The organism is Burkholderia sp. ABCPW 11 (assembly GCF_001523445.1).
In the GTDB taxonomy this organism is placed as follows: Bacteria; Pseudomonadota; Gammaproteobacteria; order Burkholderiales; family Burkholderiaceae; genus Burkholderia.
This window is the reverse complement of record NZ_LOVM01000049.1, coordinates 1-55,431: the sequence shown is the minus strand read 5'-3', so window position 1 is coordinate 55,431 and position 55,431 is coordinate 1. Positions and strand designations below refer to the sequence as shown.

Annotated in this window: 56 protein-coding genes and 1 tRNA gene (1 of these 57 only partly in view); 35 read left to right on the top strand and 22 right to left on the bottom strand. The window is 67.3% G+C overall.

Annotated elements, in window-relative coordinates; translation table 11 throughout:
- A protein-coding gene (locus WS61_RS21175) for a sensor histidine kinase (protein ID WP_059503136.1) crosses the window boundary here: on the top strand, positions 1-873 show its 3' portion. Its footprint begins 612 nt before the window's first position; 873 of the gene's 1,485 nt are visible here — the last part of the coding sequence; its start codon lies beyond the left edge, outside the window; the stop codon is at positions 871-873.
- A gap of 137 nt (positions 874-1,010) precedes the next feature.
- Here the strand turns inward: WS61_RS21175 and WS61_RS21170 are convergent, their stop codons facing one another.
- From WS61_RS21170 to mnmC, 7 genes are all read right to left on the bottom strand, one after another.
- On the bottom strand, positions 1,011-1,541 hold the full coding sequence (locus WS61_RS21170) for an SET domain-containing protein (RefSeq protein WP_059503134.1): 531 nt from the start codon (positions 1,539-1,541) through the stop codon (positions 1,011-1,013).
- A gap of 177 nt (positions 1,542-1,718) precedes the next feature.
- Positions 1,719-2,831 (bottom strand): NADH:flavin oxidoreductase/NADH oxidase, encoded by a 1,113-nt coding sequence (locus WS61_RS21165; RefSeq protein ID WP_059503132.1) that lies wholly within the window; start codon positions 2,829-2,831, stop codon positions 1,719-1,721.
- A 212-nt stretch (positions 2,832-3,043) separates the two neighbouring features.
- Complete coding sequence (locus WS61_RS21160; protein ID WP_059503387.1) at positions 3,044-3,754, bottom strand: glutamine amidotransferase; 711 nt, start codon at positions 3,752-3,754, stop codon at positions 3,044-3,046.
- A gap of 28 nt (positions 3,755-3,782) precedes the next feature.
- Positions 3,783-4,421 carry a MarR family winged helix-turn-helix transcriptional regulator gene (locus WS61_RS21155; protein ID WP_059503130.1) on the bottom strand — a complete coding sequence of 213 codons (639 nt, stop codon included), beginning with the start codon at positions 4,419-4,421 and terminating at the stop codon, positions 3,783-3,785.
- A 507-nt stretch (positions 4,422-4,928) separates the two neighbouring features.
- Entirely contained in the window at positions 4,929-6,044 is a 1,116-nt protein-coding gene (locus tag WS61_RS21150) for a YbdK family carboxylate-amine ligase (protein ID WP_006490006.1), read from the bottom strand.
- Between the two features lie 14 nt (positions 6,045-6,058).
- On the bottom strand, positions 6,059-7,273 hold the full coding sequence (locus tag WS61_RS21145; protein WP_034209665.1) for a cation:proton antiporter: 1,215 nt from the start codon (positions 7,271-7,273) through the stop codon (positions 6,059-6,061).
- 669 nt (positions 7,274-7,942) lie between these two features.
- Positions 7,943-9,874, bottom strand: a complete 1,932-nt coding sequence (mnmC, locus tag WS61_RS21140) for a bifunctional tRNA (5-methylaminomethyl-2-thiouridine)(34)-methyltransferase MnmD/FAD-dependent 5-carboxymethylaminomethyl-2-thiouridine(34) oxidoreductase MnmC (RefSeq protein WP_059503128.1) — start codon at positions 9,872-9,874, stop codon at positions 7,943-7,945.
- A gap of 388 nt (positions 9,875-10,262) precedes the next feature.
- Between mnmC and WS61_RS21135 the strand changes: the two genes are divergently transcribed.
- Complete coding sequence (locus WS61_RS21135; protein WP_006401505.1) at positions 10,263-10,541, top strand: HU family DNA-binding protein; 279 nt, start codon at positions 10,263-10,265, stop codon at positions 10,539-10,541.
- Between the two features lie 129 nt (positions 10,542-10,670).
- Here WS61_RS21135 and WS61_RS21130 read toward each other — a convergent pair whose 3' ends face one another.
- Both WS61_RS21130 and WS61_RS21125 read right to left on the bottom strand, forming a co-directional pair.
- On the bottom strand, positions 10,671-11,981 hold the full coding sequence (locus WS61_RS21130; RefSeq protein WP_059503385.1) for a GTP-binding protein: 1,311 nt from the start codon (positions 11,979-11,981) through the stop codon (positions 10,671-10,673).
- Positions 11,982-12,139: 158 nt separating this feature from the next.
- Complete coding sequence (locus WS61_RS21125; protein ID WP_059503127.1) at positions 12,140-12,625, bottom strand: lytic transglycosylase domain-containing protein; 486 nt, start codon at positions 12,623-12,625, stop codon at positions 12,140-12,142.
- Between the two features lie 380 nt (positions 12,626-13,005).
- Here WS61_RS21125 and gspD point away from each other — a divergent pair, with 380 nt between their 5' ends.
- From gspD to gspF, 3 genes are read left to right on the top strand one after another with little or no spacing between them, the layout of a single operon-like run.
- Complete coding sequence (gene gspD, locus WS61_RS21120; RefSeq protein WP_059503125.1) at positions 13,006-15,348, top strand: type II secretion system secretin GspD; 2,343 nt, start codon at positions 13,006-13,008, stop codon at positions 15,346-15,348.
- 5 nt (positions 15,349-15,353) lie between these two features.
- Positions 15,354-16,844 (top strand): type II secretion system ATPase GspE, encoded by a 1,491-nt coding sequence (gspE, locus tag WS61_RS21115; RefSeq protein WP_306453340.1) that lies wholly within the window; start codon positions 15,354-15,356, stop codon positions 16,842-16,844.
- Positions 16,845-16,848: 4 nt separating this feature from the next.
- Entirely contained in the window at positions 16,849-18,066 is a 1,218-nt protein-coding gene (gspF, locus tag WS61_RS21110) for a type II secretion system inner membrane protein GspF (protein ID WP_034209670.1), read from the top strand.
- A gap of 31 nt (positions 18,067-18,097) precedes the next feature.
- Here gspF and WS61_RS21105 read toward each other — a convergent pair whose 3' ends face one another.
- Complete coding sequence (locus tag WS61_RS21105; RefSeq protein ID WP_059503123.1) at positions 18,098-18,508, bottom strand: type II secretion system protein N; 411 nt, start codon at positions 18,506-18,508, stop codon at positions 18,098-18,100.
- A gap of 176 nt (positions 18,509-18,684) precedes the next feature.
- Here WS61_RS21105 and gspG point away from each other — a divergent pair, with 176 nt between their 5' ends.
- The 8 genes from gspG to WS61_RS21065 are packed head-to-tail and all read left to right on the top strand — an operon-like array spanning position 18,685 to position 24,663.
- Positions 18,685-19,137 (top strand): type II secretion system major pseudopilin GspG, encoded by a 453-nt coding sequence (gspG, locus tag WS61_RS21100; RefSeq protein ID WP_027783126.1) that lies wholly within the window; start codon positions 18,685-18,687, stop codon positions 19,135-19,137.
- A gap of 39 nt (positions 19,138-19,176) precedes the next feature.
- Positions 19,177-19,746 (top strand): GspH/FimT family pseudopilin, encoded by a 570-nt coding sequence (locus tag WS61_RS21095; RefSeq protein WP_059503120.1) that lies wholly within the window; start codon positions 19,177-19,179, stop codon positions 19,744-19,746.
- Positions 19,743-20,150, top strand: a complete 408-nt coding sequence (gspI, locus tag WS61_RS21090) for a type II secretion system minor pseudopilin GspI (protein ID WP_095211795.1) — start codon at positions 19,743-19,745, stop codon at positions 20,148-20,150. Before WS61_RS21095 ends, gspI begins: the two co-directional genes overlap by 4 nt.
- Positions 20,128-20,826 (top strand): type II secretion system protein J, encoded by a 699-nt coding sequence (locus WS61_RS21085; RefSeq protein ID WP_095211794.1) that lies wholly within the window; start codon positions 20,128-20,130, stop codon positions 20,824-20,826. Before gspI ends, WS61_RS21085 begins: the two co-directional genes overlap by 23 nt.
- Positions 20,827-20,828: 2 nt before the next feature.
- Positions 20,829-21,938: a type II secretion system minor pseudopilin GspK gene (gene gspK, locus WS61_RS21080; protein WP_059503380.1), complete on the top strand. Its 1,110-nt coding sequence runs from the start codon at positions 20,829-20,831 to the stop codon at positions 21,936-21,938.
- 26 nt (positions 21,939-21,964) lie between these two features.
- Positions 21,965-23,335, top strand: coding sequence for a type II secretion system protein GspL (gene gspL, locus WS61_RS21075; protein ID WP_059503114.1), 1,371 nt, complete (start codon positions 21,965-21,967; stop codon positions 23,333-23,335).
- Positions 23,332-23,838, top strand: a complete 507-nt coding sequence (gene gspM / locus WS61_RS21070; protein ID WP_059503378.1) for a type II secretion system protein GspM — start codon at positions 23,332-23,334, stop codon at positions 23,836-23,838. The genes gspL and gspM overlap by 4 nt, the downstream gene beginning before the upstream one ends.
- Before the next feature lie 36 nt (positions 23,839-23,874).
- Positions 23,875-24,663 carry a type II secretion system protein N gene (locus tag WS61_RS21065; RefSeq protein WP_059503375.1) on the top strand — a complete coding sequence of 263 codons (789 nt, stop codon included), beginning with the start codon at positions 23,875-23,877 and terminating at the stop codon, positions 24,661-24,663.
- A 25-nt stretch (positions 24,664-24,688) separates the two neighbouring features.
- Here WS61_RS21065 and WS61_RS21060 read toward each other — a convergent pair whose 3' ends face one another.
- Positions 24,689-26,260, bottom strand: coding sequence for an efflux transporter outer membrane subunit (locus tag WS61_RS21060; RefSeq protein ID WP_059503113.1), 1,572 nt, complete (start codon positions 26,258-26,260; stop codon positions 24,689-24,691).
- Positions 26,261-26,555: 295 nt separating this feature from the next.
- On the bottom strand, positions 26,556-26,840 hold the full coding sequence (locus WS61_RS21055; protein ID WP_082725042.1) for a multidrug ABC transporter ATPase: 285 nt from the start codon (positions 26,838-26,840) through the stop codon (positions 26,556-26,558).
- 174 nt (positions 26,841-27,014) lie between these two features.
- On the opposite strand from WS61_RS21055, the gene WS61_RS21050 reads away from it, so the two are divergent.
- The 4 genes from WS61_RS21050 to WS61_RS21035 all read left to right on the top strand — a co-directional run bounded on the left by WS61_RS21050 (position 27,015) and on the right by WS61_RS21035 (position 29,973).
- Entirely contained in the window at positions 27,015-27,503 is a 489-nt protein-coding gene (locus WS61_RS21050; protein ID WP_059503109.1) for a MarR family winged helix-turn-helix transcriptional regulator, read from the top strand.
- A gap of 178 nt (positions 27,504-27,681) precedes the next feature.
- Positions 27,682-29,244 carry a DHA2 family efflux MFS transporter permease subunit gene (locus tag WS61_RS21045; protein ID WP_059503107.1) on the top strand — a complete coding sequence of 521 codons (1,563 nt, stop codon included), beginning with the start codon at positions 27,682-27,684 and terminating at the stop codon, positions 29,242-29,244.
- 97 nt (positions 29,245-29,341) lie between these two features.
- On the top strand, positions 29,342-29,590 hold the full coding sequence (locus tag WS61_RS21040; RefSeq protein ID WP_059503105.1) for a type II toxin-antitoxin system Phd/YefM family antitoxin: 249 nt from the start codon (positions 29,342-29,344) through the stop codon (positions 29,588-29,590).
- Positions 29,587-29,973 (top strand): type II toxin-antitoxin system VapC family toxin, encoded by a 387-nt coding sequence (locus WS61_RS21035; RefSeq protein ID WP_059503103.1) that lies wholly within the window; start codon positions 29,587-29,589, stop codon positions 29,971-29,973. Before WS61_RS21040 ends, WS61_RS21035 begins: the two co-directional genes overlap by 4 nt.
- A 24-nt stretch (positions 29,974-29,997) precedes the next feature.
- Here WS61_RS21035 and WS61_RS21030 read toward each other — a convergent pair whose 3' ends face one another.
- The gene (locus WS61_RS21030) at positions 29,998-30,924 is read right to left on the bottom strand and encodes a LysR family transcriptional regulator (protein WP_059503101.1); all 927 of its coding nucleotides are present in this window, start codon (positions 30,922-30,924) and stop codon (positions 29,998-30,000) included.
- Between the two features lie 141 nt (positions 30,925-31,065).
- Here WS61_RS21030 and WS61_RS21025 point away from each other — a divergent pair, with 141 nt between their 5' ends.
- From WS61_RS21025 to WS61_RS20975, 11 genes are all read left to right on the top strand, one after another.
- Complete coding sequence (locus WS61_RS21025) at positions 31,066-31,539, top strand: CidA/LrgA family protein (RefSeq protein WP_059503374.1); 474 nt, start codon at positions 31,066-31,068, stop codon at positions 31,537-31,539.
- Positions 31,540-31,552: 13 nt separating this feature from the next.
- Positions 31,553-32,275, top strand: coding sequence for an LrgB family protein (locus WS61_RS21020; protein WP_059503099.1), 723 nt, complete (start codon positions 31,553-31,555; stop codon positions 32,273-32,275).
- 260 nt (positions 32,276-32,535) lie between these two features.
- Entirely contained in the window at positions 32,536-33,036 is a 501-nt protein-coding gene (fliL, locus tag WS61_RS21015) for a flagellar basal body-associated protein FliL (protein ID WP_095211793.1), read from the top strand.
- Between the two features lie 22 nt (positions 33,037-33,058).
- Positions 33,059-34,057 carry a flagellar motor switch protein FliM gene (fliM, locus tag WS61_RS21010; protein ID WP_034209687.1) on the top strand — a complete coding sequence of 333 codons (999 nt, stop codon included), beginning with the start codon at positions 33,059-33,061 and terminating at the stop codon, positions 34,055-34,057.
- Complete coding sequence (fliN, locus tag WS61_RS21005; protein WP_034209688.1) at positions 34,050-34,538, top strand: flagellar motor switch protein FliN; 489 nt, start codon at positions 34,050-34,052, stop codon at positions 34,536-34,538. The genes fliM and fliN overlap by 8 nt, the downstream gene beginning before the upstream one ends.
- The gene (gene fliO / locus WS61_RS21000) at positions 34,535-35,110 is read left to right on the top strand and encodes a flagellar biosynthetic protein FliO (RefSeq protein WP_059503094.1); all 576 of its coding nucleotides are present in this window, start codon (positions 34,535-34,537) and stop codon (positions 35,108-35,110) included. Before fliN ends, fliO begins: the two co-directional genes overlap by 4 nt.
- Positions 35,111-35,146: 36 nt before the next feature.
- A complete protein-coding gene (fliP, locus tag WS61_RS20995) occupies positions 35,147-35,908 on the top strand; it encodes a flagellar type III secretion system pore protein FliP (protein ID WP_059503093.1) in 762 nt (253 codons plus the stop codon).
- A 17-nt stretch (positions 35,909-35,925) separates the two neighbouring features.
- Positions 35,926-36,198, top strand: a complete 273-nt coding sequence (gene fliQ / locus WS61_RS20990; RefSeq protein ID WP_006491272.1) for a flagellar biosynthesis protein FliQ — start codon at positions 35,926-35,928, stop codon at positions 36,196-36,198.
- Between the two features lie 22 nt (positions 36,199-36,220).
- Positions 36,221-37,003: a flagellar biosynthetic protein FliR gene (gene fliR / locus WS61_RS20985; protein WP_059503091.1), complete on the top strand. Its 783-nt coding sequence runs from the start codon at positions 36,221-36,223 to the stop codon at positions 37,001-37,003.
- A 378-nt stretch (positions 37,004-37,381) separates the two neighbouring features.
- Entirely contained in the window at positions 37,382-39,400 is a 2,019-nt protein-coding gene (locus WS61_RS20980; RefSeq protein WP_059503089.1) for a site-specific DNA-methyltransferase, read from the top strand.
- Complete coding sequence (locus tag WS61_RS20975; protein WP_059503087.1) at positions 39,400-42,426, top strand: type III restriction-modification system endonuclease; 3,027 nt, start codon at positions 39,400-39,402, stop codon at positions 42,424-42,426. The genes WS61_RS20980 and WS61_RS20975 overlap by 1 nt, the downstream gene beginning before the upstream one ends.
- 247 nt (positions 42,427-42,673) lie before the next feature.
- Here the strand turns inward: WS61_RS20975 and WS61_RS20970 are convergent, their stop codons facing one another.
- From WS61_RS20970 to egtB, 5 genes are all read right to left on the bottom strand, one after another.
- Positions 42,674-43,042: a hypothetical protein gene (locus WS61_RS20970; RefSeq protein ID WP_059503085.1), complete on the bottom strand. Its 369-nt coding sequence runs from the start codon at positions 43,040-43,042 to the stop codon at positions 42,674-42,676.
- A 186-nt stretch (positions 43,043-43,228) separates the two neighbouring features.
- Positions 43,229-43,483, bottom strand: a complete 255-nt coding sequence (locus WS61_RS20965; RefSeq protein WP_059503083.1) for a hypothetical protein — start codon at positions 43,481-43,483, stop codon at positions 43,229-43,231.
- A gap of 36 nt (positions 43,484-43,519) precedes the next feature.
- Positions 43,520-43,825, bottom strand: a complete 306-nt coding sequence (locus WS61_RS20960) for a hypothetical protein (protein WP_059503081.1) — start codon at positions 43,823-43,825, stop codon at positions 43,520-43,522.
- Positions 43,826-44,115: 290 nt separating this feature from the next.
- Positions 44,116-45,129 carry an L-histidine N(alpha)-methyltransferase gene (egtD, locus tag WS61_RS20955; protein ID WP_059503079.1) on the bottom strand — a complete coding sequence of 338 codons (1,014 nt, stop codon included), beginning with the start codon at positions 45,127-45,129 and terminating at the stop codon, positions 44,116-44,118.
- Positions 45,113-46,339: an ergothioneine biosynthesis protein EgtB gene (gene egtB / locus WS61_RS20950; RefSeq protein ID WP_059503077.1), complete on the bottom strand. Its 1,227-nt coding sequence runs from the start codon at positions 46,337-46,339 to the stop codon at positions 45,113-45,115. Before egtB ends, egtD begins: the two co-directional genes overlap by 17 nt.
- Positions 46,340-46,919: 580 nt before the next feature.
- Between egtB and WS61_RS20945 the strand changes: the two genes are divergently transcribed.
- Both WS61_RS20945 and WS61_RS20940 read left to right on the top strand, forming a co-directional pair.
- On the top strand, positions 46,920-47,396 hold the full coding sequence (locus WS61_RS20945) for a carboxymuconolactone decarboxylase family protein (protein WP_059503076.1): 477 nt from the start codon (positions 46,920-46,922) through the stop codon (positions 47,394-47,396).
- A complete protein-coding gene (locus WS61_RS20940) occupies positions 47,396-48,277 on the top strand; it encodes a sigma-70 family RNA polymerase sigma factor (RefSeq protein WP_059503074.1) in 882 nt (293 codons plus the stop codon). The genes WS61_RS20945 and WS61_RS20940 overlap by 1 nt, the downstream gene beginning before the upstream one ends.
- Before the next feature lie 102 nt (positions 48,278-48,379).
- On the opposite strand, the gene WS61_RS20935 is transcribed toward WS61_RS20940, so the two are convergent.
- Together WS61_RS20935 and WS61_RS20930 are read right to left on the bottom strand one after the other, a co-directional pair.
- Entirely contained in the window at positions 48,380-48,895 is a 516-nt protein-coding gene (locus WS61_RS20935; RefSeq protein ID WP_059503071.1) for a DUF2628 domain-containing protein, read from the bottom strand.
- A 312-nt stretch (positions 48,896-49,207) separates the two neighbouring features.
- A tRNA-Val gene (locus WS61_RS20930) sits at positions 49,208-49,284 on the bottom strand.
- 606 nt (positions 49,285-49,890) lie between these two features.
- On the opposite strand from WS61_RS20930, the gene WS61_RS20925 reads away from it, so the two are divergent.
- The 3 genes from WS61_RS20925 to WS61_RS20915 all read left to right on the top strand — a co-directional run bounded on the left by WS61_RS20925 (position 49,891) and on the right by WS61_RS20915 (position 51,284).
- Positions 49,891-50,136, top strand: coding sequence for a hypothetical protein (locus tag WS61_RS20925; protein WP_257127313.1), 246 nt, complete (start codon positions 49,891-49,893; stop codon positions 50,134-50,136).
- 175 nt (positions 50,137-50,311) lie between these two features.
- Positions 50,312-51,028 (top strand): hypothetical protein, encoded by a 717-nt coding sequence (locus WS61_RS20920; protein WP_157692762.1) that lies wholly within the window; start codon positions 50,312-50,314, stop codon positions 51,026-51,028.
- 16 nt (positions 51,029-51,044) lie between these two features.
- Entirely contained in the window at positions 51,045-51,284 is a 240-nt protein-coding gene (locus WS61_RS20915) for a hypothetical protein (RefSeq protein WP_059503066.1), read from the top strand.
- Positions 51,285-51,871: 587 nt separating this feature from the next.
- Here the strand turns inward: WS61_RS20915 and WS61_RS20910 are convergent.
- Entirely contained in the window at positions 51,872-52,630 is a 759-nt protein-coding gene (locus WS61_RS20910; RefSeq protein WP_059503064.1) for an anti-sigma factor, read from the bottom strand.
- Entirely contained in the window at positions 52,627-53,148 is a 522-nt protein-coding gene (locus WS61_RS20905) for a sigma-70 family RNA polymerase sigma factor (protein ID WP_059503062.1), read from the bottom strand. Before WS61_RS20905 ends, WS61_RS20910 begins: the two co-directional genes overlap by 4 nt.
- 158 nt (positions 53,149-53,306) lie before the next feature.
- On the opposite strand from WS61_RS20905, the gene WS61_RS20900 reads away from it, so the two are divergent.
- Both WS61_RS20900 and WS61_RS20895 read left to right on the top strand, forming a co-directional pair.
- Complete coding sequence (locus tag WS61_RS20900) at positions 53,307-54,395, top strand: catalase family peroxidase (protein WP_059503060.1); 1,089 nt, start codon at positions 53,307-53,309, stop codon at positions 54,393-54,395.
- The gene (locus WS61_RS20895) at positions 54,392-54,925 is read left to right on the top strand and encodes a cytochrome b (protein ID WP_059503058.1); all 534 of its coding nucleotides are present in this window, start codon (positions 54,392-54,394) and stop codon (positions 54,923-54,925) included. Before WS61_RS20900 ends, WS61_RS20895 begins: the two co-directional genes overlap by 4 nt.
- Positions 54,926-55,431: the final 506 nt, after the last annotated feature.

Below are 55,431 nucleotides of genomic sequence, written 5' to 3'. Positions count from 1 at the left end.
CACACGTCGCTGGAACCGGTCGACGAAACCGACGTGCCGCTGGAGATCCGGCCGCTGACGAGCGCGATGAACGCGCTGCTCGGCCGTCTGAAGACCGCGCTCGACGCGCAGCGCAAGTTCATCGCCGATGCCGCCCACCAGTTGCGCACGCCGCTCACCGCGGTGAAGCTGCATGCCGAGCAGGCGGCCGTCGCGCGCGACCCGCACCAGACCTTCGCCGCGGTGCGCGAGCTGCGCGCGGCCGCGGATCGCGCGGTGCGGCTGTCCAACCAGTTGCTGTCGCTCGCGCGTGCCGAGCCGGGCGAACAGGCCGCGCGCTTCGTCGATGTCGATCTCGCGGCGATGGCGTTCGAGACGGGCGCCGAATGGGTGCCGCGCGCACTCGCGTCGCATGTCGACCTCGGCTTCCAGCGCAGCGACGACGCGGGCGACGACGAGACGCTGATCGTGCGCGGCAACCCCGTGCTGCTGCGCGAGGTGATCGCGAACCTGCTCGACAATGCGCTGAAATACGTGCCGCTCGCGCGGCCGGACGGCGCGCGGATCACGGTGAACGTCGCGCGCGCCGCGCTCGAGGACAGCCAGCCTGCCGCCGAGATCGTCGTCGAGGACAACGGCCCCGGCGTGCCCGCGAACCAGCAGGCCGACCTGTTCAAGCGCTTCTTCCGCGGCGACGCGCAAAGCGGCAACGGCGTCGAAACGGGCGCCGGGCTGGGGCTCGCGATCGTGCACGACATCATTGCGATGCACGGCGGCACCGTGTCGTACGAGGATGCACCGGAAGGCGGCTCGCGCTTCGTGGTGAGGGTGCCGCTCGCCGCGCGCACGGAGAAGCCGGCCGGCGAAATGCCGGCTGCGGCGCCGACGCACTGAGCGATTCGCGGCGGGAGGCCGTCGGCCCGTTTCGACCGGGCGGCCCGCCGGAGAAGGAAAGCGAACGACGGCCCGCTACGACGCGCCACCCGTTGGCCGAAACGACAGCGGCAGCGCGAAATGCGCTGCCGCCTGCATCACTTCCGGTTCTTCTTGTCCTTCGAACCGGACGCGGATTTGCCGTCCTTCCTGCCCTTCTTCTTTTTTTTCTTCCCGCTTTCGTCGGACGTCGCGAGCAACGTGCCGCGGCACGACTCCGCACCGCAGTGGCACGCGTATTCGCGCTTGAGCTTCTTCGTCAGCTTCGCGTCGATCACGAGGCCGTAGTCGTAGAACAGTTCCTCTTCCGGGCCGATGTCGCGCAACGCGTGGATGAATACGCGGCCCTTGACCTCCTCGGCTTCGCAGTTCGGCGCGCACGAATGGTTGATCCAGCGCGCGCTGTTGCCGTCGATCTTGCCGTCGATCACGCCGCCTTCGTCGAGTGCGAAGTAGAACGTATGATTCGGCTCGCTCGGGTCGTGCGGATGACGACGCAGCGCTTCCTTCCACGAGATTCGCTCGCCCTTGTATTCCACTACGCGCTCGCCGGCCTTGATCGGCGCCACGGCGAACACGCCCTTGCCGTGTACTCCCGAGCGGCGCACCGCGATCCTGCGTGAACTCATCGAACGAATCCTTGTGAAGACGACTTGAATGGAAGCGACCGCGAACGCGGCCGGGCGCCGCGCCAAACGAAAACGCGGCACCGGTCGGTGCCGCGTCGGGGCATGCGGCGAATCACCCGCATCCTACACGTTCACGATTGCTTCGTTCAACATCGCGCGCAATATTGCGCGATGGGCTCAGCGCTGGCCGAATGCGACGTCGCCGAACAGCGCCTTGTGCTCGCGCGGTTGCGAACGCCAGTATTGCGGCGGCGCCGTCACCTGCGCGCCGAGTTCGGCCGCCGCGTGCCACGGCCAGCGCGGGTCGTACAGCATCGCACGCGCCATCGCGACGAGATCGGCATCGCCGGCCTCGATCAGCCGGTCCGCATGCTCGGGTTCGTTGATCAGGCCGACCGCGATCGTCGGCATGCCGACCGCCCGCTTCACGGCCTGCGCGAACGGCACCTGGTAACCGGGCGACAGCGGAATCTTCTGGAGCGGCGACACGCCGCCGGACGACACGTCGATCCAGTCGCAGCCGCGGCGCTTCAGTTCGTGCGCAAACGCGATCGTATCGTCGAGCTCCCAGCCGCCTTCGACCCAGTCGGTCGCGGACACGCGCACGCCGACCGGCCGGTCTTCCGGAAACGCGGCGCGCACGATCTCGAAGATCTCGAGCGGAAACCGCATCCGGTTTTCGCGCGAACCGCCGTATTCGTCGATGCGCCGGTTCGCGAGCGGAGACAGGAACTGATGCAGCAAGTAGCCGTGCGCCGCATGCACTTCGACCGCATCGATGCCGAGCCGAGCAGCCCGCCTGGCCGACGCCGCGAAGGCTTCCCGGATACGGTTCAGGCCCGCGGCATCGAGTGCGAGCGGCGGCGTCTCGCCGTCCTTGTGCGGCACGGCCGACGGCCCGTGCGGCAACCAGCCGCCGTCGGCGACCGGCACGAGCTGGCCGCCTTCCCACGGCGCCGCGCTCGACGCCTTGCGCCCCGCATGCGACAACTGCATCGCGACGCGAACCGGCGAATGCTTGCGGATCGCGGCCAGCACCGGCTTCAGCGCGGCTTCGGTCACGTCGTCCCACAGGCCGAGGTCGCCATGCGTGATGCGCCCGTCGGGTTCCACCGCGGTCGCTTCGATGCATAGCAGCCCCGCGCCCGACAGCGCGAGATGGCCGAGGTGAATCATGTGCCAGTCGGTCGCTTCGCCGCGTTCGGCCGAGTACTGGCACATCGGGGAAATCACGATCCGGTTCGGAAGGGTCACGCCGCGCAGCGTGAACGGAGAAAACAGCGCAGTCATGGAAGCCGCTCGCCAGGAAAGGGAAAGAGCGGACGAGCGTAGCACGCACGCCCGAAGCGTGCAGACGGCGCGAACGACAGTAAGCGGATGGTCAGGTACGGCCGGCCGGGATGCAGGCGGTGCGCGGAATGTGCGGTGTACGGCGATGCGCCGGCCCCACAACGGATGCAGGCCGGCTCCGACCGTTGCAGCGGACGGGACTGCCCGCGACGTCAGAGCCCGACGCTGCCGAGCCACTCCGCGAACATGCGCCGTGCAGCCGTCTCGAGCGCGGGGCCGTGCTGCGCGGTATCGGCACGCAACTGGCGCGCGTCGACGCCGGGCGTCGCGGCGATTTCGCCGGCGTTCGCGATCAGCCACGGTTCGAAGCGATCGGTACGGATCTCGGGATGACATTGCAACGCCAGCACGTGCTGCCCCCATGCGAATGCCTGGTGGCGGCAGGCCGGCGTCGACGCGAGATGGATCGCACCGCCCGGCAGGTCGAACGTATCGCCATGCCAGTGCAGCATCGACGTCGTCGCGCCGTCGAGATGGCGCAACGGCGACGCGCGGCCGGCATCGGTGAGCGTCAGCGGCGCCCAGCCGAGTTCGTGCCGGGCGGCCGGATAGACGTGCGCCCCGAGCGCCCGCGCGATGAACTGCGCGCCGAGGCAGATGCCGAGGATCGGCAGCCCCGCGTCGATGCGCTGGCGCACGAGCGCCAGCAGCGGCGCGATCGTCGGATACTGCGCATCGTCGTACACGCTGAGCGGCCCGCCGAGCACGACGAGCAGCGACGGCTCGAGCACGTCGAGCACCTCGACCCGCGACGATCCGACATCGACATAGCGCACCCGTCGACCGCGTTCGCCGAGCACCTGCTCGAAGCTCCCGAGATCCTCGAAATGCACGTGGCGGATCGCCACGACTTCAGCGTTCATCATCGGCCTCCCGGTCGATCGACGGACGTCAGCCAGCGAAAATCTTCCAGGTCTTCTTCTGCGTCGCCGCGTCGGCTTCTTCCTGCACCGGGCAGTCGAGACGCAGATCGCTGTCGGACATCGAGATGTCGAGCGCCGCGCAGTGATGCACGGTCTTCTTCGATAGCTTGCCCGGCTGGAAATGCGTGCACGTGAGGCACATGCGTTGCGGCGGCGTCGCGCCGGCCACCTGCAGCTCGCGCAGCGTCTTCAGCAGCGCGCGATACAGCGTGCCCTGCTCGTCCGCGCCGAGCTTGCCCACCGCTTTCGTCAGGAATTCAGGCCATTGCAGCGCCTTCTTCGCGGCCGTGCGGCCACGCGCCGACAGGCGCACGGCCAGTGCCCGGCCGTCGTCCAGCGCACGGCGCTTCTCGACGAGCCCCTTCGTCTCGAGCGTGCTGACCGCATCGCTCGTCGTGGCCGCGGTGAGCTGCGTCTCGCGCGCGATCTCGCCGAGCCGCATCGGGCCCTTGCGCTGCAACAGCAGCACGAGAATCTCGCCCTGCGTCGGCGTGAGGCCAGCGCCTTCCGCCCAATCCCATGCCTCGCTCCGCATGGCCGTGCTCAACCGCAGCAGGCTGTGGGTCACACGTCCCGCAGCCTGGTTCCCGTAAACGCCTTCGCTCATAGTCTTTTCGCTTTGCCGCCGCCCGGTTGGCCGAGCGGCCGTAGTGTGGAGATCGAATCCCGTCTCAAAACAGACGCACTCTTTCGAGTGCGTCAGCACGGCCGTCGCGAGGCACACGCGGCGGTCGCGTTCGCGGCGACCGGAGAGACACGCATCGTTTCCGGTGTCCGCAAAGCCGACATTCTAAGCGAGAGCGGAAAATCGCACAGCTAAGTTATCCCCTGCACTCTGTGGAAAATCGCTGGATAACCGCAATTTTTCGTTGTGCGCGCAATGTCACGAGCCCGCGAAGCGGGGCGCGCCGGTATTTTCCTGTTCGGATCGGCCACCGGCCGCACGTTGATGATCCACCGGGTTATCCCGCCCGCAGAGCGTTGACTTTGCAGTGGAATATCGGGTTATCCACAGATTTTCAGGACGACTGGCGACGCGTTCGGCCGGACGCGGCGGCGAGCGCCATTCAGCGAATCGCGCCGCGGTCGATCCCGCAATCTGCAAAACATTTTTTCACTCGCGCCAACGTAAGCACTGCTGCCGGACCGTCTCGTTCAGCGATTTTTCCTGTTTGAAAACGGTTCTCAACCACGATGCGTCGTTCACGCGCGCCTTCGCGAGCGCACCGATCTCGTCGAGCGCCGCGCGCGAACCGAGCGCAGCCGCATGCGGCGCGATTCGGTCGAGCGTGTCGAGGATGTCTTCCGCGATCGTGCGGCGCTCGCCCGTCTGAGGATTCACGCAGGTGCCTTCGAGCCCGAAACGGCACGCTTCGAAACGGTTGAACGTGTAGACGAGGTAATCGTCCTCCGACAGCTTCAGCGGCCGGTCGGTCAGCAGGTAGCGTGCGAGCGTCTGGATGTAACAGGCGATCGCCGCCGCGCGGTCGACCGACAGCGGCGTGTCCATCACGCGCACCTCGATCGTGCCGTAGCCGGGCTTCGGCCGGATATCCCAGTAGAAGTCCTTCATCGAATTGACGACGCCCGTGTTCACCATCTTCGTGAAGTACTCCTCGAAGCTGTCCCAGGTCAGCACGAACGGCGCGCGGCCCGACAGCGGGAACGCGAACACCGAATTCAGGCGTGCCGAATGGAAGCCCGTATCGACGTTCTGCACGAATGGCGACGACGCGGACAGCGCGATGAAGTGCGGAATGAAGCGCGACATCGAGTGCAGCAGGAACAGCGCGCTGTCGGGATCGGGGCAACCGATGTGCACGTGCTGGCCGAACACGGTGAACTGCTTCGCGAGATAGCCGTACAGCTCGGAGATGTACTGGAAGCGCGGCGCATCGTAGATCTGCCGGTCGCTCCATTGCTGGAACGCATGCGTGCCGCCGCCGGCCAGCCCGACGTTGAGCTGGTCGGCTGCCTTCACGAGCACGTCGCGGATCGCATGCAGCTCGCTGACGGCCTGCTCGTGCGAATGGCAGATGCCGGTCGACAGCTCGATCATGCTTTCGGTGATTTCCGGCGTGATGTTGCCCGGAAAGGTCTCGCCCTGGATCAGGCGCATCAGGTCGGATGCCGCTTTGGTCAGGTCGTAATTGTGCGTATTGACGACCTGGATCTCCAGTTCGACGCCGAACGTGAACGGTTCGGAATTGACGAAGGTTTCGAGTGCCATGGCAGGTTCCGGAATCAGTTGCCGTCGCTGCGTTCGCCGACCGCCGACAGGCAGCGGTAGACGACGAACGGGCTGACGAGCTGCAGGATCACGATCGAGCACATCACGATCGCGCGCAGGTGCGGGTCGAAATTCGGGTAGAGCTGGTAGGTGTCGTCGACGAGCAGGTACGACAGCGCGGACATCGGCGTGAGCGCGATGCCGAGTGCGACGCCCTGCTTCATCCCGAGACCGCTCGGCTTCGCGAACGCGACGACGCCGGCCAGCTTCGCGGCGAGCCGCGTGACGATCAGCACGATCGCGAGCAACCCGCCGAGCGCGATGTCGCCCCACGTGAACGACGTGAGCGTCAGCACGAACAGCACCACCGTCAGCAGCCAGCCGGCCGTGCCGAAATGCTCGGGCCACAGTTGCGGCCGCGCTTCGAGGTTCTTCACGATGATGCCGGCGAGCAGCAGCGTGAGCAGCGTCGACAGCTTCAACGCCTGCGCGACGGCAATCGCGAGCATCACGAGCCCGAACAGCGCGACGAACGAATGCTCGTCGCGCATCGTCGCGGTCATGTGACGGAACAGGTAATTGCACGAACGCGCGACGAGATACGCGACGATGAAAGAACCGGCGAGCAGGTAAAGCGGTTGCAGGATCGTCGCGAAAACGTTGCCGTACGCTTCCTGGTGCAGCCAGCTCGTCACGAGCTTGGTCAGCACGATCGCGTACACGCTGTTCAGCGCGGTGAGCGTGATGAGGCGTTGCGACACCTGCCCTTCCGCGCGCAGTTCGGTCTTGAGCTGGATCACCATCGACGGCGACGTCGCGATCGCGATCGCCGACAGCACCAGCGCGACCATCCCCGATACGCCGAGCGCGAGCATCACGAACAGTACGAGCACGAACGTGAGCGTGGCTTCCGCGAGGCTCGACGCGACGAGCCACGGATTGCGCCGAATCCAGCGCAGGTCGAGGCGGCTGCCGAGTTCGAACAGCAGCAGGCCGAGCGCGACGTCCATCAGCAGCCGCGAGGTTTCGTCGGTGCTCGCGTCGATCACGCCGAATCCGAACGAACCGGCGATCAGGCCGATCACGGCATAGCCGGTGATGCGCGGCAGACGCCACGCGCGATAGCACAGCTCGCCGCACAGGCCGGCGGCGAACAGCGCGAGCCCGGCCCAGAACACGGCATCCGGCGCGAGTGGCCAGTTGGGCAGGAATGAGAACGCCGACTTCATCGTGGTGACTTCTCCTTTGGAAGCAACCGCCAGCGACACGGGTCAAGCGACAGGAATGGATGCGCGCCGGCTGGGTATTGCCCCGAATGTGATTGTTGTGCTCGACGACGGCGGTACATGGGATCCGCCTGTTCCGCCACAGGGTGGAACGTCGTTCAGGTTGCCGATCTGGATTGTCGGCCTGGTGTGTGAACGGACTGGCGGACTCGAAGGTTCAGATTCGAAATCATGCCGACCGTTCCATTGAAGCATGTCCGGCGCCTGGCCGAACGAACGCGAAGGAAACCGATTGTGCCACAGCTTTTTCGCTCCGGAACCGACCGAATCGACTCGCGGCGCTGTGCGGCACCACAGGTCTTTGGTTTCAAAGGTTTACTTGTATATATACGTAGTAGAAGTTAACAAAGGACGCACAGTTCTGTGGATAACTCCGGTTTACGCTGTTGGATCAATGCGTTGGCGAAACCATAACCGGTTGCACAGGCTGTTCGTGCACAGACGTTTGAGTTGAGCAACTTTCGGGCCGCTTCACAGCTGTGCGGAGTTGCCCAGTTTACGTCCACTGTGATTGCACACGAAGTGCGCGCGGATTCCGCGTGGTTATCCACAGCATCGCGTGGATAACCTTGCGCGGGAAAATCGGGGAAACTGTGAGAAAGGCGCGGCCGATCAGCTCGTCGGACCGACGCGGCGTGCGCGCAGCGCGCGGATCAGGAAACGGGCGGGATCGACCGCGTCGGCGAGTTCGCGCTCGAGCGGCCACGGCTCGCCTTCGAGTTGCGAGGCGATCAGCTCGGCGCCGAGCGCAGCCCACACGAGGCCGCGCGAACCGAAGCCGAATGCGCCGTAGAGGCCGGGCAGGCGCGGCAGGTCGCGCGCCTGCGCACCGCCGAGCGCGCGTGCGTTCGCGGTGGCCTGCGCTTCGTCGGCGAGCGGGCCGAGGAGCGGCAGGCGGTCGCCGACCACCCAGCGCAACGCCACGCGCCCGCGCAGCGTGGCGGGGTCCGGCAGGTCGCCAATCAGGCCCGGCAGCAGGTGCCGCACGCGCTCGAGGTTTTCGACGTGGCCGGCCGTACGCATCGCGGGATCGGTGTCGTCGGGCTCGAACGTTGCGCCGATCAGCAGCGTGCCGTCGGCGAGCGGGACCGCGTAACCGTCGCCGATCGCCGGGCACGGCAGCGGCGCCGTCGTGTCCGGTGGCAGCAGCGTGAGCTGGCCGCGCACCGGTTGCAGCGCGACATGCCGCAGCCCGGCAAGACGCGCGGCGTCGCCCGCGTTCGCGAGCACGACGACGGGTGCATCGGCCAGCGTGGCGCCGGTATCGTCGAGCGCATGCCAGGTGTCGCCCCGTCGTTCGAGCCGCGCGACGCAGGTGGACGCAAGCAGGCGCACGCGCTCGCCCGCCGCCGCATATTGCGCGGCGCACAGGCCGGCCGGCCAGACGGCGCCGCCGTGCGGAAACAGCAGGCCGCCATGCTCGACCGGCAGATTCAGGTGCGCACGCGCGGCATCGGCATCGAGCAGGGTTGCATAGTCCGACGGCGCGCCGAACGCATCGAACGCGTCGCGCATCCGCGCGAAATCGTCGGCCGATTCGGCGAGATGGATCATCCCGTGCGTGCTGCGCGCGAACGCATGCCCTGCGCGTTCGAGGGCGTGCCAGCGTGCGATCGCGTGCAGGAAGCCGCCGCGCGTGAGCCGGCTCGCGACGTTGTCGTCGCGCGTCATCAACGGATGAAAAACCCCGGCCGGGTTGCCCGACGCTTCGCTGGCGATCCGTTCGTGCCGCTCGATCAGCGTGACGTCCCAGCCGCGTGCAGCCAGGCGTTCGACCACTGCGCAGCCGGCGAGGCCCGCACCGATCACGATCGCCCGGCGCGCTGCAACGGGCAGTGCACGCGGCGGCTCGTGTCGGCGCGCGCGCCAGCGCGGCGCATATTCGCCGACGAGACGATCGTCGACTTCGCGGAACGTGAAACCTGTTTCGCCGAGCGCGTGTTTCACGTCGGCGGACTTTGCATGGGTCGCAAACGTCGCGTGTTCGCCGGCGATTTTCGCGAGTGCGCGGATTCCGTCGGCCGATGCCGCGGCGCCGTCGAGAAAAAACGCATCGGCGCGCGCGACGAGCTTCTTCGACAGGTCGATCGCATCGCCGAACGCGAGCGTGAGCACCACGCGTCCTTCGTCGAATTCGAGCCGGTGCAGGCCCGGCACGAGGATCGGCCATGCATCGATCAATGCATCGGCGTCCGCCGATATGGTTGTGTCTGCAACCATATGCGAAACCGCTCGACGCAGGTCGTCGCGCGAGAACGGGTGCGGCTCGAGCGCGACGACATGCAGCCGTTCGCAGCGCGCAGGATCGTCGCGCCACGCGGCCCAGGCCGCAAGGAAGCCGGCGCCCGCGCCGAATTCGGTCGTGACGATCGTGAACGTTCGACGGCGCTGCCAGCGCGCGGGCAGCCCGTTGCCCGCGACGAACGCGCGATGCGCGTGCGCGAGCGTGCCGGATGCGCCGCGATGAAGCTCGCCGAACTCGGGCGAGACGAGCGTGCCGTCGTCGCGAAGCGCGAGCGTGGCGTAAACAAGTCGGTCGGGCATGCGAAACAAAAAACGTGGCAGCCAAGCCTGGCAAGGGATTGCGGGAGGCCGTCCGACCGGCCGTTGGAAAAGGGCAACGGGGCGACGAACGGGTGGACCACGCTGCGTATCCTGTCCGGTTGGCGCAGGTCAAAAAACGGGCAATCGACGATTCATTCGGCGAAATACCGATGAAAATCTTTGAAACCCTTGTCGTTATTGGGTTTGCGCTGCGCTATCATAGCAACGCCGTACCGCGGGGTGGCCGCCGGCAAGCCGGAGGGCGCGTCGCGCGGGCCAGGATTCGGCGCTGTGTCGTCGGAGTCTGACTCTCGACGGCACGGTTCGCGCACGTATAATCGGCGCGTTCGCGCTGTTCGTGTCAACCTAACCTGATAAAGGAACCTTAATGAACAAACAGGAACTGATCGACGCCGTCGCCGCCCAAACGGGCGCCAGCAAGGCTCAAACCGGCGAAACGCTGGACACGCTGCTCGAAGTCATCAAGAAGGCCGTGTCGAAGGGTGATGCGGTTCAGCTGATCGGCTTCGGCAGCTTCGGTTCGGGCAAGCGCGCAGCACGTACGGGCCGCAACCCGAAGACGGGCGAAACCATCAAGATCCCGGCAGCCAAGACGGTCAAGTTCACGGCCGGCAAGGCGTTCAAGGACGCCGTCAACAAGCGTTAAACCCGCGCCTGTTCCAAAAAAACCCGCCGAGAGGCGGGTTTTTTGTTGGGCGCGCGCGGCATTTTCGCCACAGTCTGCGTCGCTCTTGCAAAAATTAACGGTTATTTTTACGAGCCGTTACCACGCGCTTCACGCGTGCACGATTTGTGTGTCGCCGTGATCGTCGTCGTGCGAATCGACGTCCCACGCCGGGAACGGATCGTCGAACGCCGCCCATCCCGTCGCGCCGAGCGCAAACTCCGCATCGGTCAGCAGGCACGCGTCGAGTTTCGCGCGCCACGCGTCGGCGTCGAGTGCGATGCCGATCAGCACGAGTTCCTGCCGGCGATCGCCGACCGTGCGATCGTCGAGATCGCCCAGCCATTCGGCGCGGATTTCGGCGAGCAGCTCGTCGTCGTCCGGCCATTCCGCGCGATCCTGCGCCGCCCACCACGAACCGGCCGGCCCGTGCCGGCATACGCCGCCCGCCTGCGACAGCGAACCCGCGATGTCGTTGCGCGTCGCGAGCCAGAAGAAACCCTTGCTGCGCAGCACGCCCGGCCACTCCTGATGCAGCAGCGCCCAGAGCCGTGCCGGGTGAAACGGCCGGCGCGCGCGGTAAACGAAATTGCCGATCCCGAATTCGTCGGCTTCGCCGTGCACGTGCGCATGATGGTCGTCCTGGCAGTCGGGATCGTCGCAATGCGCGTGATCGCGGTCGAGCGACGCGAGCCAGCCCGGCGCATTCGCGGCTTCGTCGAAATCGAAGCGGCCGGTGTTCAGCACTTCGTCGAGCGGCACGTTGCCGAACGTCGACACGACCTGGTGCGCGCGCGGATTGAGGCGCGCGAGGATGTGCTGCAGGCGCGCGAGATCGTCCGCGCCGACCAGGTCGGCCTTGTTGATCACCAGCACGTCGCAGAATTCGATCTGCTCGATCAGCAGCTCGACGAGCGTGCGGTCGTCGTCTTCCGACGCGGCGATGCCGCGCGTCGCGAGCGCGTCGTCGGAGCCGTAGTCGCGCAGGAAGTTGTACGCGTCGACCACGGTGACGAGCGTGTCGAGCCGCGCGATGGCCGACAGCGACGTGCCGTCGTCGTCGACGAACGTGAACGTTTCGGCGATCGGCATCGGCTCCGCGATACCGGTCGATTCGATCATGATCGCGTCGAAGCGGCCTTCGGACGCGAGGTTGCGGATCTCGACGAGCAGGTCGTCGCGCAGCGTGCAACAGATGCAGCCGTTCGACATTTCGACGAGGCGTTCCTCGACGTGCGACAGCGCCTGCGCATCGCGCACGAGCGACGCGTCGATGTTGACCGCCGCGAGATCGTTGACGATCACCGCGACTTTCAGGCCCGCGCGGTTCGCGAGGACGTGGTTGAGCAGCGTGGTCTTGCCGGCGCCGAGGAAGCCGGACAGCACGGTGACGGGCAACGGCTGTTTCATTGCCGGATTCATGATGATATGCACCAACGGAAAAGATGAAAAAGCGGCCGCGGCGCCCTGCCGGGGCGCGATCGGCCCGCACGCGGACGAAACGGCGGCGTCAGCCCGCATTGTGCATCAAACGCGCGCCGGCCGGCCGGCGCGGTGTCAGCCGGCGATGCCGCGCGGCATCACTGCGCGGCCGGAGCAGCCTGAGTGGCCTGAGCGGTCTGCGTGGGCGGCAGCAGCTTCCATTGCGTCAGGATGCCGGCGATCTGCCGCGCGTATTTGTCGCGCAGCGACGGCGTTTCCGAATGATAGGCGCCGACCGCCTGCCACGTGTTGCCGTAGCGGTTCATCTTCTGTCTGAGATGCCACGCGGCGATGTACACGTTCTTGCACGGTTCCATCAGCGTGTCGCGGCCGATCCCGTAGCGCGACAGCGTCGGCAGGTGGATCGAATTGATCTGCATCAGGCCGTAGTCGACCGAGCCGTTCGTATTCTTGTTCAGCGCATCGGGCCGGTTGCGCGACTCCTGCCACGCGATCGCGCGCAGGATCAACGGATTGACCTGCTGGTATTTGGCCGCTTCGTCGAAACAATCCGCGCGTGCGTTGCCGCTGGCGAACCATGCGCCGGCGGCGATCAACGCGATCGAAGCGAACCGTTTGTCCATCGTGCGGAAACGAAAAGGAATTGCGCGGAGCTCGGGGAAAACCCGTGGCCGTTATTCGTGCGACGAGAAACGCGCCGCCCGTATCATACCGGCAGACCGCCGGATTGCGACAGGCAGGAATACGACAGGCCGGTTATACCGCATTTCCGTGTCGGTTCATCGCGAAATGGAAGCGACGGCGGAGGCGACGGCCGGCATGCGGAGTGTGACATCGATCCTTACATATTGCATACGGTTCGCCGGATACATGTCGTATGTGAGACAGTCTTCGGATCAATGTGATATTTCGGACATGAAAAACTGCTAATGTCGCCTCTTTCGGACCTGGATCCCAGCACTACCGCCGGAAGTGGCCTGAGCCGGCATCGACCCATTCATCCATGACAAGAAATCGCTTCGTTATGCGGCGTATCGCCACGACCCTGCTCGTGGCCGGCATCATCGTCTCGCAGGCCGCCTATGCTCAGGTCACGCTCAACTTCGTGAATGCGGATATCGACCAGGTCGCGAAAGCGATCGGCGCCGCGACCGGCAAGACCATCATCGTCGACCCCCGCGTGAAGGGGCAGCTCAATCTCGTGGCCGAACGGCCGGTGCCGGAAGATCAGGCGTTGAAGACGCTGCAGTCCGCGCTGCGCATGCAGGGCTTCGCGCTCGTGCAGGATCACGGCGTGCTGAAGGTCGTGCCGGAAGCCGACGCGAAGCTGCAGGGCGTGCCGACCTATGTCGGCAATGCGCCGCAGGCGCGCGGCGATCAGGTGATCACGCAGGTGTTCGAGCTGCACAACGAATCGGCGAACAACCTGCTGCCCGTGCTGCGGCCGCTGATCTCGCCGAACAACACGGTGACGGCCTACCCGGCGAACAACACGATCGTCGTGACCGACTATGCGGACAACGTGCGCCGCATCGCGCAGATCATCGCGGGCGTCGACAGCGCCGCGGGCGCGCAGGTGCAGGTCGTGCCGCTGCGCAACGCGAACGCGATCGACCTCGCCGCGCAGCTGCAGAAGATGCTCGACCCGGGCGCGATCGGCAACAGCGACGCGACGCTGAAGGTATCGGTCACGGCCGACCCGCGCACCAACTCGCTGATGCTGCGCGCATCGAGCGCGTCGCGCCTCGCGGCCGCGAAGCGCCTCGTGCAGCAGCTCGACGCGCCGAGCGCGGTGCCCGGCAACATGCACGTCGTGCCGCTGCGCAACGCCGATGCGGTCAAGCTCGCGAAGACGCTGCGCGGGATGCTCGGCAAGGGCGGCAACGACAGCGGCTCGTCGGCTTCGTCCAACGATGCGAACAGCTTCAACCAGAACGGCGGCTCGTCGGCGAGCGGCAACTTCTCGACCGGCACGTCGGGCACCCCGCCGCTGCCGTCGGGCGGCCTCGGCGGTTCGTCGTCTTCGTCGGCGTACGGCGGCGGCTCGTCCGGCGGTGGCGGGCTCGGCACGGGCGGCCTGCTCGGCGGCGACAAGGACAAGAGCGACGACAACCAGCCGGGCGGGATGATCCAGGCCGACTCGGCCACCAACTCGCTGATCATCACCGCGTCCGATCCGGTTTACCGGAACCTGCGCTCGGTGATCGACCAGCTCGACGCACGGCGTGCGCAGGTCTATATCGAAGCGCTGATCGTCGAGCTGAATTCGAATACGTCCGGCAACCTCGGCATCCAGTGGCAGGTGGCGAGCGGCCAGTTCCTCGGCGGCACGAACCTGAATCCGCCGGGCGGTCTGGGCAACAGCATCGTCAACCTGACGGCCGGCGGTTTGACCAATGCCGCTGGCGGGATCACCGGCGGCGGGCTTGCCGCCAATCTCGGACAGTTGTCGCAAGGGCTCAACATCGGCTGGCTGCACAACATGTTCGGCGTGCAGGGGCTCGGCGCGCTGCTGCAGTATTTCGCGGGCGTGAGCGACGCGAACGTGCTGTCGACGCCGAACCTGATCACGCTCGACAACGAGGAAGCGAAGATCGTCGTCGGCCAGAACGTGCCGATCGCGACCGGTTCGTATTCGAACCTGACGAGCGGCACGACGAGCAATGCGTTCAATACGTATGACCGTCGCGACGTCGGCCTGACGTTGCACGTGAAGCCGCAGATCACCGACGGCGGGATCCTGAAGCTGCAGCTCTACACGGAGGATTCGGCAGTCGTCAGCGGCACCACGAACGCGCAGACCGGCCCGACCTTCACGAAGCGCTCGATCCAGTCGACGATCCTGGCCGACAACGGCGAGATCATCGTGCTCGGCGGCCTGATGCAGGACAACTACCAGGTGTCGAACAGCAAGGTGCCGCTGCTCGGCGACATCCCATGGATCGGCCAGTTGTTCCGCTCCGAAACGAAGCTGCGTCAGAAGACCAACCTGATGGTATTCCTGCGCCCGGTGATCATCTCCGATCGCAGTACCGCGCAGGAAGTGACGGCCAACCGCTACGACTACATCCAGGGCGTGACGGGCGCATACAAGTCGGACAACAACGTGATGCGCGACAAGGACGATCCGGTCGTCCCGCCGATGCCGATCGGCCCGAGCCAGGGCGGCACGGCCGCGGGGAACCTGTTCGATCTCGACAAGATGCGTCGCCAGCAGTTGCAGCGCCAGGTGGCGCCGGTGCCGGCCCAGCCGTTGCCGGAGGCGACGCCCGCGCAGCCGCAGAGCGTGCCGCAGCAGGCGGTGCCGCAACAGCCGCTGACCACCGCGCCGGGAGCCTCGCAGTGAGCGACGTGCTCGCGTCTTCCACTCACGACGGCGCGCCGGGCGAACGCCAGCCGCCGTCGCCGCTCGCCGCGCGCCTGCTGCCGTACGGCTTCGCGAAGAGCGGCCAGGTGCTGATCGCGCATCAGCTCGACGACACGCTCGAGGTGTGGATCAGCGAACGCACGAGCGACGCCGCGCTCGCGGAAATCGCGCGCAACTTCGGCTCGATCGCCGTGCATCGCGTGCCGGCCGACGAGCTCGCGCAGGCGATCAACCAGGCCTATGCGCGCCAGGACGGCAGCGCCGCGCAGGTGGTCGGCGAGGTCGAAGGCGAAGTCGACCTGTCGCGGCTGATGCAGGATATCCCCGAGGTCGAGGATCTGCTCGAATCGGAAGACGACGCGCCGATCATCCGGATGATCAATGCGCTGCTCACGCAAGCGGCGCGCGAACAGGCGTCGGACATTCACATCGAGCCGTTCGAGAACGCGTCGGTCGTGCGCTTTCGCGTCGACGGCACGCTGCGCGACGTCGTGCGCCCGAAGAAGGCGCTGCACGGCGCGCTGATCTCGCGGATCAAGATCATGGCGCAGCTCGACATCGCGGAGAAGCGCCTGCCGCAGGACGGCCGCATCACGCTGCGCGTCGGCGGCCGGCCGGTCGACGTGCGCGTGTCGACGCTGCCGACCGGGCACGGCGAGCGCGCGGTGCTGCGTCTGCTGGAAAAGGATGCGCAGCGCCTGAACCTCGAAGCGCTCGGGATGGGCCGCGACACGCTCGTGCAGTTCGACAAGCTGATCGCGCGCCCGCACGGCATCGTGCTCGTCACCGGCCCGACCGGTTCGGGCAAAACGACCACGCTGTACGCGTCGATGTCGCGGCTCGAAACCGCGACGACCAACATCATGACCGTCGAGGACCCGATCGAATACGACCTGTCCGGCATCGGCCAGACGCAGGTGAACGAGCGGATCGGGATGACCTTTGCCCGCGCGCTGCGCTCGATCCTGCGCCAGGACCCGGACGTGATCATGATCGGCGAAATCCGCGACCTCGAAACCGCGCAGATCGCGGTGCAGGCGTCGCTGACGGGCCACCTCGTGCTCGCGACGCTGCACACGAACGATGCGGCGTCCGCCGTCACGCGCCTGACCGACATGGGCGTCGAGCCGTACCTGCTCGCGTCGTCGCTGCTCGGCGTGCTCGCGCAGCGCCTCGTGCGCCAGCTCTGCCCGGTCTGCAAGGAGGAGCGGCACGAGGACGGCCGCACCGTGTGGCATCCGGTCGGCTGCGACAAGTGCGGGCATTCGGGCTACGCAGGCCGGCGCGGCGTCTACGAACTGCTGCTGGTCGACGAGTCGATCCGCACGCTGATTCACCGCAACGCGGCCGATGCCGAGATCCTGGCCGCCGGCCGCGCGCAAGGCATGCGCACGCTGCGCGACGACGCGGAGCGCTGGCTCGCGGCCGGCGCGACGTCGCTCGAGGAAGTGCTGCGCGTGACGGGAGGCGCATAGCGCGATGCCGGCATTCCGTTTCGAAGCGATCGATGCAGCGGGACGCGCGCAGAAAGGCGTCATCGATGCCGACAGTGCGCGCAGCGCGCGCGGCCAGTTGCGCACGCAGGGGCTCACCCCGCTCGTCGTCGAGCCGGCCGCGAGCGCGACGCGCGGCGCGCGCTCGCAGCGGCTCGCGTTCGGCCGCAAGCTGTCGCAGCGCGAACAGGCGATCCTCACGCGCCAGCTCGCGAGCCTGCTGATTGCGGGGCTGCCGCTCGACGAGGCGCTCGGCGTGCTGACCGAGCAGGCCGAGCGCGACTACATCCGCGAACTGATGGCCGCGATCCGCGCGGAAGTGCTCGGCGGCCATTCGCTCGCGAATGCGCTGGGTCAGCATCCGCGCGATTTTCCGGAAATCTATCGCGCGCTGGTCGCGGCAGGCGAGCACACCGGCAAGCTCGGCATCGTGCTGTCGCGCCTTGCCGACTACATCGAGCAGAGCAATGCGCTGAAGCAGAAGATTCTGCTGGCGTTCACGTATCCGGGCATCGTCACGCTGATCGCGTTCGGCATCGTCACGTTCCTGCTGAGCTACGTCGTGCCGCAGGTCGTCAACGTGTTCGCGAGCACGAAGCAGCAACTGCCGATCCTCACGGTCGTGATGATGGCGCTGTCGGAATTCGTGCGGCACTGGTGGTGGGCGATCCTGATCGCGGTCGCGCTCGTCGTGTGGTTCGTGAAGGCGACGCTGTCGCGCGCCGGGCCCCGGCTCGCATTCGATCGCTGGGTGCTGACCGCGCCGCTCGCGGGCAAGCTCGTGCGCGGCTACAACACGGTGCGCTTCGCGAGCACGCTCGGCATTCTCACCGCGGCCGGCGTGCCGATCCTGCGCGCGTTGCAGGCGGCCGGCGAGACGCTGTCGAACCGCGCGATGCGCGCGAACATCGACGACGCGATCGTGCGCGTGCGCGAAGGCTCCGCGCTGTCGCGCGCGCTGAACAACGTGAAGACGTTTCCGCCGGTGCTCGTGCACCTGATTCGTTCGGGCGAAGCGACGGGCGACGTGACGACGATGCTGGATCGCGCGGCCGAAGGCGAAGCGCGCGAGCTGGAGCGCCGCACGATGTTCCTGACGAGCCTGCTGGAGCCGCTGTTGATCCTCGCGATGGGCGGCATCGTGCTCGTGATCGTGCTGGCCGTGATGCTGCCGATCATCGAGCTGAACAACATGGTGCAGTGACGCGGCGGCCCGCTTGCCGGGCCGCCGCCGTTCAGCGCATGTAGATCGCGGGGGACGGCGTGTTGGCCGGGAGCTGGATTTCGGCGCGGGCGCCGTTGCGGTCGACGATGATCGAGCGCGGGCGCACTTCGGCGAGCTTCGCGCCGGGCGTGACTTCCGCGCCGAGCGACACGGCGCGCGGCGGTTCGCCGCCAATGCCGACGATCGCCGCGCCGCCGTGATCGAGCGCGAGAATGCCGAACAGGTGGATGTCCTGGACGGGATTCTTGTCGAGCTGACCGCCGAAGAGCGCGGCGGCGTCCTCGGTTCGGATCGGCAGCCGCGCGGCGGCGGCAGGCAGCGGCGCTTCGCGGGCCGACAGCGTGACGACCCAGTAGGTGGCCGTCGCGCACAAACCCGCGAAGAGGGCGAGGGATAGGATCCGGATCGAGAGCGCGTTCATGCGCGCTATTGTACGGATGTATATGAAATTTGCGTTGGGTGAAAGCCCTCGGCGATGCGCGCCTTACAATGCGTGCTCCGCGCCCGCCGGTCCGGAAGGTTGCTGTCAGGCGACCGTCCGGTGCGCCGGGTGCGTCACTCAATCGACGACATTTTTTTGGAAAGAGGTAGTCAGTCATGCAAACGTGGATCACTCGCCGCAACGCGGCCGTGCGTCGTCAGCGCGGTTTCACGCTGATCGAGATCATGGTGGTGGTCGCGATCCTCGGGATCCTGGCGGCGCTGATCGTGCCAAAGATCATGAGCCGTCCGGACGAGGCGCGCCGCATCGCCGCGAAGCAGGACATCGGCACGATCATGCAGGCGCTCAAGCTGTACCGTCTGGACAACGGCCGCTATCCGACCCAGGAGCAGGGCCTGAACGCGCTGATCCAGAAGCCGACCACCGATCCGATCCCGAACAACTGGAAGGACGGCGGCTATCTCGAGCGCCTGCCGAACGATCCGTGGGGCAATGGGTACAAGTACCTGAACCCGGGCGTGCATGGCGAGATCGACGTGTTCAGCTACGGCGCCGACGGCAAGGAAGGCGGAGAGAGCAACGACTCCGACATCGGCTCGTGGCAATAAGCCGGCGCTGATCGACCCGACGTTTCATTCCCGCTCTTCATGCTCGCCATTCGCACGACCTCCCGCTGCGGCCGCGATCGCCGTGTGCGTCGCGGTGCGGTGCCGTCCGTACCGGCAGGCGCCGATGGCGGCTTGACGGAGCGCCGCGCGGCGCGGCGTCGCGCGCGCGGCTTCACGCTGCTCGAAATGCTGGTCGTGCTCGTGATCGCGGGGCTGCTCGTGTCGCTCGCGTCGCTGTCGCTGACGCGCAATCCGCGCACCGACCTGCGCGAGGAAGCGCAGCGCATCGCGCTGCTGTTCGAGACGGCCGGCGACGAAGCGCAGGTGCGCGCGCGGCCGATCGCGTGGCAGCCGACCGCGCACGGTTTCCGTTTCGACGTGAGCTCGCCCGACGGCTGGCGCACGCTGCGCGACGACCTGCTGCGCCCGCGCGACTGGGACGGCGGCGTCACCGGCGCCGACATCGATTACCCGGGCTCGGACACGCACGCGAATCGCGTCGTGTTCGGCACCGAGAGCATCGACACGCCGGTGCGCGTGACGCTGCATTCGGCCGCCGGCAGCGCGACGATCGTCGGCACCGGCAACGGCCGCTACGAGGTGCAATGACGATGCGTCGTCGCCTGCCCTCCCCCGTTGCTTCATCCCGCGGCTTCACGATGATCGAGGTGCTGGTCGCGCTCGCGATCATCGCGGTCGCGCTCGCCGCGTCGATCCGCGCGGTCGGCACGATGGCGACCAACGCGTCCGACCTGCATCGCCGGCTGCTCGCCGGCTGGAGCGCCGACAACGCGCTCGCGCAGTTGCGGCTCACGCATGCGTGGCCGGAGGTCGGCGAACAGAGTTTCGACTGCTCGCAAGGCAACGTGCAGCTCGTCTGCACGCAGCGCGTGAACACCACGCCGAACCCGGTGTTCCGACGCGTGCGGATTTCGGTGAGCATGCCCGGTCGCGCCGGCGTGCTCGCGCAGATGGTGACGGTGGTCGCGAATGAAACCAGCCGTCCGCTCTGACGCGCCGATGCGCCGCCTGTCCGCTCCCCCGGCCCGGCCCGCCCGCGGCTTCACGCTGATCGAGCTGATGATCGCGATCGCGATTCTCGCGGTGGTCGCGATCCTCGCGTGGCGCGGGCTCGACCAGATCATGCGCGGCCGCGACAAGGTCGCGTCCGCGATGGAAGACGAGCGCGTGTTCGCGCAGATGTTCGACCAGATGCGCATCGACGCACGGCTCGCCGCGACCGACGACGAGGCCGGCCAGCCGGCGATCGGCGTCGCCGGCAATACGCTGCAGATCGTGCGGGAACTCGACGTGCCGGGCGTCGCGCCGCGGCTGCAGGTGGTCCGCTACCGGATCGCCGGCGGCCGGGTCGTGCGCTATGCATCGCCGCCGATCGACGACACGAACCGGCTGCGCACCCTGCTGAAGGACAGCAGCGTCGAAGGCTGGAGCTGGGTCGCGCTGATGGGCGGCGTCGGCGCGATCGACGCGAAGCTGTACGTGCCGCGCGTGGGCTGGACCACCAACCTGCAGACGGCCGACGAAGCGCTCGCGCAGAACAACGACGCGCTCAAGGTGCCGCAGATCGGCAACGCACCGCCCGCGCGTGCGGTGACCGGGCTGCAGGTCAGCATCGGCGCGACGTCGCTGCGCGTGCCGGTCACGCGCATCTTCCTCGTCGGGGAATGACGATGCGTGCGCGCCCTGCCCGCCGAATGCCCGCCCGCCGCCAGCGCGGCGCCGCGATCATCACCGCGCTGCTCGTGGTCGCGCTGTCGGCGATCCTCGTGTCGGGGATGCTGTGGCGCCAGCAGGTGCAGATCCGCCGCATCGAGAACCAGCGCACGATCGCGCAGGCGCAGTGGGTCGCGCGCGGCGCGCTCGACTGGACCCGGATGATCCTGCGCTCCGAAGGCGATACGGCGCCCGGCATCACGTATCTCGGCGGGATCTGGGGCGTGCCGATCGCGAAAACGAAACTGTCGGATTTCCTCGGCCGGATCGGCTCGCCCAACGATGGCGGCGGCGAAGACACCTATATCTCCGGCTCGATCGAGGACGCGCAGGCGAAGTTCAACCTGCGCAACCTCGTGTCGTCGCCGGCGCCCGGCGTGCTGCAGTTGAACGTCACGCAGATGCAGGCGTTCCAGCGCCTGCTGACGACGCTCGGCTACGACAGCGCGTTCGCGAAGCGCATCGCGCTCCAGGTGCGCGCGGGCCTGCTGCATTCGGCCACGCGGTTCCAGATGCCGAACCTGCCCGGCGGCGGCGCGACCGCCGCGAATGCCGCGACCGCACCGGTGACGAGCGGCGACATGCAGGGTAGCGGCTTCACCGACGATCCCGGCATGGCCGGCGGGGACCGAGGGCCCGCGCCGCTGATGATGACGCGCGTGGACAGCCTGCTCGACGTCGACGGCGTGACGCCCGAGATGGTCGCGCGGCTGCGCCCGTTCGTCACCGTGCTGCCGACCACGACGCCCGTGAACATGAACACCGCGCCGGCCGAAGTGATCGCGGCGCTGATGCCGGGCATGAGCGTGTCGTCCGCGCAGGCGCTCGTGTCGCGCCGCGAGACGGTGTTTTTCCGGAACGTCGGCGACGTGCAGCTCGCGCTGCGCGGCGCCGGCGCGCCGCCGAACGTGACGATCGACTCGAGTCTCGTCGACGTCAATTCGAGCTATTTCATCGTGCACGGCCGGATCCAGCACGAACGCGCGGAGGTCGACCGCACCTCGCTCGTGTATCGTGATCCGACCACGCACTCGACGCGGGTCGTGCGCATCCGCGACCAGCTATAACGACGCCAATCGGGAGAGGAGCTCTTGTGAGCACGTTGATTGTTTCTTTGCCGCCGCGCGAGCCTGCCGTGCCGTTGCAGGAATGGCAGTGGCCCGAGCTGCCGTTCATGCTCGTCGACAAGGCCGGCCAGGTGCAGCGCGCCGGCCGCGCCGCGCTGGCGCTGCTGCCGCGGGCGAACGCGACGGTGCTGATCGTCGCCGCGCGCGACGTGCTGCTGCTGGCCGCGACCGTGCCGCCGCTGAAGGGGCCGAAGCTGCGCCAGGCGCTGCCCAACATCGTCGAGGATCAGCTGATCCAGGATCCGCTCGGCTGCCACATCGCGCTCGACCCGGCCGCGCTGCCGGACGGGCGCCGCGTGCTGGCCGTCGTCGATCGCGCGTGGTTCCGCACGATCTGCGATGCGTTCACGGCGGCCGGCCACCGGCACCTGAGCGCGGTGCCCGCGACCCGCTGCCTGCCGGCACCGCGCGCGCCGGCCGAAGCGGCATCCGTCGCGCCGGCGGCCGACGACGAGGCCATCGACACCGCTCCGCTCGCCGCGGCCGAGCCACCTGCCCGCCCGACGACGGTCGCCGCGGTGCTCGGGCTCGCGACGGCGGTCGAACCGGCGCTCGTCGAAGCCGGCGCGCTGCCGGCGGCGGCCGGTGCGCCGCGCCTCGAGCTGGCCGTCGCGCGCGGCGCGCTCGGCGAAGGCTTCGCGGCGCCCGCGTCGCGCGCGGCCGGCACGCTGGCCGCGCTCGCCGGCGGCGGCGACATCGAACTGTACGAACTCGGCGAACCGGGCGCGGAGCCGCGGCTCGCATCGGTCGGCCGCACCGACGGCCCGCTGCTGCCGGGCGCCGCGCCGCTGTCGTTCGACACGTTCGCGCGCCGGGCGCTGACCGAGCCATTCGATTTGTGCCAGTTCGAATTCGAATCGCAGCCGTGGCGCTTCGACCGCGCGACGCTCAAGCGCCTGCGCGTGCCGATCGCGCTCGCCGCGGCGACGCTCGGCGTCGCGGTGATCGGGATGAACCTGCACTGGTGGAAGCTGTCGCGCGAGCGCGATGCGCTGTCCGCGCAGATCACCGAGACGCTGCTGTCCGCGTTCCCGAAGACGACCACCGTGCTCGATCCGCCCGCGCAGATGCAGCGTCAGCTCGACCAGCTGCGCCTCGCGGCCGGCGAGCTGTCGCCGAACGATTTCCTCGCGCTGTCGAGCGGCTTGTCGCGCTCGATGGGCGCGCTGCCGCTGAACGGCATCGCGTCGCTCGACTATCACGACCGTCGGCTCGACGTCGGCTTCAAGCCGGAGGTCAAGGTCGATCCCGATTTCACGCAGCGCCTCGCGCGTAACGGACTGTCCGGCGAAGTCGACAGCAACACGGGCAAATGGACGATCCGGAGCCGCTCATGAAAACCGAACAACTGAACCAGACGCTGACCCAGTTCTGGGGTGAGCGCTCGCCGCGCGAGAAGATGCTGCTCGGCTGGGGCGGCGCCGTGCTGGCGGTCGCGATCGCGTATTCGGTGCTGTGGTCGCCCGCGCAGGAAGGCCGCGCCCGGATCCAGCGCGAATTGCCGACGATGCGTCGCGAACTCGCGCAGATGACCGCGCAGGCGAACGAAGCGAAGTCGCTGACGGCCGCCGCGCAGGGCGTCGCGCCGACCGGCCTCGCGCTGAAGGACGCGCTGACCGCGTCGCTGTCCGATCACGGGTTGCAGGGCGCGCAGGTGCAGATCGTCGGCAACGGCGTGCAGATCCAGATGAAGAACGTGTCGTTCCCGGCATGGACCCAGTGGCTCGACGATGCGCGCCGGCAGTTCAAGGTGCAGGTCGGCGAAGCGCACGCGACGGCGCTGAAGGAAGACGGCCAGGTGGACCTGACGGCCGTGATGCAACCTTCCGTCCAGAAGTAGATGACGGCAGTGGATGAGGCAAACGAAGGCCGGCCGATGCGGCCGTGGGCAAGGTGGCTCGTCGCCGTGTTGCCGTGGGTGCTGGCGGGCGGCCTGGCGACGGCGGTGACGCTCGTCGCGCTCGCGCCGGCCGCGTGGATCGCGCCGCAGTTCGCGCGTGCGACCGGCGGCCACGTGAATCTCGTCGATCCGGACGGATCGCTGTGGCATGGCTCGGGCACGCTGATGCTCGCGCCGGGCGCCGATCAGAGCGCGGCGACGCTGCTGCCGGGCCGGGTCGAATGGACCACGCGCTTCTGGCCGCTGCTGACCGGGCGCGTGCAGATGCGCATGCGGCAGACGGAAGCGATGCCCGATGCGGTCACGCTCGATGCGACGTGGCGCGGCGCGGTGCTGTCGGCGGGCACGATGGCCGTGCCCGCGTCGCTGCTCGCGGGGCTCGGCACGCCGTTCAACACGCTCGACCTGCAGGGCGACGTGCGGCTCGGCTGGAGCGACTGGCGGCTCATCGGCAACAACGCGTTCGGCCAATTGACGGTGACGATCGATTCGATGAGTTCGCGCGTGTCGCGCGTGAAGCCGCTCGGTTCGTACCGGGCGGTATTGCAGGCGAAGGGTGCGGGCGCCGATCTCGATCTGTCGACGACGCAGGGCCCGCTGTTCCTCGACGGGCACGGCAGCTTCGGCCCCGGTCAGGGATCGTTCCGCGGGACCGCGCATGCGGCGCCCGAGCAGCAGGCGAACCTCGCCGGGCTGCTGAACCTGCTCGGGCATCCGATCGGCAACAACCAGGTGTCGCTGATCTTCGGCGACGCGCAGCGCTGAACGCGCGCGTCGGCCGCTTCCCTTCCTACTTCTGCGCGAGCGGCGCGGCCGCCGACGGTGCGGTGGCCGCAGGCGCGGCCGCACCGGACGCCGGCAAAGGCGCCGGCGCCGCCATGTCGCCGTTCTCGCGCGCCATCTCCGCTACGTTCCAGCCGCCGCCGAGCGCCTTCACGAGCCCCACCGACGACACCATCCGCTGCCCGGCGATCGTCGCGAGCTTTTGCTGCGCGGTAAACGCGGTGGTCTGCGCGGTCAGCACGTTCAGGTACGCGACCGTGCCGGCCTTGTACTGGTTCGTGACGATCGCGAGCGCGTGCTCGGCGCTGTCGACGGCCTGCCGCTGCACGTCGATTTCCTGCGCGAGGATGCGCTGCGACGCGAGGTTGTCCTCGACGTCCTGGAACGCGGTGAGCACCGCGAGGCGATAGGCGGCGACGTCCTGGTCGTAGGTCGCGCGCGCGGCGTCGGTCTGCGCGGCGCGCAGGCCCGCGTCGAACAGCGTGGCCGCGAGCTGCGGGCCGACTGTCCAGAAGCGCGCCGGCAGCGTGAACAGCTGCGACCACACCGAGCTCTGGAAGCCGCCGCTGGCCGACAGCGTCAGGGTGGGGAAGAATGCAGCGATCGCGACGCCGATCTGCTCGTTCGCGGCCGCCGCGCGGCGCTCGGCCGCCGCGACGTCGGGCCGGCGCTCGAGGATCGCGGACGGCACGTCGACCGGCGTGATCGGCGGCTCGGCGGCGAGCGGGGCCGGCGGCAGCGAGAAGGTCGACGCCGGCTCGCCGATCAGCGTCGCGATCGCATGCTCGTACTGCGCGCGGGCGACGCCGTTGTCGATCTGCGCGGCCTGCGCGCTCTGCAACTGCGTCTGCGCCTGGATCACGTCCGCGCGCGCGGCGACGCCCTGCGCGTACTGGTTCTGCGTGAGCTGCAGCGACCGTTCGTACGACTTCACGGTGTCGTCGAGCAGCTTTTGCAGCGCGTCGGACGTGCGCAACTGGAAATAGGTCTGCGCGAGCAGCGCCTGCTGCGACAGCCGTGCGTTCGCGAGATCGGCCGCGGCGGCCGCTTCGCCGGCGCGCTGCGCGCTGACGGTGCGGCTCACCTTGCCCCACAGGTCGGGTTCCCAGCTGGCGTCGAGGCCGATGCTGTAGCTGTTGTTGATCGACCCTGTCGATCCGCTGCCGAAATTCGACGACGAGCCCGACGACAGCGACGTGCGCGGCGTCCGCGCACGCGAGCCCGATGCGCTCAGCCCGACGGTCGGGAAATACGCGGCGCGCGCCTCGGTGACGAGCGCGCGCGCCTGCCGGTAGGCGGCCGCCGATTGCGCGATGGTCTGGTTCGACGCGTTGAGCTTGCCGATCAGCGCATCGAGCTGCGGATCGTTGTAGACCGTCCACCACGCGCCGCGGTCGGCGCGATCGGCGGGCTGCGCGACTTTCCAGCCGGCCGGCGCTTCCTTGAAGGCGGCGGGGATCGACGTGTCGGGCCGGTGATAGTCGGGCCCGACGGCGCAGCCGGCGAGCAGCACGGCCGTCGCAATGGCGACGGCGGCGCTCAGCGGGCGAACGGCGCGCGGGAGGGAAGCGTACGGCATGGTGGTTTTCCTGTCTGGGCGTGGCGGCCGGCGAGCGGCGCCGCGCGATGCGGTCGTCATGCCGCTGGCGGACAAATGGTAACTGACGGCGAGAAAGCTGCGCAGCCCTAAGGGTACGGTGCGCGGCGGCCCGGATGTGTTACCGGCGCGGCCGGCCGGGTTACCGGCTATTACGGCTTGCTTGCGGGACGGCAGGTGGGCAAACGGGCGTACGACGCCGGCCGCGCGTGACGCGGCCGGCGATCAGACAGGCCGGAATCGGGCGGGATAGGTGGCGCGCGGAAGCGGTGCGGCGTCAGTGGCAGCGCACGGGCGCCGGGACGGGTTCGGCGGCGGCCCGCCATGTCGACGGCTCCGTCGCGGCCGGCTGGCTCGTGCGGCGGGCACCGCCCTTCGCGTTGCGCTGCCGGCGATGATCGAACCACGCGAACCCGAGCGCCGCGAGCGAGCCGCCAGGCACGACCAGCATCGTCACGTACAGCGCGATTTTCCAGCCGCGGTGCGGCCCGGAAAACACATGATGAGCGGTATCGGTCAGGTTGCGGCGCAGCGCGCCGGCGGCATTTTTCAGGAACAGCATCGCGAACATCCTCGGGTGCCCGGCAGCGCGGGCCAATCGGTCAGAACATAGTCTCCGGCAGTGCAACATGCACGTCGTAACTGGTTGACTCAAATAATATTGACTAAGCAATCATTTTTCAAGATACTGGACGCGTTTTAACCCGAAACGCACTATTGCTGCGCGCGCAATCGTATGACCGGCGGCCTCTACGATCCCGAGAACATCGCGCTGGAAACGAGCCTCGGCTATTACCTGTCGAAGGCGAAGCAGGCGCTCGTCGAGCGGATGGATCGTGCGCTCGAGCCGCTCGACCTCACCGCGCAGCAGATCGGCGTGATCCTGCTGCTGTCGCGCGGCTACGCACGCACGCCGTTCGAACTGTCGCGCAAGATGTCGTACGACAGCGGGTCGATGACGCGCATGCTCGACCGGCTCGAACGCAAGGGGCTGATCGCACGCACGCGCAGCGAGCAGGATCGCCGGATGATCGAGCTGACGCTGACCGAGCGCGGCATCGAAGCCGCCCGCGCGCTGCCGTCGCTGGTCGCGACCGTGCTCAACGCACAGCTCGAAGGCTTCTCGGCCGACGAACTCGCGACGCTCACCGGCCTGCTGCAGCGCTTCATCGCCAACGGGCTCGGCTCGACCGGCTGCCCGAAGCCTGACGAAGCCGACTGCTGATGCGTGCGGAGCCTCTCATGTCTCAGTTAAACGTTCGCTTATTTCTCTGTCTGGGCAGAAGATGACGAGGCACGCGCTCCGCTTTTCCCCTTTTTCATTCCACCCGGCCGGGCCGCGCTGCGTCGCGCGTCCGTGCGTTGTGCCGGCGCGTCGCGCGCGCCGCGTCTAGGAGATTCCGATGTCCGCCACCACGGCATCCGCCCCCTCCCCCGCTGCCGAACCGGCACCGCTGACCGGCGGCGCGCTCGCGCTGCTGACCGTCGGGCTCGCGCTCGGCACCTTCATGGAGGTGCTCGACACGTCGATCGCCAACGTCGCGGTGCCGACCATCTCGGGCAGCCTCGGCGTCGCGACGAGCGAGGGCACGTGGGTGATTTCGTCGTACTCGGTCGCGTCCGCGATCGCGGTGCCGCTCACCGGCTGGCTCGCGCGGCGGGTCGGCGAAGTGCGGCTGTTCACGCTGTCCGTGCTCGCGTTCACGATCGCGTCGGCGCTGTGCGGCCTCGCGACCAACTTCGAGACGCTGATCGCGTTCCGGCTGGTGCAGGGCCTCGTGTCGGGGCCGATGGTGCCGCTGTCGCAGACGATCCTGATGCGCAGCTACCCGCCCGCGAAACGCGGGCTCGCGCTCGGGCTATGGGCGATGACGGTGATCGTCGCACCGATCTTCGGCCCGTTGTTGGGCGGCTGGATCAGCGACAACTACACGTGGCCGTGGATCTTCTACATCAACCTGCCGATCGGCGTGTTCTCGGCGACCTGCGCGTACTTCCTGCTGCGCGGCCGCGAAACGAAGACGTCGAAGCAGCGGATCGACGCGATCGGCCTCGCGCTGCTCGTGATCGGCGTGTCGTGTCTGCAGATGATGCTCGACCTCGGCAAGGACCGCGACTGGTTCAACTCGTCGTTCATCGTCGCGCTCGCGCTGATCGCGGTCGTGTCGCTCGCGTTCATGCTCGTGTGGGAGGCGACCGAGAAGGAGCCGGTGGTCGACCTCACGCTCTTCAAGGACCGCAACTTCGCGCTCGGCGCGCTGATCATTTCGTTCGGCTTCATGGCGTTCTTCGGCTCGGTCGTGATCTTCCCGCTGTGGCTGCAGACGGTGATGGGCTACACGGCCGGCAAGGCCGGCCTCGCGACCGCGCCGGTCGGGCTGCTCGCGCTCGTGCTGTCGCCGCTGATCGGCCGCAACATGCACCGGCTCGACCTGCGGATGGTCGCGAGCTTCGCGTTCATCGTGTTCGCAGGCGTGTCGATGTGGAACGCGACGTTCACGCTCGACGTGCCGTTCAACCACGTGATCCTGCCGCGGCTCGTGCAGGGTATCGGCGTCGCGTGTTTCTTCGTGCCGATGACGACGATCACGCTGTCGAGCATCTCCGACGAACGGCTCGCGAGCGCGTCGGGGCTGTCGAACTTCCTGCGCACGCTGTCCGGCGCGATCGGCACCGCGGCCAGCTCGACGTTCTGGGAGAACGACGCGATCTACCATCATGCGCGGCTGTCGGAATCGGTGAGCGTCTACGCGCAGAACACGACCGACTACCAGGGCGCGCTCGCGCAGCTCGGCATCGTCGGGCAGACGGCCAATGCGCAACTCAACCAGCTCGTCACGCAGCAGGGCTTCATGATGGCGACCAACGACTTCTTCCATCTGTCGGCGGTGATGTTCATCGCGCTCGCGGCACTCGTGTGGATCACGAAGCCGAAGAAGGGCGCGGGGCCGGCGATGGGGCATTGACGGCCAGTCCTGTATGCAGGCGACCGCGGTCTTGCGGGCAGACTCCATATAAACTAAGCCAATATATCAATTGAACTTAGTTTATTTGAGGGATGCCATGCAGACCTACAACATGCATGACGCGAAGACGAACCTGTCGCGTCTGATTGACGAGGCAGTTCATGCGGGTGAACCATTCGTGATCGCGAAGGCCGGCAAGCCGCTCGTCAAGGTCGTGCCGATCGATGCGCCCGAGGCACCCCAGCCGGCGCGGATCGGCTTCATGAAGGGGCAGATCGTCGTGCCGCCCGACTTCGACACGATGGGCGACGAGGCCATCCGGAAGCTGTTCGAGGGCGACGCGTGAAACTGTTGCTCGATACACACCTGATCCTTTGGGCGGCGGCGGACGCGACCGAATTGCCGGATCGTGCCCGCACGCTCATCGAGGATCCCGCCTATACCCTGTTGTTCAGCGTCGCAAGTCTGTGGGAGATCATGATCAAGCGCAGGCTCGACCGCAATGATTTTCAAGTCGATCCGCACGTGCTGCGTCGCAATCTGCTCGACGCCGGCTACGTCGAATTGCCGATCACGAGCGAGCATGTTCTCGCCGTGGAACAACTGCCGGCAGTGCATCGTGATCCGTTTGATCGGGTCCTGATTGCTCAGGCGATTTCGGAAGGCGTCACGTTGCTCACGCACGACCATACGCTTGCCCGGTATCCGGGCCCGATTCGGCACGTCTGATCGCGCCGAGCCTGAGCGCGACCCTCAATCCCTCGCCCGCAGCCCCCCGAACGCCAGATCGTCGCCCGCCGCGAGCGGCAGCGTCGCCCGCGCGACGTCGAGCCATGCCCGCGCCGCGTGCGACAGGTAGCCTTTCTTCAGCCAGCCGAGCGCGATCGCCCACGTGATTTCGGGTTCGACGATCGGCCGGCACGTGAACTGGCCCGCGTCGAGCCGCCGGCAATACGGCTCGGGCAGCAGCGCGATACCGACGCCCGCATGCACGAGCGCGGCCATGAAATCCCAGTGGCCGCTGCGGCTCACGATCGACGGCGTGAAGCCGGCCTGCCGGCACGCATCGAGCACCGCATCGTGCAGCGCGAGGCTTTCCGCATAGAACACGAACGATTCGCGTGCGAGATCGGCGAGCGGCACGGCCGCGTGCTCCTCCCAGCGCGATTCGCGCGGCGCGACGAGCCACAGCGGCGCGCGCACCATCGGCAGCCGCTCGAACGTGCCGGGATCGACCGGCTCGAGCAGCCCGCCGAGTTCCAGCTCGCCCGACGTCAGCGCGGCCTCGATCATCCGCGCGCCTTGCTCGAACAGCTTCAGCTCGATGTTCGGATAGCGCTGCTTGTATGCGGCGATGATCGGCGTGAACAGCGAACCGCCGAGCGGCGGAATGCCGATGGTCAGCTCGCCGCGTCCGAGCGTGCCGAGATCGTTCAGCTCCGATTGCAGCTGCGCCTGCGCGGCGAGCACGTCCTGGCCGCGCTGGAACACGATCCGCCCGGCGTCGGTCAGCACCATCTGCCGGCCGTCGCGCAGCAGGAGCGGCGAACCGATCTCGTCTTCCAGCGCCTTCACCATCTTGCTGATGGTCGGCTGCGTGACGAACAGCTTGTCGGCCGCCGCGGTGAAGCTCTGCTGGCGAACCACCTCGACGAAGTACCGCAGCGCGCGCAATTCCATCGATCACTCCCCAGATTGGTGCGGCAACATCAAAACGAATTCCGAATTGGAATGATAAGGATAGAGACAAGTCATTTTATTTATGGTTAGGGGAAACCCTATACTGACGCCATCGACAGAAACATCCGTATGGAGCCCGTCATGAACAAGCCGACCGCCACTGCCGCCGCCCGCCCCGCCGCTTCGGGCAGCCTTGCGCACACGGGCCGGATCGTGCTGCAGGCCGCCGCGCTCGGCGTGCTGTGGATGGCGGTCGACTGGGCCGTGCGCAAGGTCGGGCTGCCGATTCCGTCCGGCGTGATCGGCCTCGCGGTGCTGCTCGTGCTGCTGTTCTCGGGCCGCGTCGCACCGGCGTGGGTGAAGGACGGCGCGAACTGGCTGCTGTCCGACATGCTGCTGTTCTTCGTGCCGGCCGCCGTCGCGGCGGTGCAGTACGGCGGGCTGTTCCGCGAGGACGGCTGGCGCATCGCGCTGGTGATGCTCGCCGGCACCGCGTTCGTGATGGTCGCGGTGGCCGTGGCGGTCGATCTCGCCGCGAAGCTCGAACGCCGGCTCGCCGCGCAGCGCGTATTCGCCGAGCGCCGCCGTACGCGCCTGAGCGCCGTCGCTCACTGAGCCGGAGCCGCCCATGCTCGCCGCGCTGTCGAACCTGCCCGCCGACCGCGTGAATACCGCGATCTCCGTCGGCTGCTTCGTGCTGACGGTCGTGCTGTATTTCGCGTCGAAGCGGCTCTATGCGTACAAGAAGACGCTGCTGTTCTCGCCGCTCGTGTTCGTGCCCGGCGTGCTGGTGCTGCTCGTGCTGCTGACCGGCATCCCGTATTCGGTCTATTTCCGCGACACGCGCTGGCTGATGTGGCTGCTCGGCCCGGCGACGATCGCGTTCGCGGTGCCGATCTACGAGTATCGCGAGCTGATCCGCCGCCACTGGCTGTCGCTGTCGGTCGGCGTCGCGGTCGGGATCGCCGCGGGCGTATGCGGGTCGCTGCTGCTCGCGAAGCTGCTGCACCTGTCGCCCGAGCTGCAGCGCTCGCTGATGACGCGCTCGGTGTCGACGCCGTTCGCGCTCGCCGTGTCGGACAAGATCCACGCGCCGAAGGATCTCACCGCCCTCTTCGTGATCGCGACCGGCATCTGCGGGATGCTGCTCGGCGAACTGGTGTTGGCGCTCGTGCCGATGCGCACCCGGCTCGCGCGCGGCGCGCTGTTCGGCGCGGCCGCCCACGGCGTGGGCACCGCGAAGGCGCGCGAGATCGGCAGCGAGGAAGGCGTCGTGTCGAGCCTGACGATGATGATCGCGGGCGTCGCAATGGTGCTGATCGCGCCGCTGCTCACGCTGCTGCCGATCTGACGATGCACGGGCGGGCGCCGCCGCCCGCCTTGCCGTCGCGCCCGCTCGCTTCGTCCGGCGTGCCCGGTTCCCGCCCGCCGCACTCTACCCTCGCCCCGTTGCTCGTTTTTCCCGCCGTTGCTGCCCGGCGTCGAGCCGACACCCGGCCGACCGTCGGGACAATCGGCTGAGATAGCCGCAATTCCCCCCTCTTTTCCGCCCATCGGCCTCGGCCCGGATGCCGAACAATGCATGCTACGAGACATCACGCACGCATTCACATGGCCACGACCGCAACCCCGACCGCCGACAAGCCGGCTTCGTCCGGCAAGATCAAGCGCATCGCGCTCATCGCCGTCATCGCGCTGGGCGCGGCTGCCGCCGCCGCCGGCGGCATGTACGTGTTCCTGAGCAAGGCAGGCGTCGGCCATGCGAGCGCGCCCGCCGAGCCGGCGCCGCTCGCCGCGCCGACGTTTTTCGCGCTCGACCCGCTGACCGTGAACCTGCAGTCCGACGACGGCGCACAGCACTACCTGCGCGTCGGCCTGTCGCTGAAGCTCACCGACCCGAAGGCGCAGGAACAACTGACCGCGCGGATGCCGGAAATCCGCAGCCGGATCCTGCTCGCACTGTCGAACAAGCATCCCGAGGAACTCGCGACGCCGGACGGCAAACGTTCGCTCGCGAACGAGCTGCGGGATCTGATCGAGCAGCCGACGCAGCCGGGCAACCAGCGCGCGAAGGTCGACGACGTCCTGTTCACCGAGTTCGTCGTCCAGTAACGCGGCCGCGAAAGGAGCGCGTATGGGTCACCAGGAGTTCATGTCCCAGGAGGAGGTCGATGCCCTCCTCAAGGGCGTCACGGGCGAAACCGATGCGGTCGACGAGCAGCGCGACACGTCGGGCGTCCGCCCCTACAACATCGCGACGCAGGAGCGCATCGTCCGCGGCCGGATGCCCGGCCTCGAGATCATCAACGACCGTTTCGCGCGCCTGTTGCGGATCGGCATCTTCAACTTCATGCGGCGCACGGCGGAAATCTCCGTCAGCCAGGTGAAGGTGCAGAAGTACAGCGAATTCACCCGCAACCTGCCGATTCCGACGAACCTGAACCTGGTGCACGTGAAGCCGCTGCGCGGCACGTCGCTGTTCGTGTTCGACCCGAACCTCGTGTTCTTCGTCGTCGACAACCTGTTCGGCGGCGACGGGCGCTTCCACACGCGCGTCGAGGGCCGCGATTTCACGGCCACCGAGCAGCGGATCATCGGCAAGCTGCTGAACCTCGTGTTCGAGCACTACACGACCGCATGGAAAAGCGTGCGGCCGCTGCAGTTCGAATTCGTGCGCTCGGAAATGCACACGCAGTTCGCGAACGTCGCGACGCCGAACGAGATCGTGATCGTCACGCAGTTCTCGATCGAATTCGGACCGACCGGCGGCACGCTGCACATCTGCATGCCGTACTCGATGATCGAGCCGATCCGCGACGTGCTCAGCTCGCCGATCCAGGGCGAGGCGCTCGAAGTCGACCGCCGCTGGGTGCGCGTGCTGTCGCAGCAGGTGCAGGCCGCCGAGGTCGAGCTGACCGCCAATCTGGCCGAGATCCCGTCGACGTTCGAGAAGATCCTGAATCTGCGCGCGGGCGACGTGCTGCCGCTGGAGATCGAGGACACGATCACCGCGAAGGTCGACGGCGTGCCGGTGATGGAATGCGGCTACGGAATTTTCAATGGTCAATATGCGTTGCGCGTGCAGAAGATGATCGGCGCGAGCGATTCGATGAAGGAAGGTGGATATGAGTGAGCTGAACCAGACGCCCGACGACGACATGCAGGCGATGGCCGATGCGGCCCTCGCGGCGTCGGCCGCCGACGCGCAGGCGCCGGCCGCGGCCGACGAGGATCCGGGCATGGACGACTGGGCGGCCGCGCTTGCCGAGCAGAACCAGCAGCCGGTGCAGGCGGGGGCGACGGGCGCCGGCGTGTTCCAGCCACTGTCGAAGGCCGCGGCGAACTCGACGCACAACGACATCGAGATGATCCTCGACATCCCGGTCAAGATGACCGTGGAGCTCGGCCGCACGAAGATCGCGATTCGCAACCTGCTGCAGCTCGCGCAGGGCTCGGTCGTCGAGCTCGACGGCATGGCCGGCGAGCCGATGGACGTGCTCGTGAACGGCTGCCTGATCGCGCAGGGCGAGGTCGTGGTCGTCAACGACAAGTTCGGCATCCGCCTGACCGACATCATCACGCCGGCCGAACGCATCCGGAAGCTGAATCGATGAACGTCGCGATGCCCGGCCAGCGCGCATGCGGCGCGATCGCGGCGCCGGCGCTGGCCGCCGTCGCGGCGCTCGCGTGCGCGCCGGCCGGCGCCGCCGACATGAACGCGGTGAACCACGCCGGTTCGATCGCGTCGAGCGTGACGGTCGGTTCGGCCGCGCCGTCGCTCGGCATCGGCGCGGTGCTGCAGACGCTCGTCGGGCTCGCGGTCGTGATCGGCCTCGTGTTCGCGTGCGCATGGCTCGCCCGCCGCTTCGGCTTCCAGCCCGCACGGCGCGGCGGCCCACTGAAGGTCGTGTCGAGCGTCGGGCTCGGCGCGAAGGAAAGCGCGACGATCGTCGAGATCGGCGACACCTGGCTCGTGCTCGGCGTCGCGCCGGGCAACGTGCGCCTGCTGCATACGCTGCCGGCCGGTTCGACGGCGGCCGCCGCGACCGCGGGTTCGGCCCCGGCCGACGCGGCCGCGGGCGGCGATGCGTCCGACGCCGGCCTGCCGGGCACGTTCGGCTCGCGGTTTCGCGACGCGCTCGCGGGCGAAGCCGCGAAACGCCTCGGTCGCGGCAAGGACCGCTGACATGGCGCCGCGCCCTCTTTCCGACCTCGCATTCCGATGAAACACGCATTCCTGCGGCGCGCGGCGCGCGTCGCGCCCGTGCTGATCCTCTGTCTCGCGCCCGCGCTTGCCTGCGCGCAGGCGAACGGCCTGCCCGCGTTCAACGCGAGCCCGGGCCCGCACGGCGGCACCACCTATTCGCTGAGCGTGCAGACGATGCTGCTGCTCACGATGCTGTCGTTCCTGCCGGCGATGCTGCTGATGATGACGAGCTTCACGCGCATCATCATCGTGCTGTCGCTGCTGCGCCAGGCGCTCGGCACCGCGACCACGCCGCCGAACCAGGTGCTCGTCGGCCTCGCGATGTTCCTCACCTTCTTCGTGATGTCGCCGGTGCTCGACCGGGCGTACAACGACGGCTACAAGCCGTTCTCCGACGGCTCGATGCCGATGGAGCAGGCCGTGCAGCGCGGCGTCGCGCCGTTCAAGACCTTCATGCTGAAGCAGACTCGCGAGACCGATCTCGCGCTGTTCGCGAAGATCTCGAAGGCCGCGCCGATGCAGGGCCCCGAGGACGTGCCGCTGTCGCTGCTGGTGCCCGCGTTCGTCACGAGCGAGCTGAAGACCGGCTTCCAGATCGGCTTCACGGTGTTCATCCCGTTCCTGATCATCGACATGGTCGTCGCGAGCGTGCTGATGTCGATGGGGATGATGATGGTGTCGCCGTCCACCGTGTCGCTGCCGTTCAAGCTGATGCTGTTCGTGCTGGTCGACGGCTGGCAACTGCTGATCGGCTCGCTCGCGCAGAGCTTCAGTTAAGCGGAGGAACACGCGCGATGACGCCCGAACAAGTGATGACGCTCGCGCATCAGGCGATGATGGTCGGCCTGCTGCTCGCGGCCCCGCTGCTGCTGGTCGCGCTCGCGGTCGGCCTCGTCGTGAGCCTGTTCCAGGCCGCGACGCAGATCAACGAAGCGACGCTGTCGTTCATCCCGAAGCTGCTCGCGGTCGCCGCGACACTCGTGATCGCCGGCCCGTGGATGCTGACGACGATGCTCGACTACCTGCGGCAGACGCTGCTGCACGTCGCGACGCTCGGCGTCGGCTGAGCCGCGCACAGCGCCGGCGGCGATGTTCTCGGTTACCTACGCGCAGCTCAACGGCTGGCTCACCGCGTTCCTGTGGCCGTTCGTGCGGATGCTCGCGCTCGTCGCGACGGCGCCCGTCGTCGGCCACGCGGCGGTGCCGGTGCGCGCGAAGATCGGCCTGGCCGCGTTCATGGCGCTGGTCGTCGCGCCGACGCTCGGCGCGATGCCGGACGTCACCGTGTTCTCCGCGCCGGGCATCTGGATCCTCGTCACGCAATTCCTGATCGGCGTCGCGATGGGCTTCACGATGCAGCTCGTGTTCGCGGCCGTCGAGGCGGCCGGCGACTTCATCGGGCTGTCGATGGGCCTCGGCTTCGCGACCTTCTTCGATCCGCACACGAGCGGCGCGACACCGGCGATGGGCCGCTTCCTGAACGCGGTCGCGATGCTCGCGTTCCTCGCGGTGGACGGCCACCTGCAGGTGTTCGCGGCGCTCGCCGCGTCGTTCCAGTCGCTGCCGGTGTCGGGCGACCTGCTGCACGCGCCGGGCTGGCGCACGCTCGCCGCGTTCGGCGCGACCGTGGTCGAGATGGGGCTGCTGCTCGCACTGCCGGTGGTCGCGGCGCTGCTGATCGCGAACCTCGCGCTCGGCATCCTGAACCGCGCGGCGCCGCAGATCGGCGTGTTCCAGGTCGGCTTTCCGGTGACGATGCTCGTCGGGCTGTTGCTCGTGCAACTGATGATCCCGAACCTCGTGCCGTTCGTGTCGCACCTGTTCGACATGGGGCTCGATGCGATAGGGCGCGTGCTGATCGGCTGGCGCTGACGGGTTGCGCGGACTTTAAGTCGCCAGGAGACGACTCGGCCGGAACGGTGGCGGCGCACCCAATGGGATAGCGGCAAGCGCCAGAACCGGCCGGCTACCGAACACGCCGGCGCTTTGCGCCGACCGTGCCCTTTTTTCCTTCTTGCCGGACTGCCGCCGGACGCCTGCGCAACGGCCATCGGCCGGCCGGGCGGCAACCGGCCCGAACCCGCCCGCGGCCCGTCCGGCGGGCGATCGCGGCCGATGGGCGCACGCTCGACGCATATCGGCGCTTGACCTGCGCCGACCGACTCGCTAGCGTTTCGGGTTTGCCCGGGCGGCCATTGCCGCCGGTGCCGTGAGCGCGCCCGACGTCCTGGCGCGCGCGGCCGGGCTCCGATGGAAAAGACGATGCAGAAACTCGATGCGGCCAGCCCGCAGGCGATGTCGACGGATTTCACCGCGGACAACGTCGCGTGCCTGAAGGCGCTGTTCCCCGAACTCGTGACCGAAGGCCCGGACGGCGCGTCGGTCGACGTCGACGTGCTGAAGGCGCTGGTCGGCGAACGCACGGTCGGCGACGCCGACGAGCGCTACGGCTTCCACTGGCACGGCAAGCGCAGCGCGCGCCAGGCCGCGCTCACGCCGTCGACGGGCACGCTGCGCCCCTGCCCCGACGACAGCGTCGCATGGGACGACACGCGCCATCTCGTGATCGAGGGCGACAACCTCGACGTGATGAAGCTGCTGCACAAGAGCTACGCGGGCAAGGTGAAGCTCGTCTACATCGACCCGCCGTACAACACCGGCAGCGATTTCGTCTATCCGGACGACTTCAGCGACAGCATCCGCCACTACCTGGCGATGACCGGCCAGACCGAAGCCGGCGTGAAGCGCAGCACCAACACCGAGGCGAACGGCCGGTTCCACACCGACTGGCTGAACATGATGTATCCGCGCCTGAAGCTCGCGCATGCGCTGCTGTCCGACGAAGGGCTGATCGCCGTGCACATCGACGAGCACGAAGTGCATGCGCTGGTGCTGATGCTGCGCGAGATCTTCGGCGAGGAAAACGAGCTCGGCGTGGCCGTGTGGGACAAGCGCAACCCGAAGGGCGACGCGCGCGGCATCGCGTACCAGCACGAATCGCTGGTGCTGTTCGCACGCAACGCCGAGACGCTGCTCGAACGGGCGCCGCTCAAGCGCCCGAAGCGCAACGCGCAGCGCATGCTCGACGCCGCGCACGACGCGGTGTACCGCAGCGGCAACCCGAAGGACGCGCAGAAGGCGTACCGCGCGTGGCTGAAGGCGCAGACCAACCTGTCCGGCGGCGAGGTGATGTACGACCGGCTGTCGGCGGAAGGCCGCGTGTACCGCCTCGTGTCGATGGCCTGGCCGAACAAGAAGAAGGCGCCGGACGAATATTTCACGCCGCTGATCCACCCGGTCACCGGCAAGCCGTGCGCGATGCCGGCGCGCGGCTGGCGCAACCCGCCCGCGACGATGCAGGCGTTGCTCGAGCGCGGCCAGATCGAATTCGGCCCGGATGAAACCACGCAGCCGCAGCGGATCTACTACCTCGACGAGAACATGTACGAGAACGTGCCGTCGGTGCTGCCTTTCGCGGGCTCCGACGACGCGCTGCTGAAGTCGCTCGGCATCCCGTTCGACCTGCCGAAACCGGTCGACTTCGCGGCGGCCGTGATTGGCTGGTGCACGCGCGGCGACGACATCGTGCTCGACTGTTTCGCGGGCTCCGGCTCGACCGGCCACGCGGTGATGCAGGTGAATGCGACCGACGGCGGCGCGCGCCGCTACATCCTCGTGCAACTGCCCGAGGCGCTCGACCGCCGCGACAAGACGCAAGCCGCGGCCGCCGATTTCTGCGCGAAGCTGAAGAAGCCGCTCACGCTCGCGGAAATCACGAAGGAACGCCTGCGCCGCGCCGCGCAGCAGGTCGCGCGCGACTATCCGGAAAGCTATGGCGACCTCGGCTTTCGCGTGTATCGGCTCGACACGACCAACGTGATCGAGTGGGACCCGCGCCGCGACGACTTCGACCATGCGCTGTTCGCGTCCGTCGAACACGTGAAGACCGGCCGCACCGAGGACGACCTGCTCGCCGAGCTGACGCTGAAGCTCGGCCTCGACCTGTGCACGCCGGTCGAGCATCACCCGGTGGCCGGCAAGACGGTGCACCTGATCGGCCGCGCGATCGTCGCGTGCTTCGACGCGCGCATCTCGCGCGCCGACGCAGGCCCGCTCGCCGACGGCATCGTCGACCTGCTCGATGCGACGGGCGCGTCGCGCGACGTCACGTGCTTGTTCCGCGACAGCGGCTTCGTCGACGACGTCGCGAAGCTCAATCTCGCCGCGCTGCTCGAACAGCACGGCGTGAAGCGCGTGCGGAGCCTGTGATGCGGCTGCATTTCGAGGCGGATCTCGACTACCAGCGCGAGGCGATCGACGCCGTCTGCGACTTGTTTCGCGGGCAGGAATCGTATCGCGGCGACTTCAGCGTGCTCGCGAACGCCGCGCCCGGCACGACGGCCGCAGCTCAAGGCTCGCTCGGCTTCGCGGTATCGGAGCAAGGCGTCGGCAACCGGCTGTCGCTGACCGACGACGCACTCGCGCGCAATCTCACCGACGTGCAGTTGCGCGGCGGGCTGCCGCCGTCCGGCCTGCCCGGCTCGCGCGACTTCACCGTCGAGATGGAGACGGGCACCGGCAAGACCTACGTGTACCTGCGCACGATCTTCGAGCTGAACCGCCGCTACGGCTTCACGAAATTCGTGATCGTCGTGCCGTCGATCGCGATCAAGGAAGGCGTGCACAAGACTTTGTCGATCACCGAGGATCACTTCCGCGCGCTGTACGCGGGCGTGCCGTACGACTACTTCCTGTACGACTCCGCGAAGCTCGGCCAGGTGCGCCACTTCGCGGCGAGTGCGGCGATCCAGATCATGGTGATGACGGTCGCCGCGATCAACAAGAAAGAGATCAACAACCTCTACAAGGACAGCGAGAAGACCGGCGGCGAGAAACCGATCGACCTGATCCGCGCGACGCGGCCGATCGTGATCGTCGACGAACCGCAAAGCGTCGACGGCGGCCTCGAGGGGCGCGGCCGGGAAGCGCTCGCCGCGATGGCGCCGCTCTGCACGCTGCGCTATTCGGCCACGCACGTCGACCGCCACCACATGGTGTACCGGCTCGACGCGGTCGACGCGTACGAGCGCAAGCTCGTCAAGCAGATCGAGATCGCGTCGGCGATCGTCGAGGATGCGCACAACAAGCCGTACGTGCGGCTCGTCGGCGTGTCGAACCGGCGCGGCGCGATCAGCGCGCGCCTCGAGCTCGACGTCGCGACGGCCGCGGGCGTGAAACGCCAGATCGTGTCGGCCACCGATGGCGACGATCTCGAGCGCCTGACCAGGCGCGCGCTGTACGCGGGGCTGCGGATCGGCGAAGTGCATGCGGTCAAGGGCGCCGAGTACGTCGAGCTGCGTCATCCGGAAGGCGAGGCGTTCCTGTCGCTCGGCGAGGCGTTCGGCGACATCGACACGCTTGCCGTGCAGCGCGAGATGATCCGCCGCACGATCCGCGAGCATCTCGACAAGGAGCTGCGCCTCGCCGAGCGCGGCGTGAAGGTGCTGTCGCTGTTCTTCGTCGATTCGGTCGAGCGCTATCGCCGCTACGACGAGAACGGGATGCCCGTGAAGGGCGACTACGCGCTGATCTTCGAAGAGGAATATGCGCGCGCGGCGCGTGTGCCGGCTTACCGTGCGCTGTTCGACGGCGTCGACGTGGCCGTCGAAGTCGAGCGTGCGCACAACGGCTACTTCTCGATCGACCGCAAGGGCGGCTGGACCGACACGAGCGAGAGCAGCGCGGCGGCCCGCGAGAACGCGGAGCGCGCGTACGGCCTCATCATGCGCGAGAAGGAAGCGCTGCTGTCGTTCGACACGCCGCTGAAGTTCATCTTCTCGCACTCGGCGCTCAAGGAAGGCTGGGACAACCCGAACGTGTTCCAGATCTGCACGCTGCGCGACATCCAGACCGAGCGCGAACGCCGCCAGACGCTCGGCCGCGGGCTGCGCCTCGCCGTCGACCAGGACGGCGAGCGCGTGCGCGACCCGGGCGTGAACACGCTCACCGTGATCGCGACCGAGCGCTACGAGTCGTTCGCGGAGAACCTGCAGAAGGAAATCGAGGCCGATACCGGCATTCGTTTCGGGATCGTCGAGGAGCACCAGTTCGCGGCGCTGCCGGTGCAGGAAGACGGCGGCCCCGCGCATGCGCTCGGCGTCGAGCTGTCGCGCGTGCTGTGGAACCATCTGCACGAACAGGGCTACGTCGACGCGCAGGGCAAGGTGCTCGACCGGCTGAAGGATGCGCTGCGTCAGAGCGCGCTCGTGCTGCCGGACGCGTTCGAGCGGCTGCGTGCGCCGATCGTCGCGACACTGCGCAAGCTGTCGGGCCGCTTCGCGGTGCGCAACGCCGACGAGCGCCGCGCGATCGCGTTGCGGCGCGATGCGTCGGGCAAGGCCGTCGTGTTCGGCGAGGATTTCCGCGCGCTGTGGGATCGCATCCGCCATCGCACCGTGTACCGCGTCGAGTTCGACAACGCGAAGCTGGTGCGCGACTGCACGGCCGCGTTGCGCGCCGCGCCGGACATCGCGCGGGCGCGGCTGCAGTGGCGCAAGGCCGAGATCGACATCGGCAAGGCCGGCATCGAGGCGATCGAGGTGGCCGGCGCCGGCACGGTGCTGCTCGACGAAGGCGAGTTGCCGCTGCCCGACCTGCTCACCGAGTTGCAGGACCGGACGCAGCTCACGCGCCGTTCGCTCGCGACGATCCTCGCCGACAGCGGCCGGCTCGACGATTTCCGCGTGAATCCGCAGCAGTTCATTGCGGTGGCGGCCGACGCGATCAACCGCTGCAAGCGGCTCGCGCTCGTCGCGGGCATTGCGTACCGCAAGCTCGGCGAGCGCCACGTGCATGCGCTCGAATCGTTCGAGAGCGAAGCGCTGACCGGTTACCTGCGCAATCTGCGGCTGGACGCGCGCAAGTCGATCCACGAAGCGGTCGTATGCGAGACGGACGCCGAGCGCGCGTTCGCCGATGCGCTCGAAGCGCACGAAGGCGTGAAGCTCTACGCGAAGCTGCCGGCGTGGTTCCGCGTGCAGACGCCGCTCGGCAGCTACCATCCGGACTGGGCCGTGCTCGCGGAACAGGACGGCGGCGAGCGGCTGTACTTCGTCGTCGATACGCCGAATGCCGACGGCCACGTGCCGAGCGAGCTCGAGCGCGCGAAGCTCGCGTGCGGCGAAGCGCATTTCCGTGCGCTGACCGATGGCGACGGCGCGGCGCGCTTCGTGCGCGTCGGGCAGCCGGATGCGCTGTTCGAACCTGCGGCGCCGCCGGCGGGCGCGGGGCGGTGACACGAAGGGCGGCGACGAGCCGCCCTTTTTATCGGCATGGCCCGGCCGTTATCGATCGTGCCGGGTACCCGCGCATCGCCCCCTCCGTCATCCGCATGAAAGCATTCGCATTACTCGCGTGCGGGCGACGCCGTTACGGCTGGTTGCAAATCGGGTCGACACGATGTTTTCGCTCGCCCGACACGTTACGTTTTCGCCATGAAAAAAGGGCGCCGAAGCGCCCTTCCCGTGCATTCACAGGCTGCGCTTACAGCGTACGGCCGAATGCGTTGCGATGCGAATGATGCGTGGACGTCGACGCATGCGCGGTATGGCCATGCGCGTGCGAGTGACCGCGGCCCGGTTGCGTGCCGGCGCGATCGGCGATCGTGTCGGAACGGTCGGCCGCGCGCGACAGGCCCTTGTCCCGATCGCCGGCATGCATGCCGTTCGAGTTGCTCAGCGCCTGGCCGCTCATGTGGCCGCCCGACATGCCGCCTGCGTTGCCGCCCGAGCCGCCTGCGCCATGACCGCCGCCATTGCCCCCGCCGTTGCCGCCGGCCGCCGCATGGGCAGACACCGAGCCGAGCGCGAGCAGCGCGGCCGCCAGGACGGACAGATATCGTTGCTGTTTCATTTGGTGCTCCCTTGAGCGCGTTTGCGTGACTGCATTTTATGAATGCGAGAAATTCGCGCAGCACGACGTTGTAAATGATCGTAACGACGCGTGCGGCACGCATTCGTCGGATCAATTGCGGGCACGCATGAACGCGGGGGCGAAGCACCTGGGCGATGCCGCGACGTCGCCCAGGTGACGAGGTGCTTACTGCGGCGGCTGCATGCCCTGCGCGGCGGCCTTGTGTTGCGCGGCCTGCTCTTGCGCGTGCTGCTTCGCCATGTGATGGCCGACGATACAGCCGCCCACGGCGCCGACCACCGCGTGGTGCCCCGCATAGTGACCGGCCACACCGCCGACCACCGCACCCTTCATGCAGCCCGCCGCGTGCGCGCTGCCGATCGTTGCGAGCGCAACGACAGCGGCGGCGGCACGTAGTCCGATGTATCGAACGGGCATCATGTTTTCACTCTCCTCTCGAATGATCGATCGAGCCGCTTAGTCCCAGCGGCCGCCACGCCAGCCGCCGCGCTCGCGCCACTCGTGCTCGCGCCATTCACGGCGGCGCCACTCGTGTTCGCGCCATTCGCGCTGACGCCAGCCGTCGCCGCGCCAACCGTCGTCGCGATAGCCGACCGGCGCGTACATCACGGGCGGAGGCGGCGCCACGTAGACGGGCGCCGGCGCCGCATAGACGCCCGGCACGCCGATGCCGACCGACAGGTCGACGTGGGCCGATGCGACGCCCGAGGCTGCCAGCGCCGCTACACCGAGAACTGCACCGAGAATAAGTTTCTTGCTCATTTCGCGACTCCCTGCACGTGTCGTGCGTCGTGTGACTACGGTTCGGAGTCTAGGCACCGGACGCCGACACAGGTGAAACGGGTCTGCGAGAGCAGTAACGGACGTTTACGGGTGCCCGCAAAGCCTGATGGAGCATGGGAGAGGCGGCATGCCGGACATCGTTGCGGCGATGCATCGGGTCGGTAAAAAGGGAATTTTCGGTACGAAACCGGCGATCGGATCGAACACGCCGGGGCACGGGGAGCGAACCGCCGTGGCCTTGCGGCGCGAGCGGTTCGCCGCAGCGCGCATTACGCGCGGATATCGTCGACACTGCGCAACCAGTGCACGCTGAACAGCTTGTCCGCGTCGGTCCACACGGTATCGGGTTCGAACCCGGCGCGGCGCGCGATCGCATGGAAGCCGTCGATCGTGAACTTGTGCGAGTTCTCCGTGTGGATGCGCTCGCCGGCTTCGAAGCTGAACGCGTGGCCGCGCACGTGTACGGTCTGCGCGACGTCGCTGACGAGATGCATCTCGATGCGTTGCCGCTCGCGGTCGTAGAACGCGCAGTGCGAGAACGCATCGACGTCGAAATCCGCGCCGAGTTCGGCGTTCGCGCGCGCCAGCAGGTTCAGGTTGAACTGCGCGGTCACGCCCTGCGCGTCGTTGTACGCGTCGTGCAGCGTGCGCTCGTCCTTCACGAGATCCGCGCCGACCAGCAGGCCGCCGCCGCGCAGCAGTCGCGCCGCGTCCCGCAGGAACGTGTCGGCCTCTTCCGGCGAGAAGTTGCCGATCGTCGACCCGGGAAAGAAGCCGATGCGCCGCCGCGGCGTTTCGGTCAGCTCGGCCAGTTGCTCGGCCTTCGTGTAGTCGGCCGCGAGCGGCGCGACGTCGAGCCACGGATACGCGGCGCGCAGGCGTGTGGCCGCGCCGTGCAGATGGTCGGCCGAGATGTCGATCGGCACGTAGCGCGCCGGCGCGTTCGTGTAGTTGTTCGCGAACGCGTCGAGCAGGATGCGGATCTTCTCGAGCGAGCCCGCGCCGAATTCGACGATGTCCGCATGCGGGCCGACACGCTGCGCGATCTCGGCCGCGCGCTCGCGCAGGATGCCGAGCTCGGTGCGCGTCGGGTAATACTCCGGCAGTTCGCAAATGCGGTCGAACAGCGCGGAGCCGGCCGCATCGTAGAAGTATTTCGGCGAAATGCTGCGCGGCGTGCGCGACAGTCCGTCGATCAGGTCGCGCTCGAACGCGCTCGGCCGCGCATCGCGGGCGGGTTGCAGGCCACCGCTCGTGGCCGTCAGGTCAGACGTCTCGCGCAAGTCGCACTCCCGTGAATTGCCAGCGTGCCGCCGGCGGAAAGAAATTGCGGTACGTCGGCCGTTCGTGCCCGGGCGGCGTCGCGATGCTGCTGCCGCGCAGAACCTGCTGGCCGACCATGAACTTGCCGTTGTATTCGGCCGCCACACCCGCGAGCGGCCGAAAGCCCGGATACGGCTCGTAGGACGAACGCGTCCACTGCCATACATGCCCGAGCATCTGCCGGATGCCGTCGGCCGCGAACGCGGTTTCCCATTCGAATTCGGTCGGCAGCCGCGCGCCGGCCCATTCCGCATACGCGGCCGCCTCGTAGAAGCTCACGTGACACACCGGCGCGTCGGGCGCGAGCGGTTCGACGCCGTGCAGGCCGAAGGTGCGACGCACGCGCGTGGCGGCCGCATCGTCGTCGTCCGGCATCCAGTACGCGGGCCCTTGCCACCCTTCCCGCTGCACCGTGGCCCAGCCGTCGGACAGCCAGAATTCGGGGCGCGTATAGCCGCCGTCCGCGACGAACGCCGCGAATTCCGCGTTCGTCACGAGGCGATTCGCGATCTCGTACGGCCGCACGAGCGCCGTATGACGCGGCCGCTCGTTGTCGAACGAGAACGCATCGCCGTCGTGGCCGATCTCGACGAGCCCACCCGGCTGACGCAGCCAGCGCAACGGGCCGGCGTCACCCGCAGCCAGCGCGCGTTGCGCATCGGCGCCGGTGCGCGGCCGGAACGCCGGCCGCAACGGGTTGCACGAGAACGCATGCAGCATGTCGGTAACGATCAGTTCCTGATGCTGCTGCTCGTGATGCAGGCCGAGCACCAGCTCGGGCGCGATCGCCTCGAGCTGCGCCGCATCGGCCTCGGCCAGCGCGCGCAGCGTCGCGTCGTCGACGTATTGCCGGTACGCATGCACGTCGTCCAGCGACGGACGCGTGAGCAGCCCGCGCTGCGGTCGCGGATGGCGCGGGCCGAGCGCTTCGTAATAGGAATTGAAGAGGAACTGGAATGCGTCGTCGAACGGCGCGTAGCCGGGCACGCGGCGCATCAGCACGACGGTTTCGAAGAACCAGGTCGTATGCGCGAGGTGCCATTTCGTCGGGCTCGCGTCGGGCATCGACTGCACGGCCTGGTCTTCGGCGGACAGCGTCGCGGTCAGCGCGACGCTATGGGCGCGCACGTCCTGGTAACGGCGCTGAAGCTGTGATGCAAGGAGGCTCATCGGTTTACCGTCCACGTCGCGATTTGCTGCGTTGCGTTGCCGGAAAAGGGAAAGCCTTGCGCTGGCATGCGCGCGGCTGACGTGCAACCTGCTGCTGCGTCGTCGGGCAGCCGGCGCGCGCGCCGGGCCGCGGATGCGGCGTCACTTCGTCTGCCCGTGCAGAACAGTATGGTCCAGAAATGTGAACGTCGCGAATCGGATTTCCGATGAAACGAAGCAGAAAGAAAAATGAAAGCATTTTCGATGAGGGCGTCGCACGCGTGACGAACCGTCGGCGGCCGTCGCGGCCGGGTTCGAGCCGACGGACGCAATGCACGTGCCCGCGACTGCACACTGCTGACGTCCGGTGACAACCGCACGGCATGCATGAAAGGTCGATGACGCGCGTTCGTCGGCGGAACGGCGCGATGCGCCCCATTCGTCCGTCGATATCGCGTCCTGTGGCGCCCTGCTCGACGGCTTCGCCCTTCGCTTGCCGCTGCCCGCTTCGACGGTTCCGAAAATTTTTTTGCATCGATGTCACACACGCGGGGGGCTCGCTCGTCATATCGGCGGAACCCACACGAAAGGAGAAGCCACCATGACTGCGAAACTCAATCCGTTTGCCGCCGCCCCCGCGCTGATGAAGCACTGGATGACCGTGTCGGTCGCCGCCGCCGGCAGCCTCGAGCCGACGCTGATCGAGTTGGTCAAGATCCGCGCGTCGCAGATCAACGCGTGCGCGAACTGCATTAACATGCACACCGCCGAGGCCCGCGAACAAGGCGAGACCGAGCAGCGCATCTACCTGCTGTCCGCGTGGCGCGAAGCGCCCTGCTACACCGACCGCGAGCGCGCGGCGCTCGGCTGGACCGACGCGCTCACGCGGCTGTCGGAGGGCCACGCTGCGCACGAAGCGGCCTATGCGGCGCTGAACGACCATTTCAGCGAGGAGGAACAGGTGAAACTCACGGTGATGATCAACGTGATCAACGGCTGGAACCGGCTCGCCGTCGGCTTCGGGCTGTGGGTCGACCCGGCCGACGCGAAGGCCGCCGCCGCGAAGATGGTGGCCTGATGCCGAACCTCGACCCGGCCAACGGCGGCGCCGACGAACGGGCCGACGCGGCGGCGAGCTTCGATCCGCTGCGCCGCACGCTGATCCGCGTCGCGTACCGGATGCTCGGTTCCGTTGCGGATGCCGAGGACATGGTGCAGGAGGCGTTCATCCGCTGGATGGACGTCGACCGCACCGACGTACGCGTGCCGGAGGCGTTCCTGCGCCGCATGGTGATGCGCATGTGCCTCGATCAGTTGAAGTCCGCGCGGCACCAGCGCGAAACCTATATCGGCCCGTGGCTGCCCGAGCCGGTCGTCGAGGAAGATCAACAGGACGACGTCACGCTGCCGCTGCTGCTCGCGCTCGAACGGCTCTCGCCGCTCGAACGCGCGGCGTTCCTGCTGCACGACGTGTTCGGCCTCGAATTCGACGAAGTCGCCACGACGATCCAGCGCGACCCGGCCGCGTGCCGGCAGCTCGCCGCACGGGCACGCACGCACGTGCGCGAGGCGCGGCCGCGTTTTCATGTCGACAAGCAGCGCGGGATCGAGCTGGCCGAAGCATTCTTCGCGGCGTCACGCAGCGGCGACATGCGCGCACTCGGCGCGATGCTCGCCGAGGACGTGAGCCTGCATTCGGACGGCGGCGGCAAGCGTACCGCGGCCGGCAAGCCGGTGTTCGGCTTCGAACTCGTGATGCGGGTGCATGCGCACCTCGCCGAGCTGTTCGCGACGCAAGCGTCGAAGCTCATCCGGGCCGGGTTCATCAACGGGCTGCCGGGTTTCGTCACGCTGGAAGCTGATGGCGAGCTGCAGACGACTGCGCTCGAGATCGACGACGGGAAGATCGTCGCGATCTATGTCGTGCGCAATCCTGACAAATTGAAGCATCTGCATTGAGGATGGTGGCGCGAGCATGCGCCGTGTGTCATGCGCATGCATGCCGCCGGCGCCGCCCGCCCGCTTCTTTCCGCCCTGCGTTCCGTTCGCCGGCTACCGCGATCAGTACATCCCGCCTCCGGCGTTGCCGACCATGTACAGCAGTACGCCGAGCAGCGGCGTCGCGACGGCGAAACCGGCCGCCGCCAGCCAGTTCGTGCCGCCTTGCGCGTCGAGCAGCGCGAGAAACGATTCGCGGGACGTCGCGTGCGGGCGCAGGTTTTCGATCCTGCGTGCGATGTGCGTCTTGTAGAGGCCGTTCCCGTACCAACCGAGCGACACCGCGATCGCGATCGTGGCCGGGTCGAGCATGCTCGATTCGAAGTATCCCGGGAAGTACAGCAACTCGATCAGCGTGATGCCCAGCGTGCCGGCGAGCACGGCGGCCGCCTGCCAGTACATGCATCGATACGCCATCCAGACCGGGCCGAGGAAGCACGCGGCCCAGTTCCACGACTGCCGGCTCTTGCGCGATTCGGCGATCGCCCACTTTCGTTCGTACCAGTCGGCCTTCTTGCCGACGTAAGCGGCGATTTCGTCGTGGCTTGCGCGCGGTGCGGCGGTCGTGACCTCGGACATGTCGTGTGCTCTCAGGCGCGCGAAGCGCGCGTCGTTGTTTTGATGCGGTGGAAATCGGGCGACGAGCGAAGCTGCCACGTCGATGCGCAGACGATTCTACGCGCCGTGCAGCGGCCGTTGTGTGGCAGGTCGGGATGTCGAACGGAGGATGCGATGCCGCGGTTCGCACGACATGACGCATCGGGGCGTCACGCATCGTTTCGGACCGGAAAAGAAAAACGCCACGCGAAGTTGCCGCGTGGCGTTCGTATGTTTGGCGAGCCGTGTTGCCTGTAGGCAAGTCGTGCTGCCGGACCCCTTCATTTTGTTCGTTGGTAGGCTCGATTGGATTCGAACCAACGACCCCCACCATGTCAAGGTGGTGCTCTAACCAACTGAGCTACGAGCCTAAGAAGCCGCGAATTATAGAGAGGGTTTTAGGGGAGCACAAGCCCCTTCGTGAAAATTTTTTGAAACGCTCGCACGGCGGGCTGACGATCGATGTTGCGCGGCTGGCGATGCCGGCAACGTTGGCTTCATCCGTTCGCCTCACAGCAAAACGCTTCGATATGCGACGGTGTTATCCACATTCCCCTTTGGATAACCATTCGGCAAGCCTCTGGATTCACAGTGGAACGATTGAGGATATGTCGGCGCGGTTGTGAATCGACGAAAAGTTGTTCTGTGCTGCCGGGCGCTGTTCACGTCGCGCACCCAGGGTTATGCATTTCGCTTCGCGCCGAGAATTCAGTGCGTTACGGATGTTATCCACTGTGGCGCACAGGGTTTGTTAACTACCACTACGTATATATACGAATGCTGTTAACACCTTTGGATAAGCACAGTCCGTCGACTGTGATCCGCTCGGGATATGCACTGAGTGCAGCGACTGGATGAACGAAGCGGAACGCTGTGAAGCGCATCGATCGATGCGTAAGCCTTCATGTCTGTAGAATCGCCGGCATCCAGGATGCAAAGCCCGACGGACAAGCTCACGGCACGTGACCGATTCTTCGTTGACCCGCCTCCACGCGCTCGATATCGACGCAGTCGTACACCGGATGCAGCGACATCCGGGCGACATTATGTTCGAGCAACGCGTGTCGATACCGGAAACCGAAGTCCTGTGTTGCCGCTACAAGGGCGAGCGATTCAACGTGAAGTTCGATCTCGACTACGGTGTTTCCGTCGAGCGTATCGGGCAGCTTTCCGACGCAGATATCGCGGCGATCGTCGGATGGCTCGGGAAGGAGGCAGGGTGATCACGGCAGACGACACCGGGCGAAGCGGTCGATACCACCACGCACCAGGTCGTGATCGCGACGATCACCGAGTATTTCTCGTCGCGACGGACGACGCATCGATGACGACGAGCGATAAGATGAAATCGAAGCAAGACCCCGGCGATACCAGTACTGCCCGCCACCGGAGCCGGTAATGGGACCGATCATGTGCCGTCGGCACGGACGCGATAACGGGATCGCGACATCGGCGGGCGTTGCCGTGTGCATTCGGCAGCGCGGACAGTTTTCGCCCGGCGAACTCGTGAAGGTTTCGCTCGACCGGCCGAAGTACAGCCGTGAAATGTGGATGCTGCGTGCCGAACTCGAAGAACACGAGGTCGATGCAACTTTCGTCGACAACGTTGCGCACGTGAAGGCGTTTCCGAAGATTGCGGCGCTGGAGCGTTTGCGTGCGCATCTGTGTTCGGCATGCCTGGACGAACTGCTCGTGCGCTCCGGCGAGGTGCCCTATAAACCGACGACGAAGGAACAGGCGTTCGACACGTCCGTCGTCGCGGCGAATGCGAATTGGCCGCGCGGCGTCGCGCGCTGCGAGTTGCACGGCTTGATCCGGCCGACGCGGACGTCACCGGATATCGAGGCCGCGATCTTGTCGATCGACGTGATCCGCGATTGTCCCGTCGTGCGGGTAACCGATGCCAGCGTGAAGCATGGCGCCACGCATTGGTTCGACGAAACGTTCTTGCGCAAGGTGCTCGGGCCGGATATCGACATCGTTGAATCGACGTTCCGCATCGACGATGAGGCCATGTTCGTGCAGCTGTGGGACGCCGGTGAGCTCGTGTGCCCGGTATGCCTGCGGGAGGTGTTGGAACGTAGCGGCCTGTGCAACGACGACACGCCGACATGAGCGTAGCGGAGCCATCGTGACGGACACGATCGAACAGCACGACATGACGGACGACGCCACTCGGCGCAAGATTTTCTGGCTGCTTCAACGTGTGACGAGCTTGTCGCACTGGACGCGCAAGCGCGAGGGGTTCGCGCGATTTGCGAACGCGTATGGACATGCGGCGAATACGTGGCTCGATGACGATCCGGAGCCGATCCGCTACCTCATCGCGCCGGAAACCGGCGCGGTTCTCGGGATAGTCGGAACGAAGTGACCCGAAGCGCGAGCGGCAGTGTGTGGATAACTGGCGCACGATCCAGTTGAAACCCTGTGCACCCGACAGGTGAGCATTCCGGTTTCGATGGGCTCGTTGACCTGAATGTCTTGCCCGACAAGGCTTTGCCGACAATGAAAGAGGGCGGCGAACAAATCGCGTGCGACTTCCGGAAGTCGAATGTCTTGTGGATATCGTTGACTCGAAGCCACTCGAAACCCTGTGCATTCAACGGGTGAGCGCAGTCGAATCTGGCGAAGACGCTTGGTCAATCACCCGGGTTGTGGATATCGGCGCCCAAAACAACCCGAAACGCTGTGCATGCCAAAGGTGAGCGAACCCATCGAAGTCGGCATGCGGCACCGTCATGATCGATGTGGATATCCTGTTCCGCGGCGACTCGAAACCCTGTGATTTTAAAGGCGAGGGCGCCGGCGCGGACTGGATGTGAATAACAGCCGATGAAAGTCAGTCGAAACGCTGTGCATTCGAGCGGTGAGCGTGAGCCGGTTCAAGCCCGCCGAGCCGCGCCGGAAAAGGCGCTGGCGGCCGCCACCGACCGCCATCCGGGCGCGCATCGTATCACTTCAAGTCTGCTGATCGAGAGCCTGCACGACTGCTTTCTCCCCGAGACTCCCGGCCGGCCCGACCACCGCATAGTTGAGGCCGTTCACCGATCCATACCGCGCCAGCAGCGCGCCGTCCACGCGTTGCCCGGCCGGCAGCAGCCGATGTTCCGATTCCGCCGGCCGGAGATAGAAGCTCAGCGTTTGCCCCGCATCATCCTGATAGAGCACCATCGCGGCCGTGGCCCCGCTGTCCGTCGTGAACAACCGTCCGCCGACTGGTGTGAACCCCGCCGCGCTCAAATCCGGCAGCTTCGCCGACGCACCGACGCGCCTGGTGAGCCACTCCTGCAAATCGCCCGCACCGGTCGGCCGGTAATCGACCTTCGCCGTTTGATCGACCACCATCATCCGGTAAGCCTTGACCGCATCGCTCATCGGCGCGATGGGCGGCGGCGCGTTCCAGCCGCGCGCCTGCCATCCGCCGAACGTCCCGAGCCCGACGCAGAACACGAACGAAGCCGCCATCGCGAACCGCATCCGCGTGCGCTCCGCCCGCCGGCCGCGAATCGCCGCCGGATCGAGCGCGGGATTATCCGCCGGCATCCGCACGCTCTCCAGCGCGGCCCGCAACCGCTGCGTGTCCTGCTGCCATTGCTTCACTTGTTCCGCGCGCTCCGGATGTAGCGCGAGATAGCGTTCCACCGAGGCGCGCGCATCGTCGTCGAGCTGGCCGTCGACGTAGGCCTGAAGGTCGTGTTCGTTTGGAGGCGTGTTCATTTCTTCATCAACCGCAAGGAAGGAGCAGGCAGTTCGCCGTCGCTGAGCTGGCGCAGCGCCTGGCGCGCACGCGAGAGCCGCGACATCACGGTGCCGATCGGCACGTCGAGCAGGTCGGCGACTTCCTGATAGGTGAAACCTTCGACCGCGACGAGCAGCAGCAGGCTGCGCTGTTCGTCGGAGAGCTGGCCGAACGCCTCGAGCGTCGCGCGCGCCGCGAATTCGCGTTCGGCGGACGGCCAGTGCGCTTCGTCGTCGTCGTGGATGCGGCCAAGCAGCCACGCGTAGCGCTTCGCGCTGCGTTTGCCGTCGAGAAACTGCCGATACAGGATCGTGAACAGCCAGCTGCGCAGCGACGCGTCGTCGCGACGGCTCGTCCAGCGCGACAGCGCGCGCTCGAGCGTCGACTGGACGAGATCGTCGGCCGCGTGGACGTCGCGCGCCAGCCACAGCGCGAAGCGCCGCAGCCGGGGGATGAGTTCGCGCAACGCGTCGTCGTCGAGGGCGGTGGAGGGCATGGCCGGGCCGGTTGCCGAAAGGGTCGTGGATGCCGCGTAGGACGCCGGTCGGCACCGATTATTCCCTCCAGCATACGAAAAAACTTTTCGTGGAATAAAGCGGCGCGGGCGGCGTCCTACGCGCGTTCGACAATGATCTGACGATCGGGAGTGCATTCATGAAGCAATCTTCGTCTTCTTCGCCGCAGCGCGAGCCCGGGCGCGGGTGGTGGCGCTGGGCCGTGATCGGCGGCGCGGTGGCCGGCGTGGCCGCGGCGTTCGGGTATGCCGGCGGGTGGCTCGCGCCGGCGCGCCTGACCCCGCACCGGCTCGTCGACGCACTGCAGACCAACAGCGGCGTCCACCCGGGCTTTCGGCGCAATCACGCGAAGGGCGTGTGCGTGACCGGCTACTTCGAAGGCAACGGCGCCGCGAGCGCGTATTCGGTCGCGCCGTTCTTCAAGGCGGTGCGCACGCCGGTGGTCGGGCGCTTCGCGTTGCCGGGCGGCAACCCGTACGCGCCCGACAGCAGCGTGCCGATCCGCAGCCTCGCGCTGAAGCTCACCGCGCCGGACGGCGAGCAATGGCGGACCGGGATGAACGCGATGCCGGTGTTTCCGGTGGCGACGCCGCAGGCGTTCTACGAGCAGACGCTCGCGACGCGGCCCGATCCGAAGACAGGCAAACCGGACCCGGCGAAGGTGAAGGCGTTTTTCGGCGCGCATCCGGAGGCGGGCGCCTTCCTGCAATGGGTGAAGGGTGCGAAGCCGAGCGCAAGCTACGTCACCGAAAGCTATTACGGGTTGAACGCGTTCTACTTCGTCGACGCGGCCGGCAAGCGCCAGGCGGTGCGGTGGCGCGTCGTGCCGGAGCAGACGGCGGGCGCCGGCGACGTCGCGACGGCCGCCGATCCGAACGTGCTGCAGCAGGACGTGACGCAGCGCATCGCGGCCGGTGCGCAGAAGTGGAAGCTGCTGGTCACGCTGGCCGAGCCCGGCGACCCGGTGGACGACGCGACGAAGATCTGGCCCGCGCAGCGCACGACGATCGACGCCGGCACGCTCGTGCTCGATCGCGTGGCGGCGCAGGACAGCGGCCCGTGCCGCGACGTGAATTACGACCCGACGGTGCTGCCGCAGGGGATCCAGGTGTCGGGCGATCCGTTGCTGGCGGCGCGCTCGGCCGCGTATGCGGATTCGTATCTGCGCCGCACGAGTGAAGAGGCCGGCGTGGCGGGCGTGGCGCGATTGAGTGGGGAGGGACGATGATGAAGGCTTCGACGACGTTTAGCTGGCCGGCGCGGGTGCTGCATTGGGTGATGGCCGCGATGATCCTCGCGATGCTGTTCATCGGGGTAGGGATGGTGGCGTCGGTTTCCGCGCGGCACGAGGTCCTGGTGGCGATTCACAAGCCGCTGGGTGTGGCGGTGCTGGTGCTGGTGTGTGTGCGGATCGTCGTGCGGATTCTGTCGAAGCCGCCCGCGTTGCCCGACGATCTGCCGGGGTGGCAAAAGGTGGCCGCGCACGGGTCGCATCTCGTGCTGTATGCGCTGATGGTCGCGATGCCGCTGATCGGCTGGGCGATGCTGTCGGCGGGCGGATATCCGGTGACGCTGGGCGGCGGCGTGCAATTGCCGGCGCTGGTGTCGGCCGATCCGGTGACGTTCGCGTGGCTTCGGGTTGCGCATCGCGTGCTGGCCTATCTGTTCTTCTTGACGTTCCTCGCGCACTTCGCGGCTGCGCTGTATCACGGGCTGATTCGGCGCGACGGCGTGGTGAGGGCGATGGTGGGACGGTGAGTGACGCAGGTTGCGTTCGATGCGGCGGCGGTTCGCGGGCGAGCGCGGCTGCTGCTGCCGCGCTCGCTTATATATGACCAATCGAGAGGCTCGACGGCCGCGGGCACCGCATGTCAAAAATATTTCACGAAGGGGGTTGCGGAGACGGGGGCAGGTGCTTAGAATCTCGCCTCTTTCGCGCTAACGGAAACGCGGCGCGGGAGGAAGGGAAGCGGTGCTGTTGAAGTCGGTTCTAGCGACTCCAGCGCATATGAAATTAAACCGCAGTCGTCGCAACGAAGTAGTTAAAAAAGTTGTTGACGAGTTTCAAAAAACGGTTAATAATCTCGCTTCTCTGCTGCTGAAAACGCAGCGCTGCTGAGGGGTTCAAGATCCCTAGCAGAATGCTCTTTAAAAATTAACAGCCGATAAGTGTGGGCGCTTGATTGAAAGCGAGCTGATCCTCGGATCAGATAGCAAAAGTATCAAGAGTCTCACACTAAAGTAAGTCAGGTTTATGAAGCAAT

Excerpts from the sequence above, each read along its gene's own strand:
- gspI (WP_095211795.1), top strand. The coding sequence starts at position 19,743 with ATGACGATGCGTCGTCGCCTGCCCTCCCCCGTTGCTTCATCCCGCGGC.
- fliQ (WP_006491272.1), top strand. The coding sequence starts at position 35,926 with ATGACGCCCGAACAAGTGATGACGCTCGCGCATCAGGCGATGATGGTC.
- WS61_RS21020 (WP_059503099.1), top strand. The coding sequence starts at position 31,553 with ATGCTCGCCGCGCTGTCGAACCTGCCCGCCGACCGCGTGAATACCGCG.
- WS61_RS20905 (WP_059503062.1), bottom strand. The coding sequence starts at position 53,148 with ATGCCCTCCACCGCCCTCGACGACGACGCGTTGCGCGAACTCATCCCC.
- WS61_RS20935 (WP_059503071.1), bottom strand. The coding sequence starts at position 48,895 with ATGTCCGAGGTCACGACCGCCGCACCGCGCGCAAGCCACGACGAAATC.
- WS61_RS20940 (WP_059503074.1), top strand. The coding sequence starts at position 47,396 with ATGCCGAACCTCGACCCGGCCAACGGCGGCGCCGACGAACGGGCCGAC.
- fliR (WP_059503091.1), top strand. The coding sequence starts at position 36,221 with ATGTTCTCGGTTACCTACGCGCAGCTCAACGGCTGGCTCACCGCGTTC.
- WS61_RS21030 (WP_059503101.1), bottom strand. The coding sequence starts at position 30,924 with ATGGAATTGCGCGCGCTGCGGTACTTCGTCGAGGTGGTTCGCCAGCAG.
- WS61_RS21050 (WP_059503109.1), top strand. The coding sequence starts at position 27,015 with ATGACCGGCGGCCTCTACGATCCCGAGAACATCGCGCTGGAAACGAGC.
- WS61_RS21105 (WP_059503123.1), bottom strand. The coding sequence starts at position 18,508 with ATGAACGCGCTCTCGATCCGGATCCTATCCCTCGCCCTCTTCGCGGGT.
- WS61_RS21130 (WP_059503385.1), bottom strand. The coding sequence starts at position 11,981 with ATGAATCCGGCAATGAAACAGCCGTTGCCCGTCACCGTGCTGTCCGGC.
- gspG (WP_027783126.1), top strand. The coding sequence starts at position 18,685 with ATGCAAACGTGGATCACTCGCCGCAACGCGGCCGTGCGTCGTCAGCGC.
- WS61_RS21060 (WP_059503113.1), bottom strand. The coding sequence starts at position 26,260 with ATGCCGTACGCTTCCCTCCCGCGCGCCGTTCGCCCGCTGAGCGCCGCC.
- gspK (WP_059503380.1), top strand. The coding sequence starts at position 20,829 with ATGCGTGCGCGCCCTGCCCGCCGAATGCCCGCCCGCCGCCAGCGCGGC.
- WS61_RS21025 (WP_059503374.1), top strand. The coding sequence starts at position 31,066 with ATGAACAAGCCGACCGCCACTGCCGCCGCCCGCCCCGCCGCTTCGGGC.
- WS61_RS20910 (WP_059503064.1), bottom strand. The coding sequence starts at position 52,630 with ATGAACACGCCTCCAAACGAACACGACCTTCAGGCCTACGTCGACGGC.
- WS61_RS21170 (WP_059503134.1), bottom strand. The coding sequence starts at position 1,541 with ATGAGTTCACGCAGGATCGCGGTGCGCCGCTCGGGAGTACACGGCAAG.
- WS61_RS21125 (WP_059503127.1), bottom strand. The coding sequence starts at position 12,625 with ATGGACAAACGGTTCGCTTCGATCGCGTTGATCGCCGCCGGCGCATGG.
- mnmC (WP_059503128.1), bottom strand. The coding sequence starts at position 9,874 with ATGCCCGACCGACTTGTTTACGCCACGCTCGCGCTTCGCGACGACGGC.
- gspM (WP_059503378.1), top strand. The coding sequence starts at position 23,332 with ATGAAAACCGAACAACTGAACCAGACGCTGACCCAGTTCTGGGGTGAG.
- WS61_RS21155 (WP_059503130.1), bottom strand. The coding sequence starts at position 4,421 with ATGAGCGAAGGCGTTTACGGGAACCAGGCTGCGGGACGTGTGACCCAC.
- WS61_RS20895 (WP_059503058.1), top strand. The coding sequence starts at position 54,392 with ATGATGAAGGCTTCGACGACGTTTAGCTGGCCGGCGCGGGTGCTGCAT.
- WS61_RS20970 (WP_059503085.1), bottom strand. The coding sequence starts at position 43,042 with ATGAAACAGCAACGATATCTGTCCGTCCTGGCGGCCGCGCTGCTCGCG.
- fliL (WP_095211793.1), top strand. The coding sequence starts at position 32,536 with ATGGCCACGACCGCAACCCCGACCGCCGACAAGCCGGCTTCGTCCGGC.
- WS61_RS20945 (WP_059503076.1), top strand. The coding sequence starts at position 46,920 with ATGACTGCGAAACTCAATCCGTTTGCCGCCGCCCCCGCGCTGATGAAG.
- WS61_RS21160 (WP_059503387.1), bottom strand. The coding sequence starts at position 3,754 with ATGAACGCTGAAGTCGTGGCGATCCGCCACGTGCATTTCGAGGATCTC.
- WS61_RS21145 (WP_034209665.1), bottom strand. The coding sequence starts at position 7,273 with ATGAAGTCGGCGTTCTCATTCCTGCCCAACTGGCCACTCGCGCCGGAT.
- gspF (WP_034209670.1), top strand. The coding sequence starts at position 16,849 with ATGCCGGCATTCCGTTTCGAAGCGATCGATGCAGCGGGACGCGCGCAG.
- gspD (WP_059503125.1), top strand. The coding sequence starts at position 13,006 with ATGACAAGAAATCGCTTCGTTATGCGGCGTATCGCCACGACCCTGCTC.
- WS61_RS21165 (WP_059503132.1), bottom strand. The coding sequence starts at position 2,831 with ATGACTGCGCTGTTTTCTCCGTTCACGCTGCGCGGCGTGACCCTTCCG.
- fliM (WP_034209687.1), top strand. The coding sequence starts at position 33,059 with ATGGGTCACCAGGAGTTCATGTCCCAGGAGGAGGTCGATGCCCTCCTC.
- WS61_RS21045 (WP_059503107.1), top strand. The coding sequence starts at position 27,682 with ATGTCCGCCACCACGGCATCCGCCCCCTCCCCCGCTGCCGAACCGGCA.
- fliO (WP_059503094.1), top strand. The coding sequence starts at position 34,535 with ATGAACGTCGCGATGCCCGGCCAGCGCGCATGCGGCGCGATCGCGGCG.
- WS61_RS20900 (WP_059503060.1), top strand. The coding sequence starts at position 53,307 with ATGAAGCAATCTTCGTCTTCTTCGCCGCAGCGCGAGCCCGGGCGCGGG.
- WS61_RS21065 (WP_059503375.1), top strand. The coding sequence starts at position 23,875 with ATGCGGCCGTGGGCAAGGTGGCTCGTCGCCGTGTTGCCGTGGGTGCTG.
- WS61_RS21150 (WP_006490006.1), bottom strand. The coding sequence starts at position 6,044 with ATGGCACTCGAAACCTTCGTCAATTCCGAACCGTTCACGTTCGGCGTC.
- egtB (WP_059503077.1), bottom strand. The coding sequence starts at position 46,339 with ATGAGCCTCCTTGCATCACAGCTTCAGCGCCGTTACCAGGACGTGCGC.
- WS61_RS20920 (WP_157692762.1), top strand. The coding sequence starts at position 50,312 with ATGGGACCGATCATGTGCCGTCGGCACGGACGCGATAACGGGATCGCG.
- fliN (WP_034209688.1), top strand. The coding sequence starts at position 34,050 with ATGAGTGAGCTGAACCAGACGCCCGACGACGACATGCAGGCGATGGCC.
- WS61_RS20980 (WP_059503089.1), top strand. The coding sequence starts at position 37,382 with ATGGAAAAGACGATGCAGAAACTCGATGCGGCCAGCCCGCAGGCGATG.
- WS61_RS20975 (WP_059503087.1), top strand. The coding sequence starts at position 39,400 with ATGCGGCTGCATTTCGAGGCGGATCTCGACTACCAGCGCGAGGCGATC.
- WS61_RS21085 (WP_095211794.1), top strand. The coding sequence starts at position 20,128 with ATGAAACCAGCCGTCCGCTCTGACGCGCCGATGCGCCGCCTGTCCGCT.
- WS61_RS20960 (WP_059503081.1), bottom strand. The coding sequence starts at position 43,825 with ATGAGCAAGAAACTTATTCTCGGTGCAGTTCTCGGTGTAGCGGCGCTG.
- fliP (WP_059503093.1), top strand. The coding sequence starts at position 35,147 with ATGAAACACGCATTCCTGCGGCGCGCGGCGCGCGTCGCGCCCGTGCTG.
- WS61_RS20965 (WP_059503083.1), bottom strand. The coding sequence starts at position 43,483 with ATGATGCCCGTTCGATACATCGGACTACGTGCCGCCGCCGCTGTCGTT.
- WS61_RS21135 (WP_006401505.1), top strand. The coding sequence starts at position 10,263 with ATGAACAAACAGGAACTGATCGACGCCGTCGCCGCCCAAACGGGCGCC.
- WS61_RS21055 (WP_082725042.1), bottom strand. The coding sequence starts at position 26,840 with ATGCTGTTCCTGAAAAATGCCGCCGGCGCGCTGCGCCGCAACCTGACC.
- WS61_RS21095 (WP_059503120.1), top strand. The coding sequence starts at position 19,177 with ATGCTCGCCATTCGCACGACCTCCCGCTGCGGCCGCGATCGCCGTGTG.
- WS61_RS21040 (WP_059503105.1), top strand. The coding sequence starts at position 29,342 with ATGCAGACCTACAACATGCATGACGCGAAGACGAACCTGTCGCGTCTG.